Source organism: Kineosporia sp. R_H_3 (assembly GCF_002198675.1).
Lineage (GTDB): Bacteria > Actinomycetota > Actinomycetes > Actinomycetales > Kineosporiaceae > R-H-3.
The window spans coordinates 1-40,830 of the sequence record NZ_MWLL01000172.1 but is presented as its reverse complement, the minus strand read 5'-3'; the positions used below and the strand labels follow the sequence as shown (position 1 = coordinate 40,830).

Genomic DNA, 40,830 nt, shown 5'->3' with positions numbered 1-40,830 from the left:
GGCTGTCCGCCGCGGGCGCCGCGGCGGACAGCCCCGCGACGGCGAGGGCGGCGACGGCCAGGGCGACCCTGCCGAGCGGCCGGCTCACAGCTGGTACCCCATCGCGGTGCAGACCTCCAGGACGCTGCGGACGTCGGTGGCCGCGGCGCCGGCGGGCAGCGCGGCGACGGCGTCCCGCAGGCTCGTGCTCTTCGTCTTCTTCACGGCCGACCGCAGCTGCTCCAGCTGCCCGGCCAGGTCACCGCCGGTCTCCGGGGACCGGAAGGCGAACTCCGCGCGCGCGCACGCGGTGGCCCCCGCGGCGTCGAGCCGCCACGGCTCGCCGATCTCGTTGCGGGCCTTCGCCTTCGGCGCGTCCCGGTCGAACGCGACCGGGGTCGCGGTCTCGATGGGCCGGACGGCCGGCTCGGTCGCGGTCGCGGCCGCCGTCGCGGAGGCCGTCGACGGGGTGTGCGTCCCGTCGTCCGCGGGCCCGGAGCACCCGGTGACGCCCGGCACCAGCGCGGTGAACAGCAGGGCCGCGACGGCCCCTCGCTTCGACAACACGGCTTCCCAGCTCCCGGTTCGGTCCCGATCCTGCGTCTGGGATCGGCTCGGGGCGCCGGGGAACTGAAGGACGACGACCGCACACCATCCCGGTGGGTGCCGGGAAAAGGAGCCGGTATGTCGCGCTACGACCCGAATGTCGTCCTGGACCGGGATCGGGACCGCACCGGGCGAGGGCGGCCCCGAGGGCGGTCCCGACCCGTCGCGGCCCTGCCGAGGTCGGCGGTGAGCGCCGGGTTGTCCAGGTCTGCGGCGAGCAGGACCGCGCTCTCCAGGTCGCCCGGGCGGCCGAGCGCAGCGCCGTGGAGCAGCGAGCGGACGACGAGCTCGCGCATGCCGGCCCGGGAGGCCAGCTCCCGCAGCCGCCCCACCCAGACCGCCACCGCCGGGTGCCCGTGCCGCACCCCGAGCTCGCACTGCGCGTCGAGGATGTAGGCCTCGAGCCACACGTACGGGTCGGCGAGCCGTACGCAGCGGGCCGCGGCGTCCGCGAGGAGCTCGAACGCGCGGTCGACGTCCCCCGTGGCCTCGGCGACGAGCGCGAGCCCGCGACCGGAGATGCCCTCCCAGCAGGGGTCGCCGAGCCGGCAGGCCCGCGCGAAGGCCTGCCGGAGCAGCTCCGCGGCGCCGTCCGCGTCACCGCGCCGCAGCTGGACCTCGCCGCGGATCGCCTGCGGCCACGGCAGGAACGACAGCCAGTGCTCGGCGGTCGCCAGCGCGACGGCCTCGTCGAGCAGCCGGGCGGCCTCGTCCCGGTCCCCGCGCAGCAGGTGCAGCCGGCCGAGCATCGACAGGGCGTACGCCTCGCGGCGCGGCTCCCCGGCGAGGCGGGCCAGCCGCACCGCCTCGGGCAGCAGGGCGAGCGCCCGCGGGTAGTCGGCACGGTCCGCGGCCACCGACCCGAGATAGGTCGTGGCCTTCGCCGCCACCGCGGGCGACGGCCCGGCGAGCGCGAGCGCGTCGCCGAGGTGACGCTCGGCGCGGTCGTACCGGGCGCGCAGGAAGTCGACGTACCCCAGCTCGGCACGCGCCTGGGCGGCGGCCTCGGCGCGGCCGGCGTCGACGGCGATCCGGTCCGCCTCGTGGAGCGCGGCGAGGCCGTCCTCGTCGAGCCCGCGGGTGGCGTGCACGAGGGCCTCGCCGAGGGCGATCCGGGCCCGGATCCGCAGCCCGGTGAGGTCCCCGGCGTCGGCGAACCGGGCCGCGGTCCGCAGCGAGGCGATGCCGGCGTCGACGGCGCCCGCAGAGACGGCCGCGACCCCGGCCTCGACGAGCGCGTCGACGTCGGCCTCGTCGGTGCCGCCGGGAGGCCCTTGCGCCGGCTGCCGCATCGCCGCCATGACCACCGGCCCGGGCTCGACCCCGAGCTCGCCGGCCAGCAGCGCCGTACAGGTCTCGAGCTGGGCCCGGGCGGCCTCGTCGTCGCCCGCGGCACGGTAGAGCCGGATGAGCAGGGCCTGGTGGTTCTCGTCGAGCGGCTCCCGCGCGACGAGCCGGACGGCGTACGAGGTGGCGCCCGCGAGGTCACCGGCGGACATCGCCCCGAGCGCCGCCTCGTGCAGCGCCGCCTCGCAGGCCGCCGCCGCGTGCCGGCGCTGCCCGAGCAGCCAGGTGTCGAAGGCCGCGGAGCCACGCACGGCGAGGCCCTCGAGGAGCTCTGCCTCCACGTCGACCGCCGCGACGGCGTCCGGCCACGCGCCCCGCGTCACGACGTCGAGGTCGACGACCGTCCCCGGCGGGAGCCGCAGGACGAGCGGGTCGCCCTCGAGCACCGTGCCGTCCCCGAGGCCCCGCCGGACCTCTGCGAGGCTCCAGCGCAGGGCGCGTGCCGGGTCGTCGGCGTCCGGGAAGAGCAGTGCGGCCAGCTGGCTGCGGCCGGGAGGTCGCTCGGCGCGCAGCAGGTAGGCGAGCACGGCCCAGCTCTTGCGGCTGCGGAACTGGTAACCCGGCCCGTCACCGCGCAGGAGCGCCGGGCGGCCGAGCAGCTTGACGGTCAGGTTCACGGGGTCCCCCGACGCCGGCGGGTCCGGACGTGTGCACGGTACCCGCCGGCGCCGGAGGTCACGCGTGCTCGCTGACCGGGAAGATCTCGTCGGCGACGAGACCGTGCGCCTGCCGGTGCACCTCGTTGGCGGCGTCGGCCGACGGCGCGTCGACGAGGCAGAAGATCTTGCCGGCCTCCTCGTCGACCCAGTACTTCAGGTAGTGGACGCCGTGCGCGTCCTGGGTGGCGAGGTCCGCCGCGTGCGCGCCGGCGACGTCGGAGCCGCTGACGCCTCCCTCGATCGTGTGGATGTCCATGAACAGTGGCATTCGACCGGTCCTGTCGTGCACGCCCCGCCGCTGGTCGGCGGGGCTGGTGGACCCATCGCACCGGGGCCGTGTTTGACGGTGCGTGTGACACCGCTCCCCGCCCCGCGACCGTCAGGGACCGGCCTGCGCCGCCTCCTCGTCGTCCGCGCCGCTGCGCGCGAACTGGCTGCGGTAGAGGTCGGCGTAGACCCCGCCGCGGGCGAGCAGCGTCTCGTGGTCGCCCTGCTCGACGACCCGGCCGGACTCGAGCACGAGGATCGTGTCCGCGCCGCGGATCGTCGAGAGCCGGTGCGCGATGACGAAGCTCGTCCGGCCGCGCCGCAGCCGGTTCATCGCCTCCTGGATGAGCACCTCGGTGCGGGTGTCGACCGAGCTCGTCGCCTCGTCGAGGATGAGGATCGACGGGTCCGCGAGGAACGCCCGGGCGATCGTCAGGAGCTGCCGCTCCCCCGCGCTGACGTTGCTCGCGTCGTCGTCGAGGACGGTGTCGTACCCCTGCGGCAGGGTCCGGACGAAGTGGTCGACGTGCGCCGCCCGGGCTGCCGCGAGCACCTGCTCGTCCGACGGGTCCGTCGCGCCGTACGCGATGTTGTCGTGGATCGTGCCGCCGAAGAGCCAGGCGTCCTGCAGGACCATGCCGAACGAGCGGCGCAGGTCGTCGCGGGTCAGCCGGCGGACGTCCACGCCGTCGAGGGTGATGCGGCCGCCGTCCAGCTCGTAGAACCGCATGAGCAGGTTGACGAGCGTCGTCTTGCCGGCCCCGGTGGGGCCGACGATCGCGACCGTCTGGCCTGGCAGCGCCTCGAGCGAGAGGTCCTCGATGAGGGGCTTGTCGGCCTCGTAGCGGAACGAGATCCGGTCGAAGACGACGTGCCCGCTCGGTGTCGGCAGGACGACGGGCTCGGGGTCGTCGGGCTCCTCCTCGGGCTCGTCGAGGAGCTCGAAGACCCGCTCCGCCGACGCCAGGCCGGACTGGACGACGTTCGTGATGCTCGCGAGCTGGGTGATCGGCATCGTGAACTGGCGCGAGTACTGGATGAACGCCTGGACGTCGCCCAGCGACATCCCGCCCGACGCCACCCGGAGCCCGCCGAGGACGGCGATCCCGACGTACGACAGGTTCCCGATGATGTTCATCGCGGGCATGATGATCCCGCTGATGAACTGGGCCTTGAACGAGGCCTTGTACATCTCCTCGTTCGCCGCGTCGAACGTCTCGAGCGAGGCGTCGCCGCGGCCGAAGACCTTGACGAGGTCGTGCCCCGAGTAGGTCTCCTCGACGTGGCCGTTGAGCGTGCCGGTCCACTTCCACTGCAGCGCGAACTGCGGCTGCGAGCGCTTCGCGACGAGCATCGTCACGACGATCGACAGCGGCACGCTGACGAGAGAGATGAGCGCGAGCAGCGGGCTGATCCACACCATCATGACGAGCACGCCGAGCACCGAGAACAGGCTCGTGATGAGCTGCGTCAGCGTCTGCTGGAGGGTCTGGCTGATGTTGTCGATGTCGTTCGTGACGCGGGACAGGATGTCGCCGCGCGGGTGCGAGTCGAAGTACCGCAGCGGGAGCCGGCCGAGCTTGTGGTCGACCTCCTCGCGCAGCACGAAGATCGTCCGCTGCGTCACGCCCGCCATGACGTACTGCTGGACCCACATGAACAACGACGACAGCACGTAGACCGCGACGACGACGAGCAGCGAGGCGCGCAGCGCCCCGAAGTCCACGCCGACGCCGGGGACGACGTCCATCGCCGACAGCATGTCGGCCTGGGTGGTGTCCCCCGCCGCGCGCAGCCGCTCGACGACCTGCTCCTTGGTCACCCCTGCGGGCAGCCGCCGGCCGACGACGCCGGCGAACAGGATGTTCGTCGCGTTGCCGAGGAGCTTCGGGCCGGCCACCGCGAAGGCCTGCGCGACGACCGCGGAGACGATGACGAGGCCGATGAGCATCCGTTCGGGCCGCAGCCGGGCGAGCATCCGCCGGGCCGTGGCACCGGCGTCCCGGGCCTTCTCCGTCGGCATCCCCATGCCGCCCATCGGGCCGTGACCGCCGCCGGGGCCGCGCATCGGGCCGCCGGGACCGCGGGCCGGGCCGCCCGCCGCGGGGCCGCGGGCGGCCGTCGTCGCCGTCACGCTCTGCCTCCGGTTCGCGAGAGAGGCGGCGCATGATGACCGCGCCCTTGCTCCTTGTTCGCAGGCGAAGGGCATGCCTGCTCTCTCGTCGGTCCAGGCACGGTCGCGGCGCCTCCCCCGCTCACGCCGCACCCGCCGCGGCGAGCTGGGACGACACGATCTCCGCGTACGTCGGGCACGACTCCAGGAGCTCGTCGTGGGTGCCGGTGCCGACGACCCGGCCGCCGTCGAGGACGACGATGCTGTCGGCGTCGAGGATCGTGCTGATCCGCTGGGCGACGATGACGACGCTGGCCTGCGTCGTCTCCCGGGCGAGCGCGGCTCTCAGCCGGGCGTCGGTCGCGTAGTCGAGGGCGGAGAAGCTGTCGTCGAAGACGTACACGGCCGGGCGGCGCACGAGCGCGCGGGCGATCGAGAGCCGCTGCCGCTGGCCGCCGGAGAAGTTGGCGCCCGCCTGGTCGACCCGGGAGTCCAGGCCGTCGGGCATCGCGCGGACGAAGTCCGCGGCCTGGGCGACCTCGAGGGCGTGCCACAGCTCCTCGTCGGTCGCGTCGGGGCGACCGAAGCGCAGGTTCGTCGCGACGGTCCCGTTGAAGAGGAAGGCCTTCTGGGGCACGATCCCGAGCCGGCGCCAGACGTCCTCCTGGCGCATCTCCCGGACGTCGACGCCGTCGAGGAGCACCGCCCCCGCCGTGACGTCGTAGAGCCGTGGCAGCAGGTTGACGAGCGTCGTCTTGCCCGAGCCGGTGCTGCCGACGACGGCCGTCGTCCGGCCGGGCTCGATGCGCACGCTGACCCCGCGCAGCACCGGCTCCTCGGCGCCGGGGTAGCCGAACTCGACGTCCCGCAGCTCGACGACGCCGCGGGGCGGGCCGGGCTCGACGGGCTGCTGCGGGTCGTGCACCGCGGGGACCGTGTCGAGGACGGCCTGGATCCGCTCGGCGGACGCCGCGGCGCGCGGCACCATGACCGCCATCATCACGGCCATCATGACGCTGAAGAGGATCTGCATCATGTAGCTGAGGAACGCCGTCATGTCGCCGATCTGCATCCGGCCGCTGTCGATGAGCCGGCCGCCGAACCACACGATGAGCACGCTCGACACGTTGATGACGAACATGATCGCCGGCATCGTCAGGGCGAAGAGCCGGGTCACCCGCAGGGTCGTGTCGGTGAGGTCGGCGTTCGCCTCGGCGAACCGGGCCTCCTCGTGCCGGGTCCGCACGAAGGCCCGGACGACGCGGACGCCGGTGAGCTGCTCGCGCATGACCTGGTTGATCCGGTCGATCTTCGTCTGCACCGCGCGGAAGAGCGGGATCGCCCGGCTGAGGATCACGGCGATGAACGCGAGCATGACCGGGATGACGACGGCGATGAGGCCGGACAGCCGGACGTTCTCGCGCAGCGCCATGACGACGCCGCCGACCGCGGTGATCGGCGCGGACACCATGAACGCCAGCCCCATGAGGACGAGCTGCTGCACCTGCTGGACGTCGTTCGTGTTGCGCGTGATGAGGGACGGTGCTCCGAAGTCGTTGACCTCGCGCAGCGAGAAGCCCTGCACGCGCCGGAAGATCGCCGACCGGACGTCCCGGCCGAAGCCCATCGACGCGAGCGCGCTGTACCAGGCGCCGGCGATCGCGGCGAGGGCGAGACCGGCCGTCACCGCGAGCATCACGCCGCCGGTCCGCACGATGTAGCCGGTGTCGCCGGTGACGACGCCGTTGTCGATGATGTCGGCATTGAGGCTCGGCAGGAGCAGGTTGCCGATCGCCTGGACGAGGAGCAGGACGACGACGATCCACACCTGCCGCCGGTACGGCCGCAGGTAGGTGCGCAGAAGCCGGGTCACGGGGCTCCCTCCGCCGGCACGGGGCCGGACGAGTCGGGGTCGGGGTCGAAGGGCGCGCTCACGGCGTCCTCGAGGTCGGCCGTCCCGCACCAGGCGGTCATGAGCCGGGCGAGGTCGCGCAGGTCCTGCTCGGGGAGCCGGGCCAGGGACCGGTCGAGGAACTCGGTGAGCGCGCTGTCGACGAGCGCCTGCAGACCGGTCCCGACCGGGGTGAGCCGGACGACCGTCTGCCGCGCGTCGTCCGGGTCGCTCGCCCGCTCGACGAGCCCGGAGCGCTCCATCCGCTGGAGCATCCGGGTGACGGTCGGCGCGGAGAGCATGAGCGTCTCGGCGATGTCGCGCTGGCTGACGCCGTCCCGCTGGGCGAGCACCCGCAGGCACATCGCCTGCCCGGGGTGCAGCTCGTGGCGGGACAGCACCCGCTGCAGGAGCAGCCGCTGCCGGTGGACCAGCCGCAGGAAGGCCTCGTGGACCTGGGTCGTCAGCGGGGCGTCGGCCGTGGCGGGGCAGGCGGCCGGGCGCTCCACAGGATCCACGCAGAGAACGTTAGCCCCGCAACTGTTAGCCCCGCAATCGGATTGTGGGACGTCAAGCGGCTCGGTCCTCCGGCCGATGGTGGAGCATGCAATCCTCGGGCATGGTCGTCGCGCCCGAGTGGTCCGCCGCGGACCCCGCGCACTCCGAGGCGGTGGTCGCCGGCTACGCGCTGCTCGAGCAGTCGCAGAGCGGACCGCTCGGCACCGCGGCGACCGACCTCCTCGACCTGGCGGCCGACCGCGGCTGGCACGACGTCGCCCTGCTCAGCCACTACTCGGTCTACGCGCACGCGCTGCTCGACGGGGACGACCCGGTGGAGCTCATCGACCGGATGGAGGTCGAGGCCGAGGCCGCCGACGACGACGCCCTGCGTGCGCTCGTCGTCGCGACCCGCGGCGAGCTCCCCGAGCGCGACCGGGGCGAGGGCCCGGCGGCGCCGGACGCCGCGCTCGCCCGCGCCGTCGCGCTCCTCGACGACGGCCGCGGCTCCGCCGTCCACCGCCCCGTCGCCTACATCGCCTGCGGCCTCGGCTACGGCCACCGCAACCTCTGGGAGCTCGAGGAGGAGATGTACGAGCGCGCGGACGAGGCGCTCGCCGTCCCGCTGCCGCCGGGCCTGGAGGGCACCCGGCTGTTCAACCGGCGCGTCGTCGCGCTCAACCGCAGCGAGGCGCACGCCGCCTGGACGTGCGCGCTGGCCGAGGCCGGCCTCACCGACGGCGCCCGGCGGCGGGCCGCCGACCGGCGCCGGCTGCCCGCGGACGTCGTCCAGGACCTGCCGCCGCAGTGGCTGCGGGACAACGCAGCGGTGCACTACCTGCTCGCCGCGATCGCCGGTGACCCGGAGCCCGCGCCGTACGCCGAGGTCTGCGCGGGCGTCGAGACCTCGTCGTGGCCCGGGTACCTCGGCTGCGTCCGGCTCGGCGGCGCGGTCCGCGCGCTCGCGGCGGGCCGGGACGACGTCGCGGCCGACCTCGTCGAGCAGTCCCTCACCCGGCTCAGCGACGACTACCTGCCGACGATCCGGATGATGGCCCTCGGCGTCGCCGCCCGGCTCGGCGCGACGCCCGCCTCGACCCGTTACGTCGACGAGCTGACGGCCCTGCGCTGGAGCGCCCGGATCAAGCTCCTCGGCGCGGCCCGGGCACGCCTGGAGGCCGAGCGGATCAAGCTGGAGAACGCCCGGCTCGCCGAGCGCGCCTACCTCGACGAGCTGACCGGCGCCGCGAACCGGCACGCCTACGCCCGGCACCTCACCCGGCTGCGCCGCAACCCCGAGGACCACCACCTCGCGGTGCTCATGGTCGACCTGGACCACTTCAAGCGGGTCAACGACGTGCTCGGCCACGGCGTCGGCGACGACGTGCTGCGCCGCGTCGTCGCCGTCCTCGCCGAGCACTGCCGGCCGTCGGACCTCGTCGTCCGGCTCGGCGGCGACGAGTTCGTCCTGCTCCTGGACACCGTGCACGGCCACGACGCCCGGCGCCGCGGCGAGGAGATCGTCGACGCGGTGCACGCCCTCGGCTGGGAGGACCTGTCCCCCGGGCTCCGCGTGACGGTGAGCGCGGGCCTGGCGGTCGGCCCCTCCCCGGCCGTGGACGACCTGCTCCGGGACGCGGACAGCCGGCTCTACCGGGCCAAGGCGCTCGGCCGCGGACGGCTCTGCGCGGACGACTGACGCACCCGCGCGTCGGTTCCGACGTCCTCGACCGCCGCGGGCCGTGTGGGCGACAATGACGGACCCGGGGGGATGGGAGGCGGCCCGTGGACGCCGACGAGGGCACCGACGCGCGCACGCGCGACGCGCTCGAACGCGTCCGCCTCGTGCTCCACACCCTTGTCGCGACGCCGGACGAGACCGACGCGCCGACCCTCGTGCTCACCCAGGCCGTCGCCGGCTGCGGCGCGACGACCGGCGCCCTGCTGCGCATCGGGGCGGAGGGCGCGCTCGAGGTCGCGGCCGCCGTCGGGCTCGGGCCGCACGACCTCGCCCGGTACACCGGCGGGCTCGTCCCGGGCACCCCGGTGGCGCACGCGGCCGTGCTGCGCGAGGCCGTCCTGCTCTCCTCGCGCGCCGAGCACGAGGAGCGCTTCCCCGCGCCGGCCGGCGTGGCCGCGCCGCAGGGGGCGTCCGCGACGCTGCCGCTCGTCGTCGGCCCGCGGCTCGTCGGCCTGCTCCTGCTCGGCTGGGCCGACGACCGCCGCCCGGACCGGGACGGCTCGACCTTCCTCACGACCGTCGCCGACCTCGCGGGGCTCGCGCTGCGGACCGGCGCCGACGCACCGGCGCGGCGCGCGCCGTCCGGGCCGCCCGTCCCCTCCCCGGCGCACCCCGCGGACGTCACCGTCCCCGCCCCGGCCCAGGACGTCCGCGCCCTGCTGCGCGCGTTGTTCGAGGAGGCCCCGATCGGGCTCGCTCTCCTCGACCCCGACCTGCGGTTCGCGATGGTCAACCCGGCCCTCGCGGCCGTCAACGGGGTGCCCGTCGAGGAGCACCTCGGCCGCCACGTCACCGACGTGCTCCCGGAGATCGGGGACGACGCGGTCGCCGTCCTGCGCCGGGTGCTCGAGACCGGCGAGCCGCTGCGGGACGTCGAGATCACCGGCCGGACGCCCGCCTCCCCCGACCTGAGGACCTGGGTCGAGGACTTCCACCGGGTGCGGTCGCCGTCCGGCGAGGTGCTCGGCGTCGTCGCGGTGCTCTCCGACGTCACGGCGCAGCGGCGCAGCGAGCGCAGGCTGCGCCAGCTCATCGACTCGCTCTTCTCCTTCGTCGGGCTCTGCCTGCCCGACGGGACGCTCGTCGAGGCGAACCGGACGGCGGTCGAGGCCGGCGGGCTGACGATGGCCGACGTCGTGGGCCGCAAGCTCTGGGAGACGTCCTGGTTCACCTGGGACGACGGCGTCGTGGAGCGGGCGCACGCCTCGGTGCTCGCGGGGCAGCGCGGCCGGACGAGCCGGTTCGACCTCGAGGTGCGCATGGCGCACGGCACGATCCTCATCGACTACCAGCTCGTGCCGGTCGTCGAGGACGGCGCGGTCGTCGCGCTCGTGCCGTCAGCGACCGACATCACCGCCCGGCGCCGGTCGGTGGAGCAGGCCACGGCGCTCGCCGTCCTCGCCCGCCGGCTCAACGCCGCCGCGACCGTCGCCGAGGTCGGCGACGCGATCGGCGGGCACGCCGGCGCGGCGGTCGGCAGCCGGTTCGCCACGGTCGGGCTCGCCGACCCCGACGGCGGCACCCTCACCCTGCTCCAGCCTCCCGACCTGCCCGAGGAGCTCCGCCGGCGCTACCGGACGCTGCCGCTCAGCTCGCCGCTGGACGTCGTCCGGGCGGTCCGGGAGCGGCGCACCGTCGTCCTCACCGACCCGGTCCGGCCGCAGGACGTCGGCGGCGACGCCGCTGTCGCCGCCGAGCTGCAGGCCGACCGCACCGCCGCCGGGGTGACGCTGTCGGTGGCGACGCCGCTCCTCGACGCGGCGGGCCGGGCCCTCGGCGCGCTGACGATGGGCTGGGCCAGCACCGACTCCCTCGACGACGAGCTCACCGCACGGGTCGAGACCGTCGCCGAGCTGTGCGCGCAGGCGTTCGAGCGGGCCCGCCTCACCGACGCCCACGTCGTGGCCGCGCAGCGCACCGGCGCGCTCGCCGTGCTCGCGCAGGAGCTGGCCTCGGCGGTCACCGCGGCCGATGTCTCCTGCGCGGTGGGCCGGCTCGCACCGGCCGTCGTCGGCGCGTCCCGGGCGCGGCTGCGGATCCTCGAGGGCGAGCAACCGGTCCGGTCCGAGAGCGCGACGCCGTCCGCGCTGGGGGCCACCGACCTCGCGGCGGCCCGCCGGCCGGCGTCCGTCGTCCTCGTCCTGCGCGACAGCACGGACTCCCCGCTGGGCACCCTCGAGCTCGGCTGGGACGCGCCCGTCGTCCTCGACCCGGTGCTGCGGGCCACCCTCGACACGGTCACGGAGCTGTGCGGGCAGACCGTCGAGCGGGCCCGGCTGCACGCCGCCGAGCACGAGCTCGTCGAGGGCCTCCAGCGCCGCTTCCTGCGGCCGATGCCCGAGGTCGACGGCCTGGAGATGCACGCGACCTACCGGGCCGCGCAGACGTCGGTCGGGATCGGCGGCGACTTCTACGACGGGCTCGTCCTGCCCGACGGCCGGCTCGCCGTCGTCCTCGGCGACGTCGCCGGGCACGGGATGGAGGCGGCGGCCGACATGGCCCAGCTGCGCACCGTGCTGTCGACGCTGCTCGCCGCCGGGGTGCCGCTGGACCGGGTCTTCGACCGGGCCGAGCAGGTCACCGGCCAGGTGGCGACGGTCTCGCTCGCCACGGCGGTCGTCGCCGTCGTCGACGTCGCCGCCGGGACGCTCACGTACGCCCACGCCGGTCACCCGCCGCTCGTCCTGCGCGGACCGGACGGCGCGACCGCACCGCTCGAGGGCGCCCGCGGGCCGCTGCTCGGGGTGAGCGGGCTCGTCGACCGCTCGGGGCTCCCGTCGCGGGCCGCGCCGGTGACCGTCCCGTTCCCGCGCGGGAGCGCGCTCGTCGGCTACACCGACGGCCTCGTCGAGGACCGGCTCGCGACGCTCGACGACGGGATCGCCGCGCTCGTCGGGGCGACCGCCGGCGTGGCGCTCGCCGGCCCGGACGGCCGTTGGGCGCCCGGGTCGGCGGACCGGGTCGCCGAGGCGGTGCTCGCCCGGTGCATCGGCGAGCGCGCCCTCGCCGACGACGTCGCGCTCCTCGTCCTCACCCGGCCGCCGGTCTGACGTTCTCCCGCGGTCGCGCGACCACGGGCCCGGCCACGCAGTAACGTCCGTGTGCGTCGCGCTGGTTCCTGGGACGGGACCGCTCGCACCGTGGCAAGCAGAGCCACGGCGGCAGCCCGGGGCGGGCGCCGCGACCACCGCCGGGAGATGATCGGCCCACCGACCGGCACCGCCACGTCGACGGAGGTCAGTTGCATGCGCAGAGCCGCCGGCACCGCTGGTCTGGCGCTGCTCACGGCCGGTCTCTACGCCCTCGGCGCGACGCTCACGCTGGCCTGGTTCGACTCCAGCGGGCTCGGGCCGGGCTTCTTCCCCGCCGCCGGTGTGACGCTCTCGGCCCTGGCCCTGACCCGGCGGCGGCGCTGGCCGTGGATCCTGCTCGCGGTCGGGGCCACCGAGCTGACGATCGACCTCGCGAGCGACCTCGGCGCCGTCGCCTCGGTGGGCTACGCGCTCGCGAACACCCTCGAGCCGCTCGTCGGCGCGGCGCTGCTGCGGGCCGCCGTCCGTCGTCCGGACCTCGCCGTCCGCCGGGACCTCTGGACGTTCCTGCTGTACGCCTGCGTCGCGGGCCCGCTCGTCGGTGCGGTCGTCGCGGCGACGACGCATACCGTGGACGGCGGGTCGCGGGACTGGTGGCTGTTCGCGGCGCGCTGGCTGCTCGGCGACGGGCTCGGCGTCCTGCTCGTCGGCGGGGCGGCGCTCGGCTGGCGGTCGGGGGACGACCTGACCCGCTGGCGGCTGCGCAGCCCGCTCGGGATCGGGCTCCTCGTCGTCTGCGTGCTCGCGTCGCTCGCGATCTTCCGGTGGGACGTCGTCTGGCTGGGCTACGTGCTCGTGCTGCTGCTCGTCGGGGTGGCGTTCCTCCTCGGCACCCGCGGGGTCGGGCTCGCCGGGCTCGCGATGGCGACGATCCTCGGCGAGGCCTCGGCGACCGGGCGGATCCGGGTGCCCGACGGCGTCTCCGAGGACGCGACGTGGTTCGCGCTCAACCTGCTCATCGGGCTCGTCGTCGTCGTGGGCCTGTCGCTCGCCGCTGAGATCGGCGAGCGCGAGGAGTCGGTGCGACGGCGGCGGGAGGCCGAGGACGCCCGGCGCTCGGCCGAGGTCCGGGCCGAGGCGGCGACCGAGCGCAGCCGGCTGCTCGACGCCGAGCAGCAGGCACGGGCCCGGGCCGAGCTGCTCCAGGGGGTGACCGCGGCGCTGTCGGGGCTGACCACCCCGGCCCAGGTCGTCGGGGTGATCGCCGAGCTCACGGCCACCGCGCTCGGCAGCAGGACGGCGGTGCTCGCCGTCCCCGACGAGGCCGGCCGGCTCCGGGCGCTCACCGCGTACGGGTACGACGACACCCAACGGGCCCGGCTCGACGTGGTCCTCGCCGGGGACCGGCCGGTGCCGCTGACCGCCGCGTACGCGGCGGGGCGCTTCGTCTGCGCGAGCGGACGCGCGCAGGTGCTGACCGCCTTCCCCGGCGCGGACGACCTCCCGGCGACGTTCGAGGCGGTCGCGGGGGTGCCGGTCCTCGTCGACGGGCACACCGTTGGGGCCCTCGGGTGGGGCTTCACCGAGACCCGCGACTTCGACGACGACTTCGCCGCGCTCGCGACGGCGGTCGCCGCGCAGGCCGGGCTCGCACTCGAGCGCGGCCGGCTCTTCGAGGCCCAGCGCCGGCACACCGAGCACCTCACGGCGCTGCAGGACGTCGTCGCCCTCATGGCCGCGGCGACGAGCACCGAGGCCGTGCTCGACGCCGTCCTCGGGCACGGCCTCGGGGCGGTGTCCGCGAGCAGCGCGGTGATCCGGGTCGTCGGGCCGGACGGCCGGTTCACGACGACGGCGACCCGCGGCCGCCCGATGGACCCCGACCTCGACGAGACCGGCAAGACCGTCGCCGACGCCGCGACCCCGCTCGCGGACGCCGTCCGCACCGGCGAGGTGGTGACGCTGCCGTCGATCGCGGACGCGTACGCGCGGTACCCGGACTTCGCCCCGGTGCTCGCCGCGAGCGAGGAGTCGACGTGGGCGGCCGTGCCCTTCCTGTCGTCGACGCTGCAGGGCGGCCTCGCGCTCGGCTTCGCCGGGCCGCAGCCGTTCGACGCCGAGCAGCTGTCCCTGCTCGTCACCCTCGGCCAGGTCGCGGGCCAGTCGCTCGGGCGCGCCGCCGCCGCCGAGCGCGAGCACTCGATCGCCGTCGAGCTGCAGCGCTCGCTCCTCGGCCGCCCGGACGACGTCCCCGGCGTCGAGGCCGCCACGGTCTACCGCCCCGGCACCCTCGAGCTGCAGATCGGCGGCGACTGGTACGACGTCATCGCCCTGCCCGGCGGCTGGGCCGCCCTCGTCATCGGCGACGTCGCCGGCCACTCGCTCGCCGCCGCAGCCGCCATGGGCCAGCTCCGGAGCACCCTGCGGGCGCTGGCCCCCGTCGTGACCGACCCCGCCGCCCTCGTGGAGCGCCTCGACGACTACGTCGACCAGATCGACGGCGCCCCCATGACGAGCCTGTTCTACGCCGTCCTCGACCCGCGCTCCGGCGCCCTGTCGTACACGTGCGCCGGCCACCCGCCGCCCCTGGTCGTGCCGCTCTCGGGTGAACCCCGCTTCCTCGACGAGGGCCTCGCCCCGCTCCTGGGCGTCCCCGGCATCGGCACCCGCCCCACCGCCCGCACCACCCTCGACCCCGACGACACCCTCGTCCTCTACACCGACGGCCTCGTCGAACGCCGCGGCGAGTCGCTGACGGTCGGGCTCGAGACGTTCGCCGAGCACGCCCGGGCGGGCGTCCAGTCGCCCGCCGTCGCGGGCGTCCCCGTGCCGCTGGCGGCGGTGTGCGAGCACCTCACGCTCGCACTGCTCACGCCCGACGCGACCGACGACACGGCGCTGCTCGTCGTACGGGTCACGGGTGAGGACTGGTGACGGTCCTCTGCCGACGTCCACCCGCGGATCGGCCGGGCCCTGTGGCGGGCACCCGGGATACTGTGAGCGGGGCTCCTGCGGCACGCGGGACCGCTCCGGGCCTCTAGCTCAATCGGCAGAGCAGCGGACTTTTAATCCGCGGGTTGAGGGTTCGATCCCCTCGGGGCCCACTGTCTGACCTGTATGCCTTCGGCTGATGCTGGACGTTTGGTCGTCGGTTGATGCTTGACGGTGTTTCGGTTGATGCCTGACAGCGGCTTCGGTTGATTCTTGACACTCCCTGATCATGAGGGAGTTGAGCGTGGCCGAGCAGCGGTATCAGGCTGTGTTGGCGGTGATCGGTCAGGGCAGGACGGTGACCGAGGTCGCGGCGGCGTGGTCGGTGTCTCGTCAGACGTTGCATGCATGGCTGGCGAAGTACGAGGCCGGTGGGTTGGAGGGGCTCGGGGACCGGTCGCGTCGTCCGGTGTCGTGTCCGCACCAGATGCCCGGGCCGGTCGAGGTCGTGGTGCTGGAGCTGCGGCGGGCGCACCCGTCGTGGGGGCCGCGCCGGATCCGGGCCGAGATGGTGCGCCGCGGGCTGGTCCCGGTCGACGAGGTGCCCTCGGAGTCCGGGGTGTACCGGTGCCTGCTGCGGGCCGGGCTGGTGGTCCCGGACGCGCGGCGCCGGCGGGGTGAGGCGTTCCGGCGGTGGGAGCGGGCTGCGCCGATGGAGCTGTGGCAGATGGACGTCGTGGGTGGGTTCGCGTTGGCGGACGGGACCTCGGCGAAGGCGTTGACCGGGGTCGATGACCACTCCCGGTTCTGTGTCTCGGCGCGGCTGATGCCGCGCGAGCGGACCCAGGCCGTCTGCGACGGGCTCGCGGCCGCGCTGCGGACGTACGGGGTGCCGGCGCAGATCCTGACCGACAACGGCAAGGTCTTCACCGGCCGGTTCGCACAGCCACCGGTGGAGGTGCTGTTCGACCGGATCTGCCGGGAGAACGGGATCGAGCACCTGCTCACCCGGCCCAGGTCACCGACCACGACCGGGAAGATCGAGCGGTTCCACCGGACCCTGCGCGCCGAGTTCGACACCAGCCGGGTGTTCGACTGCCTCGATCACGCCCAGGCCGAGCTCGACGCGTGGGTCGCGCACTACAACCACGACCGGCCCCACCAGGCGATCGACGACCAGACCCCGGCAAGCCGCTTCCACATCGTGGAAACGAAGCGACCTCGGACCGATCCGGCAGCACACCAGAAGGGCACGCAGGGCAAGCAGCGGTCGGCCGGCCCCGGTCAGGAGTGGGTCGCCAGGAAGGTCGCGGTCAACGGAGTCGCCTGCGTCGGCGCCCAGCAGGTCAGCGTCGGCAAGCACCACGCAGGCCGCCCCGTCGACGTCCTGGTCACCGACCAGACCCTGCAGTTCTGGATCGGCACCGAACTCCTCAAGACCGTCACCCGCACCGACCCCCGCCCGATCCGCAAGAAACGCGCCGCAGGCACCAGCCCCCGGCCCTAACCTCCAGCAGAACGACAACGACGGAGTGTCAAGGATCAACCGAAACAGATCCGTCAAGCATCAACCGAAGGTCCACAGGCCCACTGTCTGACCTGCAGGTTCTCGCATTTCGGGACTCTGGATCTCAATATCTGACACCACTGCCAACGGAACTGCCAACGGGACGGCCAGCGACAGCGCCGCGAAACACGCTTGTAGCGGCTCTGTTCTGAGCACGAAGCCTGCGTCGACGACCTCCAATGTGCGGATCGATAATCCGCTGGCAGGCATCCGTGGACTGCCGTCGCGTCCCGCGTGTGCTGGCCCGAGTCGCTTCGTCCGCCAGGAACTGACGGACATAGCGCGCACTGTCGGCGCTCAGCCTGACCGGTCGCGTCGGGTCGGATCTTCGCCGAGACGTCGAGACGACGCCCCGACGCCGAGTGAGAACGGGGCGGCAGGCATGTTGACGTCGAGCCGCGTCGGCGATCGAATCGCAGCGGCTACAAGACCGGAGGGGCCAGTACCGGGCGCGGCGTCGACCTCACCAGACCTGAGTCGACCGCGGCGTCGATGACGGGCAACTCGTTCTGTGACAGCATGCGCCGCGCGATGGAGTGGGTCTTGATGTCGTTGAGCGACTCGACGCAGGAGACGCGGCCGTCTCGCACCCGGAGAACGGAGAAGGCGCCGTCCGACTCGTCGCCGACGATGAAGCTGGCGTCATCCTCGGCGGAGAGGCCGGCGATCTGAAGACGGATCTTGCCTTGCGAAGACCAGAACCAGGGGGCCGGCGAAAAGGCGTGCGCCGCGCCCGTCAGGACGTTCGCGAGATGGTGCGCCTGGTCTGTCGCGTTGGGCAGTGACTCCAAGCGAAGATGTGCCTGCCCGTAGCGCATGCGGGCGCAGTCGCCGATGGCGAAGATGGCCGGATCGCTGGTACGCAGGGAGGAGTCGACGAGGACTCCGTCGCTCACCTCCAGCCCGGCCTCGCGCGCGAGCCGTGTCCTGGGTCCCACACCGGTCGCCTCGAGCACGACGTCGGCACGCAGTTCCGACCCGTCGGCGAGCGTCACAGCGGCGTACCCGGGGCGCGGCTGGTCGACGCGTGCGACCACCGCATCGAAGCGGAACGCCACCCCTTTGGCCTGGTGCCGCAGCAGCACCGCGCTGCTCATCGGCGCGCTGACGGCACGGCTCATCAGTCGCCGGCCGCGTGTCGCGACCAGGACCTCACACCCCAGCTCGCCGGCCGCCGCCGCGACCTCGAGACCGACGTAGCCGGCTCCGATCACGATGATCCGGCATCTCTCGCGCAGGACGGGTGCCAGCCAGCGGGTGTCGTCGAGGGTGCGGAGCCTTCGGATCGGCCCGGTCACCTGCCACGGAGGTGTCGGGGATTGCGATCCCGTGGCGAGGACGAGGGTGTCGTAGCGGAGCCGCCGGCCGTCCCCCATGGAGACTTCACGGGCCGCACGGTCGATCGTCGAGACGACGGCGCCGCGCACCAGCTCGATCCGCGCCGCGTCGTAGAAGGCCTCGCCACGGATGGGCAGCGGCTGCTGGGCCGGGTCCCGGAGCTGGTCCTTGGACAGCGGGGGCCGTTGGTAGGGCTGGTCGGCCTGCTCGTCCAGCAGCGTCAGCTCCCCGTCGAACCCGTTGCGTCGCAGAGCGTCCGCGAACTCCACACCCGCGTGACCCGCACCGACGACGACGACGCGCATCAGATCTGGGAGGGCGGGACGTCGCCGACGACGTCGTCGGCGAGTCCGACGAGCTGGCAGGACAGGCGGGAGCCCGGGCGCCGCTCGGAAGCCACGACCTCCAGCATCTCCTCCTCCTCGTCGCCCATCACGGGGAGCGCGTCGAGATGGTCCTCCCGCACGTACACGTGGCAGGTGGCGCACATGGCCTGACCGCCGCACTCGGCGACGATGCCCGGGACGCCGGCGAGCACCGCCGCACGCATCAAGCTCTGGCCCGGCTCGACCGAGACGACGGCGCTGCTGCCGTCGGCCTGCACCAGCGTGACCTTCACCATGGCAGAGAACCCCTTCTGTCGTTCATGCCAACCTCGCCGGGAAGCGAGTGATCCCGCGGAAGGCGAAGCCCTCCCAGTGCACGTCCCCGATCGGGTCCGGCCGGATCGCAGGGAAGCGCTCGTAGAGCATCGGTACGCCGATGCCTGCGACGGACGCCTCGGCGACCCATTTGCCCGCGCACAAGTGGGTGCCGGCGCCGAAGCCGAGGTGTCGCCGCTCGGTGCGGTCGGGCTCGAAGTCGTCCGGGGCGTCGTAGACCGCCGGGTCCCGGTTGGCCGATGCGAGCATGATCCCGATCTGCGATCCGGCCGGGATCGCCGCGCCCTCGAGCACGACGTCGCGGACCGTCTGCCGCGTGACCATCGCGATCGGGGTGTAGAGACGCACGGCTTCGTCGAACACCCTGCGCCACGCACCGGCGTCCAGCGACGCCGGCCGCCGCTCGGGATGCTGCGACAGCAGGTACACCATCGCCGTGATCATGTGCTGGGGCTCGTTCACCCCACCGGAGATCGTGAGGAGGATGTTCGCCCGGATGCTCTCGACCGGCATGCCCGCGGCCACGAACAGCGAGATCATCGACTCGTCCGGGTGGCGTTGCAGATATGCCAGCGAGGTGTCCACGGCGGACTCCGCCTCGACGCGCGAGCTGGTGCACCGCGCCCAGATCTCCGCGTCGTCCAGGACGTTGCCTGCGCCGGCGATGAAGTCCGCCGACCAGCGAGCGAACGTCTCGACCGGCACGTCACGGATGCCCACGAGGTCCATGAGGTTCTTGGCGGCGAGCGGGCGGGCGAAGTCCCGGTTGAGGTCGGCCCGGTCGCCGGCGGCTGCCAGGACGTCGAGGGCCTGCTCGGTGTTCCGTCGGAAGCGGTCGCTCCACACCTGGGTGACCTGGCTCGGCCGCAACGTCGGGTTCACGGCCGCACGCTCCGTCGCGTGCTCGGGATCGTTCTTGCGGATCAAGGACACTCCGCCGAGGGCCCGGTTCAGGTTCGCGCCCTCGACCACCGAGGAGAAGACCTCCGGATGCTGCTCGGCGTAGACGCAGCCGGCGAACGACGTGAGCAGCACCTTGTTGATCGCGGGGACGGCGGCGACGGGCGCCTCCTGGCGCAGTCGCGCGTAGATCGGGTAGGGGTCGCTCCGCAGCAGCCGCGGATCGACCCAGTCAGCGACGGGCAACGAGCCCGTACTCGGAGCTGTAACCACGGCCACCTCACACCAGAACAGGTGCGGTCACCGTAGGCGGCGCCGACCTAGGTGTTTCCCGAACTCCCTTTGAAAGGGATCCGGCGAGTGCTGCTCAGGCTGGCGCGTACCGCCCGCCGTAGGTCCGTCGCAGCGCACGAGTGATCGCCGCGGAGGTCGGGAGCAGCACTTCGAGGACGCGCGCCTCCCGGGGCGACGCGGTGGGGACGATGGCGGAGATCGCGGCGACGGTTCCGCCGAGCACGCCCTTGATCGGGACCGCGACCGAGGTGGCGTCAGGGTGGATGTACCCGGGCGTCGTCATGTGTCCGCGCCGGCGGATGTCTAACAGCACCTTCTGGAGCTGCGCGGACGACAGCGCAGGCTCGAACGCATGCACCGGACGGCTCGACGCAAGCAGGGCCGCCCGTGTCTCGCTCTCCTCGTAGGCGGCCAGGACGAGTCCGCTCGACGTCGCATACCACGGCAACCGGCCGCCGATGACGACGAAGTTCACGACGGAGCTTGGCGCCGAGAGCCGTTCGAGGTACAGCACGTCGGTCCCCTGCAGGATCCCCAGCTGCACGCTCTGCCCGATGGCCGCATGGGCCTGCAGCAGGAACGGCCTGGCGATCTCGCGGATGCCGAGCGCTCCTGGCGTCCGGACCGCGAGCTCCCACAGGCGCAGCCCGATCCGGTAGCCGCGGTCGCCCTGGCGCTCCAGCAGGCCGAGGTCCACCAGGTCGCCGAGCAGCCGGTGGACCGTGGACAGCGGCATCCCCGCCCGTTCGGCGACCTGCGTCGCCGTCAGGTCGCGGACGCCCTCATGGAACGCGTCGAGGATGCGGACGGCTCGCGCCAGGGCCGAGACGCCACCGGAGGCCTTCGCCACCTCGCCTCCTTCCGCCCTGCTTCCGATGATAGGGAGGAGCGGCCGGTGCAGGGGACAGCGGGTGGATGCTGTCCGGCATCGTCCCCGCCGACGCTCCGATCAGCTCCGGATGGTGCCCATGACACTGGATCCTGCTGCGGGGCTGCCCGCGGCCGCCGACTGGCTCGATCCCGTGCTGGGCTCGCGACCGATGCTCACCAAGGACGATCCCGAGCACCAGGCGGAACGAGCCCCGATCAACGCCACGCTGCGCCCCAAGGCCATGACCGAGGTTTGGTCCGCGCGGTTCAGCGACAACGCCCGCCGCCAGCTGGCGCGCCTCATCGCGGTCGGCCCCGACGAAGCGGACCTGAGCCGGGACTTCGCCGCCCCGTTGGCAGCTGCGAACCTCCGCGACCTGCTGGGCTTCCCGGACGACGTCCCGGACGACGACCTGGTGCGCTGGTCGACCGCGTTCATCGACGGCCTGACGGCGGGCGTCACCTCCGGGGAGCTTCTCGACCGCTGTCGCCGGGCACAGGCCGAGGTCGACGCCGTCCTCGACGACCTCATCCCTCGCGTGCGTCGCGCGCCCGGCGCGTCCATCACGTCGCACCTGGTCGCCTCGGGCATGGCGGAGTCCAGCGTCCGGGCCAACGTCAAGCTCACCATCTCCGGCGGCCTCAACGAACCCCGGCACGTCCTGGGCACCCTCACGTGGGCACTGCTGAGCCACCCCGACGAGCTGGCGGCCCTGACGAACGGCGCGACCACGTGGGCGCAGGCCTTCGAAGAAGCGGTGCGCTGGATCAGCCCGATCGGCGTGCTGCCGCGCGTCGTCACCCAGGACGTCGAGTGGTTCGGATCGTCACTGCCTGCCGGTGCTGAGGTGTGGCTGCTGCTCGCGGCAGCCAGCCGAGACCCGCAGGTCTTCGAGGAACCCGACGCCTTCCAGGTCCGGAGGGCGCATCGCTCGCACGTCGCCTTCGGGCTCGGCGCGCACCTGTGCGCGGGCCGATGGGCGGCCAAGACAAGCGTCGGCGAGATCGCCGTACCGATGCTCTTCGATGCCCTGCCCACGCTCAGGGTCCGCGACGGCGAGTCCGTCGACTTCCGTGGCTGGGAGTTCCGTGGTCCAGAGAGCCTGCCTGTGTCCTGGTCCTGATGGACGGGTCCACGCCTGTCCCGCGCGGCATTCAAGGAGGCTCTGAGTTCACCGGCCGGGTTCGACCATCGGACCGGGATCGGCCCCGGTCGTGTCGAGCAGCAACCTGATGGCGTCGGCGCGCCGGCGCAGGTAGCCGTAGTAGTAGGCGAACCCGGTGGCCACGATGCCGGCCGCGATGGACAGGCTCACCCACTGGCCGCGGTCGCCGAGCGCGAGGACGATGATGGTCCCGATGGCGACCAGTGCAACGGCGGGCGCGAACGGCCAGCCCGGCATCCGGAACTCGCCGGCGTCGGCCGTGCCGCGTCGACGGCGGGCCACGAGGGCGCTGACGGCGATGAACCCGAAGCTCACCGCGAGCGTCGAGCCGGTGGCGTTGACGACGACGGTCAGGGGCAGCAGGCAGCACAGGCCGGACAGCACTCCCATGACGACGGTGGCGACGACGGGCATGTGGGCGCGGGTCGAGACCCGGGACAGGGGGCCGGCGAGGGCGGCAGGCATGGCCCGGTCCCTGGCGGCGGCGAAGAGCAGGCGGCCGGACCACAGAGCGAAGGCGATGTTGGCGTTGAGGATCGCCAGGGCCATGGACAGCAGGACGAACGTGGCCAGGGCGTGCCCGGCGCGCTGCTCCAGGAAGGCCTGGACGGGCAGGTCCGAGCCGAGCAGGTCCGACCACGAGGCGCTGCCGAGGAGCACGGCGGCCAGCGGGACCGTCTCCAAGGTGACGGTGATGACCGCGCTCAGCATGACCGCCTTCGCGACGGCGCGACGGGGTTCGTGGGTCTCCTCGGCGAAGTAGACCGAACCGTTGTACCCGGACTGGGACAGGATGCCCTGCGTCACGGCGACGACCAGGCCGGCGACGCCCAGCGTCGTGAGCCCGCCGGCGCCGTCGGTCACCTGCAGCCGCGCCAGGTCGGTCACGGGGTGGCTGACGTGCGTGAAGCCCAGCCCGGTGAGCAGGCTGAGCGCGGCCAGCTCGACGACGAGGAACGCGCCGGTGACCCAGGCGTTCGTGCGCATCCGCAAGCAGGCCACCGCGGTGGAGATCACCGTGACGACGAGACCGGCCGCGAGCGGGCTGACGCCGTCGAACGTCCCGCGCAGGTAGTCGGCGACGCCGAGCGCGAAGATCGCCTGGCTCATCGGCAGGGTGATGAGCCCGACGAAGAACACGGCGACCCCGGCCGCTGATCCCAGGCTCCGGCTGACGAGCGTGTAGTCACCGCCGGCGAGGGGGAAGCAGGCCGACAGCTCGGCGTAGCACAGGGCGATGAGGACGCTGACGACGCCGCCGATCGCGAACCCCCAGAACGCGCCGGTCCCGTAGCCGGCGAGGGCTGCGCCACCGAGGATGAAGACGCTGGCCGCGGGCGAGATGCCCGACAGGGTCAGCAGGACGTTCCCCCCGACCCCGAGAGAGCGCTCGAGCTTCTGCTCGAAGGCGACCTCCTGCAGGCGCGGCTCGTCGGCGATGTCGCTGTCGACGGGGGGCTTGGGGGGTGTCTGCACGGCTGCTCCTGCCTGCCCGGCCATCCCTGGCCATTCCTTGACTCTTGCGTCAAAGAATGGGGAGAGACTCACACCGGCGTGGGTTACTGTCAACCCCATGGCGCGGCCGCGGAACCAGAGCAGTCGTCGAGAGGCGCTGATCGAGGCGACGTATGCCGCCGGCCGGGAGCACGGCCTGCGCCGCCTGTCTCTGACCGACGTGGCCCAGCAGGCCGGGCTGACCCGTGGCGCGGTCCTGTACTACTACGAGGACCTCGACGCGCTGCTCGTGGAGGCGCATGCCGCTGGCCTGCAACGGTTCTGCGCAGACCGGGACGCTGCGGTGGCGACGCAGGACGATCCCCGGCGGCAGCTCGACATCGCCTTCACGGTCGGGCTCCCGAGCGGTCCGGACGACGCGCTCATGCGCCTGCTGCTCGAGCTCGACGTCCTCGCCGGAACGTCGAGCCTGCACGAGGAGCTCGTGCAGCAGCTGGACCGGCACCAGCAGGCCACCTACCGGGCGATCCTCGCGGCGGGGGTCGAGCAGGGCGTGTTCCGGCCCACGCTGTCGCTGGACGACCTGACGCTCGCACTGGTGGCGATGGAGGACGGGTTCACCCTGCAGATCGTGGCCGACCGCATCATCACCCACGATGCCGCGCTGCAGGTCATGCGGTCGACTGCGGCCGGCCTGGGATGCCCTGTCCTGCAAGAGATCCCCTAACCGATCCCGCACCTGCGGCGGCCGCCAGGGCGGTGAGCTCCTCGTGCTCGGTCAGGGCCCGGTCCAGGCTCGACAGGTAGCGGTCGGCGTCGGCGAGACCGATGCACAGCGGCGGCTTGACCTTGAGGACGTTGCCCAGCAGGCCGGTCGGCTGGACGATGACACCGAGCTCGAGGAGCCGCTCGCAGATGTCGGCCACGGCGTCGGGCCGAAGCGGGGTCTTGTCACCGGCGGCTGCCTCGACGAGGTCGATGCCCTGGTAGAGGCCGAGGCCGTACGTCGCCCCGATGACCGGGTGCCGCGCCGCGAGGTCTGCGAGACCGGCGGCGATCCGGTCACCGACGAGCACGGCGTTCTCGCGGAGGCCTTCCTCGGCGATGACGTCGAGGACCGCCTCACCGATTCGGCAGGAGACCGGGTTGCCGCCGGCGGTGGAGAAGAACGGCGAGCGGGCGGCGAAGGAGTCGGCGATCTCACGGCGGCAGGCGACGAAGCCGAGCGGGTGGCCGTTGCCGGCCGCCTTGGCGCTGGCGACGATGTCCGGCACGGCACCGAGGTTCTGGAACGACCAGAAGCTGGCACCGGTCCGGCCGAACCCGACCTGCACCTCGTCGGCGATGCAGAGCCCGCCGTGGCGGCGGACCGTGGCGAAGGCGTCCTCGAGGTAGCCCGCGGGCGGGACGACGCCGCCGCGGTTCCCCAGGACGGGTTCAGTGACGAAGGCCGCCACGCCGCCGTGGGGCACGGCGTCCAGGCACCTGTCCTCGACGGACCTCACGTAAGCGGTCGCGTCGTCGCCGTGAGCGCCGCGGTGCGGGTCCGGCGCATCGGCGACGTGGACCCAGGGCGCCAGACGGTCGCGCCACCCGGGCCGGTCCGCCTCGATGGTGCCCAGCTCCATGAGCTCGGTCGTCCACCCGTGGTACGTGCCGTCGACGACGACGACGTCATGGCGGCCGGTGTGCGCGCGCGCCATCTGAAGGGCGACCTCGACCGCTTCGCTGCCGGAGTTCACGAACAGGATGGTGTCCAGCTCGGGCGGCAAGGTCGCGGCGATCTTGTCGGCGTAGTCCGCGATCGCGTCGTAGAGGAACCGCGAGTTGGTCGCCAGCCGGTCCAGCTGCGCAGCCGCCGCGGCGGTGATCCGGGGGTGGCTGTGCCCCGCGATGGCGACGTTGTTCACCATGTCGAGGTAGCGACGTCCGGTGCTGTCGTACATCCACTGGCCGCGCCCGGACACGATGAGGGGCGGGGACCGGAAGTACGTCTTCTGCACCCCGGCCACGTGACGGCTGCGGCGCCTTCGGGCGGTGGCGCCGTCCGCGACGGTCTCCAGTCCCTGTGCCGTCTCCGGGAGGAGCCTGCGGGGGTCCGGGCAGAGCCGTCGCCACAGGTCGGCGTCTCGGACCGCGCCCCGACCCGGCAGCGCCGGGTCGCTCATGAGCTGCACGTGAAGGCTTCTTGCTCCGGCCGGTAGACCACCCAGGCGCACGCCGAGAGCGACGTGTGCACCGGGTGCGACGTCCGGCTCGAGACCTTCGACCCGTAGGTAGGCGGGGACAGCGCCCGGGACGTCGAGGCGCAGCGTGACAGACGCGCCCCGGACCTGGTGGATGGCGCCGGCCATCGGCGTGAGGACGTCGGCGGGGCCGTCGACGTGCACGACCGTGCCGAGGTGCATGGCGTCCGGGACGGCGGCGTCGCGCTCGTGGTCGGTGAGCGCGGCCATCGTCTGGTACCCGCCGATTCCGCAGCGGCGCAGCAGGTGCGCCGCAGGGACGAAGTCGGGGACGACGGGCTCGAGGTGGGTGGTGCCGTGGCCGCACCTGGCGCGGATCGACGCCGCCGCGAGGGTCGGATGGACGTCCAGGACGGCGCGTAACGCGACGGCGTCGAGGGCCGCCAGTCGTGCCGCGTAGGCGTTCGTCGGGTCGGCGGCGGCTTCGACGCCCTCGACGAGGGCGCAGATCAGGGCACGCGCCAGGACGACGTCCCAGAGCAGGTCGGCCTCGGTCTCGGTCAGGGGCTTGTGCTCGAGGTATCCGTCCAGCACCTGTCTGAGGGCACCGAGCGGGTCCTCGGGTCGCCGGTCGATCGCCGCGTGGGCGGTGACGGCGAGCTCGCACAGGGCCCACGTCCAGGTCATGTCCTCGAAGTCGACGAGTCCCGTCGCGAGGAACGTGCCCTGCCGGCCGAACGCGCCGAGCACGTTGAGGTCGGTCAGGTCGAGGTGGACCACCTGCTGGTCCAACAGGGTCGAGTCTGGGGCCGGGAGGTGGTCGCGCACCCGCACGAGGGCCCGCTCGACGTCACCGCGCAGGGCCGGCGGGCACCGGTCCAGGTACTCCTCGGTGACGGCGACGGCATGCCGGGGGTCCCACTCGACGTCCCGGTGCAGAGCTGCCTCGTCGAGGCCCTGCAGCGCCCGGGACACCCGGCCCGCGACGGAGCCGAGCTCCCGGGCAGCCTGGTCCGGCAGCCGCGACCAGGCTGCGAGCCGCTCCCCGCGCACCCAGCGCATCAACCGGGTCGAGGTGCCGTCCCGCCACTGCAGGAGGTTGCCGTCGGCTCCCCGCTGCAGGGTGGGAAGGTCGAGCTCGGGGAGGGCTGCCGCCAGGTGGTCCAGGATCCTGCCTTCGGCGTGCAGGGCCGTCTCGTCGACGGCCCCCGTGGACACCCGGGCGGCCCCGATCGGCGTCCCGTCCTCGCCCAGGACCCGGTAGACGGCGTCCTGGAGGCTGCCGAGCGGGCGCACGCGTCCGGCCACGCCCCAGCCGGCCGCCAGCGTCAGCTCGACGTCTTCGACCTCCCGCGGCCGGACCACGGCCCCGCGCTCGTCCGCGCTCATCGCGCCGACTCGCCGAGGTCGCGGAGGAAAGGCTCCTCGTCGATCGAGTTGCCGCCGTCGACGACGAGGACCTGCCCCGTGATGTACGACGCGTCCGGTGAGGCGAGGTAGGCGACGAGGGAGGCGACCTCCTCGGGCATCCCGGGACGCCCCGCCGGCGTCGCCTCGCCGAGGGCCCGCTCGTGCTCGGAGGAGGAGCCGGTGGCGATCCAGCCGGGCGCCACGACGTTGCAGGTGATCCCGTGCCGGGCGTGGTCGACGGCGATCGACCGCGTGAGTCCCACGATCGCGGCCTTCGCCGCGTGGTACCCGGCGTCCCCTCGGTAGGCCATGACGGCGCCGGAGAGCGAGCCGATGCTCACGATCCGGCCGTACCCCTGCGCGACCATGGGCGCCAGGGCCGCCCGGGTGACGAAGAAATTGGTGTCGAGGTTGCGGGCCAACAGGTTCCGCCACTGCTCGTCGGTCGTCCGCTCGGCAGGGGACTGCTCCTCCTCACCCGTCGTCGCGACCATGCCTGCACTGTTCACCAGGGCGTCGATGCGCCCCCACCGCTCGAGCGCCTCGGCCACGAGCGCGTCGGCCGTCGCCGGGATGCTGAGGTCGCCGACGAAGCCGACCGCGTCCGCGCCGAGGTCGCGCAGCTCGCGGACGCGGTCGTCGATCCGCGAGCTCGTGGCGGCGACGACGAGCCGGTGGGTGGGCGCCAGGGCACGTGCGCATGCGGCGCCGATCCCGGTCGGGCTGCCGGCCCCGGTGATGACGGCGACGCGGCCGCCGGCCGGTGGCGTGCGGGTCTGGCCCTGGGTGTCCATCTCGTGTCCTCGTTCGTCGCAGGGTCGTTCAGGCGCTCGGCGTCGGCAGGACGCTGAGCAGCTCGTAGATCGCGTGGGCGGCGGCGATGCCGGTCAGCTCGGCATGGTCGTAGGGGGGCGCCACCTCGACGACGTCGACGCCGACGACGTTGAGCCCGTCGAGCCCGCGCAGCACCTCGAGCAGCTCGCGGCTCGTGAGGCCGCCGGCCTCGGGCGTGCCGGTGCCGGGGGCGTGCGCCGGGTCGAGGACGTCGATGTCGAGGGAGACGTAGACGGGGCGGTCGCCGAGCCTTGCCCGGACCCGGTTGACCAGGTCGTCGATCGGGTGCCGGATGAAGTCCCGCGCGTGCACCGTCGTGAAGCCGAGTGCCTCGCTCTCGTCGAGGTCGAGCTTGGAGTACAGCGGGCCGCGGATGCCGACGTGCACCGAGTGCTCCAGGTCGAGGAGCCCTTCCTCGGAGGCGCGCCGGAACGGGGTGCCGTGGGTGTAGGGCGCACCGAAATAGGTGTCCCAGGTGTCGAGGTGGGCGTCGAAGTGCAGGACCGCGACCGGCCCGTGGAGGTGTTGCTGGACCCGCAGCAGGGGCAGTGCGATGGTGTGGTCCCCGCCGATAGTGACCAGGGTGCGGCGGGTGCCGACGAGCTGTGTCGCCGTCGACTCGATCGTCGCGATGGCTTCCGAGAGGTCGAACGGGTTGACGCCCAGGTCGCCGGCGTCGGCGACGGTGCGGCGACCGAACGGCGAGACGTCGAGCGCCGGGTTGTAGGGGCGCAGCAGTCGGGACGACTGGCGGACGTGCTGCGGCCCGAACCGGGCTCCGGGCCGGTAGCTCACCCCGCTGTCGAACGGGATGCCCCACACGAGCGTGTCGGCGTCCGGCAGGTGCTCCCACCGCTCGAGCCGGGCGAAGGTCCCGTCGCCGGCGAACCTCGGGACTACGGTGGCGTCGACAGGCGAGGCGGGATGCGCTCGCACGGGCCTGAGGAGGGAGGCGGCGTCCCCGGCGGCGATGTCCTGCGACACAATGGGTTCCTCACTGCGACGTCGCTGCTGCGAGTATCTGACGAGCCGAGAGGCTATCAACTGATAGGAAAAATGGAAGACCTCTGATGCCTTCGTCTCGACGGACCACCCTGCCGGCCCACCACCCCCTCAGGCCTGCGCGATGACGGGCAGAGGACGCGGCCCCGACGGAGCCGCGCGGGCCAGGATCCTCGTCGAGGCATCGAGGCTGTTCGCGGTGCGCGGGTTCCACGGGACGTCGACACGCGACATCGCGGCGGCGGTCGGCATCAGGCAACCCACGCTGTACAGCCACTTCCCGAGCAAGCACGCGATCCTCGCGGCACTCCTGGACGCCGACCTGCGCCCCGCCCTGAGCCGCGTGCGCACCGCGCTCGACCTCGAGGCGACACCTGCGGCCCGGCTCCACGCCCTGCTCGTGGCCGACGTCTCGGCCATCCTGTCGCTGCCGTACGACGTGCGCGGCTTCTACAACGACGAGGTCCTCGACCTCCTTGAGCTGGACGAGCAGTCCCGGCTCCGCGAGGAGCTCCACACCCTGACCGCCCGCCTCGTCGGCCTGGGAATCGACTCCGGGGAGTTCCTCGACGAGGACCCCGCGTTCGTCCGCGGGGCGATCACCGGCCTGACCTTGCAGGCGGTCAGCGAGCGCGGCCCCGAGCCGGCGGCGAACCCGGCGCCCACAGCCCTGCGGATCGCGGACTTCGTCGTTCGAGCCCTGCTCGCCGACCGTCGGCACCTGCCCCGCATCCAGAAGGCGAGCGACACCCTGGTGGGGACGGTCGCGTCCGCGGCGAACCCCGGGGAACCGGAGTAGCCCGCACCCACCCGGTCACCGCCTCGCGCGGGCCTCAAGGTCGCTGATGACGAGCTCTACCTGCCGGCGGAAGACCTCGGCGTGGTCGATCGCCAGCAGGTGGGCGGCGGCCTGCTGCGCGTACGGGTACGCGGCCGGATCGGTCGGGTGGTACACCTGCACCCAACCCTCCTCACCCTCAGCGGCCACGGACACCAGACGCGTCGCGTGCTGGGTGCACACCGACAGCACGAGGTGGGAGTAGACGGCGTAGCCCATCGCGGCGTCCTCCCCGCGCAGGCCCGCCTGGTGGACGGCCTCGAGGACCGCATCCACCGCACGGAGCTCGTGCATGCCGCGCGTCGTCCGGTGCATGGCGACCGACGCCGCGGCCGGGTGCTCGCTCGCGGTGCGCCAGGCCCGCCAGGCGAGGTCGCGCAGGGAGTCGCGCCAGTCGCCCGCCGGCTCGTAGCCGTCGAGGCTGAGCCGGTCGAGCTCCTCGGCGATCGCGACGACGATCTCGTCACGGGCGGCGAAGTGGCGGTAGACGGCGGTCGTGGAAGCGTCGAGCGCCGACCCGAGCCGGTTGAAGGTCAGGGCGTCCGGCCCTTCCTCGTCGAGCAGGCGCAGGGCCGCCTCGACGATGCCCTGCCTCGACAGGGTTCCCCTGGCGAGCCGGCGCCGCGAGACCGAAGACGCGGTCATCGCACCTCCTCTTCCTGCCCCGACGATAGCCGGGGTCGCTCGTTCCAAGTTAGTTAACGCTATTGACTACGTCTTTCACTAGCCTCATAGTCCTCCGCTATGAGGCCAACGCCCCCGGACCTGCGCCACGCGTTCACGATCGTGGCCGAGGTCGCAGAACCCGAGGTCCTCGAGCACCGCGGTGAAGGGACGCTCGAGTTCATCCCGATCACCGGCGGCCGCGTCACCGGTGACATCACGGCTGCGGTGCTGCCCGGGGGCGGTGACTGGTGCCTGACCCGGGCGGACGGCGTCTTCCGCGTCGAGGCCCGCTACCTGCTCCGCACGGACGCCGGGGAGCTCGTCGACGTGCACAACGTCGGCTACCTGCGCCATCTCCCGGGCGAGACCGGCGACTGGACGGCGATGCGCTACTTCCAGTCCACCCCGGTCTTCCGCACGGCGTCGCCCCGACTGCAGCACCTCACGAGCACGGTCTTCGTCGGCCGGGCCCGCGCCGGTGCCGACGAGGTCTCGATCGACGTCTTCGAAGTCCTCGCCTGACCGCCGCTCTCCCTTCTGTCTCCCCGCACGCCTCGGCACGTCCGTCTCCCGCACCTCCCGTCCGCTCACCACCGTCACGCCGTCCACATCGGCACGAGTCGCAGGAGTCCCCATGCGCCACGGCAGTTCCCGTGTCCTCTCCTCCACGGTCGCCCTCGCCTCCGTCGTGCTCGTCGCCGGGTGTGCGACGACCGGGTCCGCCCCGACGGCGACGTCGAGCGGTGCGGGCGCCGCCTCGACGACGACCGTCCGGACGACGATCGTCGTACCCGCCGGCTTCGACCCCGCCAAGGGTGCGTCGCTGCCGGACTTCTTGCTGGCCCGGATGGCCTTCGACACCCTGGTGCGCAAGGACACCGGCGGCATCGTCGGCGGCCTGGCGACGACCTGGACCTCCACGCCGACCAGCGCGACGTTCACCCTGCGTACGGACGCCACCTGCACCGACGGCACCAAGATCACCCCGACGATCGTCAAGGCCTCCCTGGAGCACCTGGCCGACCCGAAGACCACCGCCTCCAGCGCGGTCTCCGTGTTCGGCCCCGGCAACGCTCCGAAGGTCACGGCGGACGACGCCGCGAACACCGTCACCGTGACCGTCGAGCGGCCGTGGGACCTCGTCGGCGGGCTGACCATCGCCACCGCCGGGATCGTCTGCCCCGCCGGCCTGGCCGACCCCGAGGCCCTGGAGGCCGGGACGGTCAAGGGCGCCGGGTCCGGCCCGTACACGCTGACCGCCCAGCAGTCCGGCGCGTCCTACACGTTCGAGCTGCGCACCGACTACACGGCCTGGCCCAAGCGAAGCCAGGAGCCCGCCGGCGCGGTGCCCAAGACGGTGCAGCTCGTCGTCTCGCTCGACCCGACGGCGGCGACGAACCTGGTCAAGAACGGACAGCTGGACATCGCACAGATCAACGCCGAGTCCATCCCCCGGGTGGAGGGCGACGGGTCCGCCAAGAGCAAGGTCTTCCCGTTCTCCGACTACTACCTCGTCTTCAACGAGCGCCCCGGCAGCCCCTTCGCCGACCCGGCCGTCCGCAAGGCCGTCGCGCAGGCGATCGACCACGCCGCCTTCGAGAAGGTCACCTCCAAGGGCACCGGCGAGGTCCTCAGCTACCTGGCCACGAAGAACACGCCGTGCTGGGACTCCGACAGCTCCTTCGTCATCCCGACCGACCTTGCCGCGGCGAAGAAGGTGCTGGCCGGCAAGACGTTCCGCCTGCTCGGCCCGCAGATCATCGGCACCAACGGCGCCGGGAACGTCTACCTGCAGGAGGTGCTCCGCTCGGCCGGCGCCACCGTCCAGCTGGAGAACACGGACGTCGGAACCTGGGTCTCCAAGGCGTTCGGCGCGCCGGACGCCTGGGACGTCCAGGTCTTCGCCGACCTCAACTTCATCGGCTCCCTCGCCAGCCCGCTGCCCTTCTTCAGCGGCCCGGCCGTCGAGGCCGGCGGCGGCAACCTCGGTGCGGTGAAGAACGCGGCCGCCGACGCCGCGTTCGCCCAGGGCCTGGCGGCCACCGACGAGCAGGGCCGCTGCTCCGGCCTGCGCGCCGCGCACCAGGCACTCGTCAAGGCCGCCGACACGGTCCCGCTGGTCAACGACGCCTTCATCTACGCCGTCCGCCCCGGCTTCGACGTCTCGATGCTCGGCGGCGCCCTCGACGACCCGACCTTCCGCATCACCGGGGCGTCCTCGTGATGGACCCGCACGCACCCCTGACCACCGTCGCGGAGCTCGTCCGCAGCCGGCAGGTCAGCCCGGTCGAGGTCGCCGACCTGTACCTGGACCGGATCGCCCGGCTCGACGGCGCCGTGAACGCCATCGTCTGGCTCGACGAGCAGGCGGTGCGGTCCGCGGCCGCCCGGGCAGCGGACGACGTCGTCCACGGCCGCCCGCTCGGCCCGCTGCACGGCGTCCCGATCCCGATCAAGGACCTGCACACCTGCGCCGGCCAGCCCAACACGATGTCCTCGCTCGCGGTCGAGGAGCGGATCGCGACGGAGAGCGACCCGGACGTCGCCGCGCTGCTCGACGCGGGCGCGATCCCGTTGGGCCGCAGCAACTCCCCGGAGTTCGGGGCGCTCACCGTCTCGGAGAACCTGCGGCACGGGGTGACCCGCAACCCGTGGCGGCTCGACCTCACGTCGGGCGGGTCGAGCGGCGGTGCGTCGGCCGCCGTCGCCGCCGGGTTCGCCCCGGCGGCGCACGCCTCCGACGGCGGCGGCTCGATCCGGGTACCCGCCTCGGTGACCGGCCTGGTGGGCCTCAAGCCGAGCCGCGGACGGGTCCGGGCGCTGGTGCGCGGCTGGGAGCACTCCACGACCGAGGGCGCGATCACCCGCACGGTCGCCGACACCGCCCTGCTGCTGGACGTGATGAGCGGCTTCGACCCGCTCAGCTGGTACAGCGCGCCGGCGCCGGAGCGGCCCTTCAGCGACGAGGTCGGCGCCGACCCGGGTCGGCTGCGCGTCGGTCTGCTCCTCGACGCCCCGACCGGGATGCCGGTCGACGACGCGTGCCGCGAGGCCGCGCTCACCGTGGCGCGGCTGCTGGAGGACGCCGGGCACGACGTCGTCCCCGTGCAGCCCTACCTGTTCGACGCCGAGACCTTCCAGGCGTTCGCCGGCGTCGTCATCAGCGCCTCGACGTGGGCGCTGCCGCTGGACGACCCGGCGAAGGTGGACGGCTACATCGGCCGCCGCCGCCGCGTCGCCGAGACGGTGCACGCCGGCCAGTACGCGGCGGTCGCGGCCCGCCTCCAGCTCGAGACCCGGCACGTCGTCGCCCAGTGGGGACGCGACTTCGACGTCCTGCTCACCCCGACGACGGCGGTCGTCGCCCCGCCGATCGGGCTGGTCCGCGGGGAGGCCAACGCCGAGCCCGAGGGGCCGCGCCTCACCGAGCTGCGCATGGTCTCGTTCACCGCGTTCTGCAACGTCAGCGGCCTGCCGGCGATCACCCTCCCGGCGCACCGCACCGCCGACGGCGTCCCGGTGGGCGCCCAGCTCGTCGGCGGCCCCTTCGCCGACGCGCTGCTCATCCGCCTCGCCTCCCAGCTGGAGCCCGCGCTCCCGCTCGTCGGCGCCCACCCCGCGGACGAGGACCTCCTCGTCCCGGCCGGGCGATGACGGCCACGACGGCGGGCGAGGCGCCCGCCCCGACCGCCGGCGGCCACGCGCGGGCCCGCGGCAGGTCGGTGCTCGACCTGCCGTGGGTGCGGTTCGCGGTCCGCCGGGCCGGCGGGCTCGCCCTCGCCCTCGCCCTCCTCGTCACCGTGACCTTCCTGATCGTGCCGCTCATCCCGGGCGACCCTGCGCGGGCCATCGCCGGCAGCACGGCGTCACCGCAAGCGGTCGCCACGATCCGCGCCGACCTCGGCCTGGACCGCCCGCTGCCGCAACGATTCGCCGAGTACGTCGCGGGTCTGGCCCGCGGCGACCTCGGCACCTCCTTCCGCTACCGGGTGCCGGTGTCGGACGTCGTGACGGCGCGGCTGCCGTACACGGTGCAGCTCGCCGTCCCCGCCATCGCCCTGGTCCTGGTGCTGGCGATCCCGCTCGGGATGGCCGTCGGCGTCCTGACCCGCGGCGGGCGCCGCCGCCGGCTCGACGTCGCGTTCGGCGCGCTCGCCGGCACCGTCGCGGCCGTGCCGCCGTACGTCATGGGCACCCTGCTCGTCGTCGTCTTCGCCATCGGGCTGAAGCTGTTCCCGCCAGGGGGCGCGCAGACCCAGGCCTCGCTCGTCCTGCCGATCCTGGCCCTGGCCGTCGGCCCCGCGTGCGCGGTCGCCCGGGTCGTGCGCGCCGAGACGTCGTCCGTGCTGGAGCAGGAGTTCCTGCGCACCGCGCGCGGGCGACGTCTGCCGGCGGGCCGGCTCTACCTGCGGCACGCGCTGCCCAACCTGCTCACCAGCGTGCTCACGCTGACCGGTCTCGTCCTCACCTCGCTGCTCGGCGGAACCGTCGTCATCGAGAACGTCTTCAGCTACCCCGGGCTCGGCACCGGGATCGTCCAGGCGATCGTCAGCAAGGACTACCCGGTCATCCAGGGGATCATCCTGTGCGTCGGCACGCTCGCCCTGGTCGTCAACCTCCTCGTCGACGTCGTGCTCGGCATCGTCGACCCGCGCACCCTCACCGGAGGCCACCATGGCGGTTGACACCGCCCTGCTCGCCGAGGCCGCGCTGCGCGGGCCGTCGGCCCGGAAGGCCTGGCGGCGGTCGCCGTCCCTGCTCGCCGGCGGCACCGTGCTGCTCACGCTCGTCGTCGTCGGCGTCCTCGCCCCTGTCCTGCTGTCCGGCCCGGCCGGGACGCTGACCGGCGATGCCAACCTGCGCCCCGGTGGCGCGCACTGGCTCGGCACCGACCCCTTCGGCCGGGACGCCCTCGCCCGCGCGCTCGTCGCGACCCGGCTGACGCTCCTCATGGCGGCGGGCGCCACCGCGCTGTCCTTCGTCGCCGGCGTCGCCGTCGGCGCCGGAGCGCTACTGGCCCCGCCGCGCGTCCGGCAGGTGCTGCTGCGCGTGGTGGACGCCGCCGTGGCGTTCCCCTCGCTGGTCCTCGCGCTCGTCATCGCCGCCGTCCTCGGCGCGGGCGCCGGCTCCGCGGTCGTCGCCATCGGCCTGGCCGGGGTCCCCGGCTTCGCCCGGCTCACCTACAACCTCACCCAGGGCGTCGCCACCCGCGACTTCGTCACGACCGCGCACCTGCTCGGTGTCCCCGGGCCGCGCGTCCTCGCCCGGCACGTGCTGCCGAACGTCTCGGGCCCGCTGCTGGTCCTGCTGACGTCGTCGTTCGCGCTGTCCCTGCTGGAGATCAGCGGGCTGTCGTTCGTCGGCCTCGGCGTGCAGAGCCCGCAATACGACTGGGGCCGTCTGCTCAACGAGGCGCTGCCGTCGATCTACACCTCGCCGTGGCTCGTCCTGGCGCCGTCGCTCATGCTCGTCCTCGCCGGGGCCGGCGCGATGCTCGCCGGGGACGGCCTCGCGCGTCTGGTCGACCCGCGGCAGGCGCACGGCGCCCCGGCCGGCACGCGGTCGACGCGCCGGGCGGCTGCCGCGGTCACGGACGTGGCGGACGGCGCGGACGGCGCGGGTGCCGGGTCCGACGACGCCGTGCTCGTCGTCGACGGCCTCGTCGTCGAGGCGGCCGGCCGGCGCCTCGTGGACGACGTGTCCTTCCGGGTGCGGCCCGGCGAGGTCGTCGGCCTCGTCGGCGAGTCGGGGTCCGGCAAGTCGACGATCGCGATGGCGGTGGCCGGGCTGCTGGCCGACGGCCTGGTCGCCGACGCGCGCGAGCTCCGGCTGCGCGACATGGACCTGCTCGGGCGGCCGCCCGCCCGGCGCCTCGCGACCGAGATCGGCATCGTCTTCCAGGACCCGTCCGCCACGTTCAACCCCGCGCTGCGCCTGGGCTCCCAGCTCACCGAGGTGCTGCGGGTGCACCTGCGCCGCTCGCGGACCGCGTCCCGGGACGCCGTCGTGGCCGCCCTGACCGAGATCAAGGTGACCGAGCCTCGACGCCGGCTGCGCCAGCACCCGCACGAGCTGTCCGGCGGGATGCTGCAGCGGGCCTCCATCGCCGCCGCCCTCAGCACCGAGCCGGCCCTGCTCGTGGCCGACGAGCCGACGACGGCGCTCGACGTCACCGTCCAGGCCGAGGTGCTGCGGCAACTGCGCCGGCTGCAGCGCGAGCACGGCACCGCCGTGCTGTTCATCTCCCACGACATCGGCGTCGTCGGGGCGCTCTGCGACACCGTGCTGGTGCTGCGCGACGGGCGGGTCGTCGACCGGACGACCGGCGCCGCGCTGCGCGCCGGGGCGGCGGACCACCCGTGGACCGCGGCGCTGCTCGCCGCCCGCCCAGGCGCCCGACACGAGGAGGCGACGCCATGACCGCTCCGACGTCCGCCGGGACGGCGACCACCGACGCGGCCGCCCCGCCGCTGGTCCACGTCGAGGACCTCGTCGTCGTCCTCGGCCACGGCCGCTCGGCCCGGACCGTCCTGGACCACGTCGACCTCACCGTCGCGCGCGGTGCGGCGCACGGGCTGGTCGGGGAGTCCGGCTCGGGCAAGTCGACACTCGCCAAGGCCTTGGTCGGCGTCCACCGGCCCGCGTCGGGGCAGATCCGGCTCGGCGGGATCCCCTTGCCCCACCGCGGGTTGCGCGGCCGCCGGCCCGACGGGCTGCCCCGGGTCCAGCTCGTGCCGCAGGACCCGTGGTCGTCCCTCGACCCGCGGCGCACCGTCGCCGAGACGATCGCCGAGGCGCTCGACCCGCGACGCGCCAGGGTCGCCCCGGCTCGGGGCCGGATCCGCACCCTGCTCGAACAGGTCCGGCTCGACCCGGACGCCGCCGACCGCTACCCGCACCAGTTCTCCGGCGGCCAGCGCCAGCGGATCGCCGTCGCGCGCGCCCTGGCCGCGGACCCCGACCTGCTCGTCGCCGACGAGATCACCTCGGCGCTGGACCTGACGACCCAGGCCGGGATCCTCGACCTGCTCGCCGACCTGCGCGCGCGACTGGGCCTGACGATGCTGTTCATCTCCCACGACCTGGCCGTCGTGCGCGAGGTCAGCGACGAGGTGACGGTGCTCCTGCACGGCCGCGTCGTCGAGCAGGGCCCGACCGAGGACGTCTTCGCCCGACCGTCCGCCGACTACACCCGCCGACTGCTCGCCGCCGACCCCGGGGCACCCGGCTTCACCCTCGACGGCGCCGGCTGAACCGCGCTTCACCAGAGGCTCTGCCCGCAACGGCGGTCCCGGCACGATCCCGCGACCGTCAACGGCTGCCCTGTGCCACCGGGACCGGCCGACCCGACCGACTGACCCACCGACCCGACGGAGACATCTCATGAGCACCCCCGCAGCCACCACGGCGTCGAGCGACCTCTGGCGCTGGTCGGCGACCGCTCTGCTCGACGCGATCCGCCGGGGCGAAGTCAGCGTCACGGAGGTGGTGTCCGCCCACCTCGACCGTGCCGCAGTCGTCAACCCGTCGGTCAACGCGCTCGTCGAGGTCTCCGCGGACGAGGCGCTCGACAGCGCCCGTGCATTGGACGCGGCGTCGCCGCAGTCGCGGACCGGCCTGCTGCACGGCGTGCCGACGGTGGTCAAGGACAACACCGACCAGGCCGGGCACCGCAACACCAACGGGATCGCCGCGGCGGCGGGCAACGTGGCGGCGCAGGACGCGTCCGTCGTCGCAGCGATGCGCGCGCACGGCGCCGTCTTCGTCGGCCGCAGCAACCTGCCGGCCTTCGGGCTGCGCTGGTTCTCCGAGAACGACCTGTTCGGGCGGACCCTGAACCCGTGGACGAAGGACCGCACCCCCGGCGGCTCCAGCGGCGGCGCAGCGGCCGCCGTCGCGACCGGGATGGTCCCCGTCGCCCATGCCAACGACATCGGCGGCTCGATCCGGTACCCCGCTGCGATGTGCGGCGTCACCGGAATCCGTCCCACCGTCGGACGGGTCCCCAAGTGGGCGGCGCCGTCCCCGGTGAACCTGGCGCCCTCGCTCGCCGAGACGGTCATGGCGGTCGAAGGCCCGATCGCCCGCCACGTCAGCGACCTGCGGGTGGCCCTCGAGGCGATGTCGCGTTACGACCCGCGTGACCCTGCCTCCCTGCCCGTCCCGTACCGTGACGAGCCGCCGCTCGGTGCCGGCGCCCGGGTCACCGTCGTGCGCGAGGTCCCCGGCGTCCAGACCTGCGCCGCCGCCCTCGACGCGATCGAGAAGGCCGCGGGCTGGCTGAAGGAGGCCGGCTACGAGATCGTCGAGCACGACGTCCCGGAGATCGCCGAGGCCCACCGGCTCTGGCAGCTGCTCCTCTTCGAGGAGCTGCGCCCCGCGACGGCCGAGTTCGCCGCGCGCGGCGGCGAGCAGCTGCACGAGTCCCTCCTCAACAGCTTCGCCATCGCCGAGCCGGTGTGGGGACCGGCGCCGACGCTCGAGGACTTCATGCACGGCTACACGCGACGCAACGAGCTGCTGTCCCGGCTGGAGACCCGGTTCCTCGACGCGCCGCTCCTGCTGACCCCGGCGTCGGCCGCGCTCGCGCCGCTGCATGGTGCCGATCACGGACCGGTCGACGCTGCCAAGGCGCTCATGGACGCCCAGTGGCCGATGACGTTCGTTCCCTGCCTCGGCCTGCCCGGTGCCACCGTGCCCACCGGCATCGTCGACGGTCTGCCCACGTCGGTCCAGCTCGTCGGCGGCCGGTTCCGCGAGAGCTGGATCCTCGACGCCGCCCAGGCCATCGAGGACCGCGCCGGCGTCATCACGCCGATCGACCCGTTCCCGACGTCCTGAACGGCCGAAGGCCTTTGCATCGCGGCCGGCGACGCGGACGAGCTCGACGAACTCCGCGATGCCCAAGGCAGCCGACCCGCGGCCGAAGCCGGGCGCTTGGTGCCGCCGAACGGCAGTTCTGCCGACCCTCACCGATCCATCGGGGCGGTCCCAAGCGACACTGCATCAGCGGCAACCGCCCGCAGGACCTGCTCCCGGCATGCTGTCTCCTGTCTCCGCTGCGCCAGGGCGAGGTCCACGGCTCGGCGGGCCACGGTCCGTCGGGTCAGCGGCAGGCCTTCGGCGGCGAGCTGGGCGCGGGCTTCCCGTTGGACGGCGACTCGTCGTCCGTCGAGCTCGGCCAGCACCGCCTCGAGCTCGGCGAGCTCGGCACGTTCGCCGGGATGATCGACCGCCTCGAGTCCGCTCGCGCCGGGCGTCGTGGTGGCGTCCCACCACGGGCCTGGGCAGCGGACCCTGGCTGGGCTGCGGGTGGCCGGGTCGGCGGCGACCGCGAGCAGCGCCGGGATCGCCGCGGCTGGCGGCAGGCCGTGATCGAGGACGGCATCAGCCAGCACGTCCGTCAGCCGGTCTGCGGTCCACAACCCGGCCGGGAGGCAGAGCTGGCGGCGCAGGATCACGCAGCGGGCTGCCACGTCGTCCAGGTCCGCGACCCCGACGGCGGCCAAGAGCTGGCTGCGCCGTACAGCCCGCACCGCGCGCCGCGCCGTCCCGGCCAGCAGGTCGCCAGAGTCGTCGGCATCCGCGGTCCGCGGCGGGGAGGAGGGTCCGGGAGGAGGGTTTGTCTGGGTCAAGAACTCTGGGTCGGGCCGCATCCGTGCGGCCACCCCCGCCGCATTCGTGCGGCCGGGGGTGGCCGCAGATCTGCGGCCACCCCTGCGACCCTTGCCGCCCTCGACGACGCTCCCTGAGCACACCGGCACGACCGTCGTGTGACCCCGGTCGTCCGGGGTGGCCGCATCCCTGCGGCTACCCCACCCCCGGCCCGGTCGCGGCGTCGTCCCCGGCTGCGTGGTCCGGACCAGGTACCGGTTGGTCAGGCTCACCCCGTCCCGGAACCGGCGGGTGACCTCGACCGCGCCGATCCCGACGAGTTCCTTCAGCGCCCGGTCGACCGTGTCGACCGACTTCTTCCGGAGCCGGTCCGCCAGCGTTCTGCGGGACGGCATCCGCTGCCCCGACGACTGCCCGAACCGCAGCAGCACCGCATACAGACGCACGGCGGCGTCAGAGACGTCGGCGTCCAGGACCCACTCCGGGACGATCGAGAACCGCTCCTCGACAAGCAGCAACCCGGCGGACTGGACGGCATCAGACGGCACGAACCGGCCGGCCGAATCCGCCGACTCGCGAGCCCCGTCCTCTATCGCTGACGACGCCGGAGCAGCAATCCTGGAATCCGCGGTCTGGACGTCGTCGAGGGTCGCGGTCACGGGGTCACCGACCGAGCGCGGAGGGGGTGGTCAGAGGGCTGAGACTGCCAACGTGGTGCCAACGGAACTGCACTCACTACGTTGCAGGAGCCGGACGAGCCGACACGAGACGGATTCAGGATCCGTTGCAGGAGAACAGGAACGCTCACCACTGGTCCAGCCCGTCACGAGCCGGACGACCAATGTCCGAACTTTTAATCCGCGGGTTGTGGGTTCGATCCCCACGGGGCCCACCTTCCGACCTGTATGCCTTCGGCTGATGCTGGACGTTTGGTCGTCGGTTGATGCTTGACGGTGTTTCGGT

The 40,830-nt window shown here is 73.6% G+C and carries 30 protein-coding genes and 1 tRNA gene; 15 read left to right on the top strand and 16 right to left on the bottom strand.

The annotated features are described in order from the left end of the window. Positions 1-84: 84 nt before the first annotated feature. From ECOMGDLI_RS18670 to ECOMGDLI_RS18645, 6 genes are all read right to left on the bottom strand, one after another. Positions 85-546 carry a hypothetical protein gene (locus tag ECOMGDLI_RS18670; protein WP_088318355.1) on the bottom strand — a complete coding sequence of 154 codons (462 nt, stop codon included), beginning with the start codon at positions 544-546 and terminating at the stop codon, positions 85-87. Between the two features lie 125 nt (positions 547-671). Then, positions 672-2,549, bottom strand: coding sequence for a tetratricopeptide repeat protein (locus ECOMGDLI_RS18665; RefSeq protein ID WP_088318354.1), 1,878 nt, complete (start codon positions 2,547-2,549; stop codon positions 672-674). A 58-nt stretch (positions 2,550-2,607) separates the two neighbouring features. Then, on the bottom strand, positions 2,608-2,859 hold the full coding sequence (locus ECOMGDLI_RS18660; protein ID WP_088318353.1) for a DUF4242 domain-containing protein: 252 nt from the start codon (positions 2,857-2,859) through the stop codon (positions 2,608-2,610). 111 nt (positions 2,860-2,970) lie between these two features. Then, positions 2,971-4,926 (bottom strand): ABC transporter ATP-binding protein, encoded by a 1,956-nt coding sequence (locus ECOMGDLI_RS18655; RefSeq protein ID WP_198954987.1) that lies wholly within the window; start codon positions 4,924-4,926, stop codon positions 2,971-2,973. A gap of 187 nt (positions 4,927-5,113) precedes the next feature. Beyond that, positions 5,114-6,844, bottom strand: a complete 1,731-nt coding sequence (locus tag ECOMGDLI_RS18650; protein ID WP_088318351.1) for an ABC transporter ATP-binding protein — start codon at positions 6,842-6,844, stop codon at positions 5,114-5,116. Beyond that, positions 6,841-7,380, bottom strand: coding sequence for a MarR family winged helix-turn-helix transcriptional regulator (locus ECOMGDLI_RS18645; protein WP_143447779.1), 540 nt, complete (start codon positions 7,378-7,380; stop codon positions 6,841-6,843). The genes ECOMGDLI_RS18650 and ECOMGDLI_RS18645 overlap by 4 nt, the downstream gene beginning before the upstream one ends. A gap of 86 nt (positions 7,381-7,466) precedes the next feature. Here ECOMGDLI_RS18645 and ECOMGDLI_RS18640 point away from each other — a divergent pair, with 86 nt between their 5' ends. The 5 genes from ECOMGDLI_RS18640 to ECOMGDLI_RS18620 all read left to right on the top strand — a co-directional run bounded on the left by ECOMGDLI_RS18640 (position 7,467) and on the right by ECOMGDLI_RS18620 (position 16,571). Then, the gene (locus tag ECOMGDLI_RS18640) at positions 7,467-9,059 is read left to right on the top strand and encodes a GGDEF domain-containing protein (RefSeq protein ID WP_158221059.1); all 1,593 of its coding nucleotides are present in this window, start codon (positions 7,467-7,469) and stop codon (positions 9,057-9,059) included. An 86-nt stretch (positions 9,060-9,145) separates the two neighbouring features. Beyond that, on the top strand, positions 9,146-12,151 hold the full coding sequence (locus tag ECOMGDLI_RS18635) for a SpoIIE family protein phosphatase (RefSeq protein WP_088318348.1): 3,006 nt from the start codon (positions 9,146-9,148) through the stop codon (positions 12,149-12,151). A 195-nt stretch (positions 12,152-12,346) separates the two neighbouring features. Then, positions 12,347-15,067 carry a SpoIIE family protein phosphatase gene (locus ECOMGDLI_RS18630; protein ID WP_158221058.1) on the top strand — a complete coding sequence of 907 codons (2,721 nt, stop codon included), beginning with the start codon at positions 12,347-12,349 and terminating at the stop codon, positions 15,065-15,067. A 97-nt stretch (positions 15,068-15,164) separates the two neighbouring features. Then, positions 15,165-15,237: transfer RNA gene (locus tag ECOMGDLI_RS18625), tRNA-Lys, on the top strand. 116 nt (positions 15,238-15,353) lie between these two features. Beyond that, complete coding sequence (locus tag ECOMGDLI_RS18620) at positions 15,354-16,571, top strand: IS481 family transposase (RefSeq protein ID WP_088318346.1); 1,218 nt, start codon at positions 15,354-15,356, stop codon at positions 16,569-16,571. A 482-nt stretch (positions 16,572-17,053) separates the two neighbouring features. Here the strand turns inward: ECOMGDLI_RS18620 and ECOMGDLI_RS18615 are convergent, their stop codons facing one another. The 4 genes from ECOMGDLI_RS18615 to ECOMGDLI_RS18600 all read right to left on the bottom strand — a co-directional run bounded on the left by ECOMGDLI_RS18615 (position 17,054) and on the right by ECOMGDLI_RS18600 (position 20,675). Next, positions 17,054-18,274, bottom strand: coding sequence for an NAD(P)/FAD-dependent oxidoreductase (locus ECOMGDLI_RS18615; RefSeq protein ID WP_088318345.1), 1,221 nt, complete (start codon positions 18,272-18,274; stop codon positions 17,054-17,056). After that, positions 18,274-18,591, bottom strand: coding sequence for a 2Fe-2S iron-sulfur cluster-binding protein (locus ECOMGDLI_RS18610; RefSeq protein ID WP_088318344.1), 318 nt, complete (start codon positions 18,589-18,591; stop codon positions 18,274-18,276). The genes ECOMGDLI_RS18615 and ECOMGDLI_RS18610 overlap by 1 nt, the downstream gene beginning before the upstream one ends. A 22-nt stretch (positions 18,592-18,613) precedes the next feature. Then, positions 18,614-19,777, bottom strand: coding sequence for a cytochrome P450 (locus tag ECOMGDLI_RS18605; protein WP_198954986.1), 1,164 nt, complete (start codon positions 19,775-19,777; stop codon positions 18,614-18,616). Positions 19,778-19,898: 121 nt separating this feature from the next. After that, positions 19,899-20,675 (bottom strand): IclR family transcriptional regulator, encoded by a 777-nt coding sequence (locus ECOMGDLI_RS18600; protein ID WP_088318342.1) that lies wholly within the window; start codon positions 20,673-20,675, stop codon positions 19,899-19,901. A gap of 118 nt (positions 20,676-20,793) precedes the next feature. Between ECOMGDLI_RS18600 and ECOMGDLI_RS18595 the strand changes: the two genes are divergently transcribed. After that, entirely contained in the window at positions 20,794-21,819 is a 1,026-nt protein-coding gene (locus ECOMGDLI_RS18595; RefSeq protein WP_143447777.1) for a cytochrome P450, read from the top strand. A gap of 48 nt (positions 21,820-21,867) precedes the next feature. Here ECOMGDLI_RS18595 and ECOMGDLI_RS18590 read toward each other — a convergent pair whose 3' ends face one another. Next, positions 21,868-23,337, bottom strand: coding sequence for an APC family permease (locus tag ECOMGDLI_RS18590; protein WP_198954985.1), 1,470 nt, complete (start codon positions 23,335-23,337; stop codon positions 21,868-21,870). A 97-nt stretch (positions 23,338-23,434) separates the two neighbouring features. Here ECOMGDLI_RS18590 and ECOMGDLI_RS18585 point away from each other — a divergent pair, with 97 nt between their 5' ends. Next, positions 23,435-24,043, top strand: coding sequence for a TetR/AcrR family transcriptional regulator (locus ECOMGDLI_RS18585; RefSeq protein ID WP_088318340.1), 609 nt, complete (start codon positions 23,435-23,437; stop codon positions 24,041-24,043). Here the strand turns inward: ECOMGDLI_RS18585 and ECOMGDLI_RS18580 are convergent. From ECOMGDLI_RS18580 to speB, 3 genes are read right to left on the bottom strand one after another with little or no spacing between them, the layout of a single operon-like run. After that, entirely contained in the window at positions 23,988-26,891 is a 2,904-nt protein-coding gene (locus ECOMGDLI_RS18580) for an aminotransferase class III-fold pyridoxal phosphate-dependent enzyme (protein ID WP_088318339.1), read from the bottom strand. The genes ECOMGDLI_RS18585 and ECOMGDLI_RS18580 overlap by 56 nt on opposite strands. Continuing rightward, on the bottom strand, positions 26,888-27,706 hold the full coding sequence (locus ECOMGDLI_RS18575; protein WP_088318338.1) for an SDR family NAD(P)-dependent oxidoreductase: 819 nt from the start codon (positions 27,704-27,706) through the stop codon (positions 26,888-26,890). Before ECOMGDLI_RS18575 ends, ECOMGDLI_RS18580 begins: the two co-directional genes overlap by 4 nt. Before the next feature lie 28 nt (positions 27,707-27,734). Next, the gene (speB, locus tag ECOMGDLI_RS18570; protein WP_088318356.1) at positions 27,735-28,682 is read right to left on the bottom strand and encodes an agmatinase; all 948 of its coding nucleotides are present in this window, start codon (positions 28,680-28,682) and stop codon (positions 27,735-27,737) included. A 190-nt stretch (positions 28,683-28,872) separates the two neighbouring features. On the opposite strand from speB, the gene ECOMGDLI_RS18565 reads away from it, so the two are divergent. After that, a complete protein-coding gene (locus tag ECOMGDLI_RS18565) occupies positions 28,873-29,547 on the top strand; it encodes a TetR/AcrR family transcriptional regulator (protein ID WP_088318337.1) in 675 nt (224 codons plus the stop codon). Positions 29,548-29,562: 15 nt separating this feature from the next. On the opposite strand, the gene ECOMGDLI_RS18560 is transcribed toward ECOMGDLI_RS18565, so the two are convergent. Further along, entirely contained in the window at positions 29,563-30,231 is a 669-nt protein-coding gene (locus tag ECOMGDLI_RS18560) for a TetR/AcrR family transcriptional regulator (RefSeq protein WP_088318336.1), read from the bottom strand. Between the two features lie 99 nt (positions 30,232-30,330). Between ECOMGDLI_RS18560 and ECOMGDLI_RS18555 the strand changes: the two genes are divergently transcribed. The 7 genes from ECOMGDLI_RS18555 to ECOMGDLI_RS18525 all read left to right on the top strand — a co-directional run bounded on the left by ECOMGDLI_RS18555 (position 30,331) and on the right by ECOMGDLI_RS18525 (position 39,093). Continuing rightward, positions 30,331-30,774 (top strand): DUF3237 domain-containing protein, encoded by a 444-nt coding sequence (locus ECOMGDLI_RS18555; RefSeq protein ID WP_088318335.1) that lies wholly within the window; start codon positions 30,331-30,333, stop codon positions 30,772-30,774. Positions 30,775-30,886: 112 nt separating this feature from the next. Continuing rightward, positions 30,887-32,476, top strand: a complete 1,590-nt coding sequence (locus ECOMGDLI_RS18550) for an ABC transporter substrate-binding protein (RefSeq protein WP_088318334.1) — start codon at positions 30,887-30,889, stop codon at positions 32,474-32,476. Further along, complete coding sequence (locus ECOMGDLI_RS18545; protein ID WP_198954984.1) at positions 32,476-33,906, top strand: amidase; 1,431 nt, start codon at positions 32,476-32,478, stop codon at positions 33,904-33,906. Before ECOMGDLI_RS18550 ends, ECOMGDLI_RS18545 begins: the two co-directional genes overlap by 1 nt. Then, positions 33,903-34,937 (top strand): ABC transporter permease, encoded by a 1,035-nt coding sequence (locus tag ECOMGDLI_RS18540; protein WP_088318332.1) that lies wholly within the window; start codon positions 33,903-33,905, stop codon positions 34,935-34,937. Before ECOMGDLI_RS18545 ends, ECOMGDLI_RS18540 begins: the two co-directional genes overlap by 4 nt. Beyond that, entirely contained in the window at positions 34,927-36,672 is a 1,746-nt protein-coding gene (locus ECOMGDLI_RS18535; protein ID WP_088318331.1) for a dipeptide/oligopeptide/nickel ABC transporter permease/ATP-binding protein, read from the top strand. The genes ECOMGDLI_RS18540 and ECOMGDLI_RS18535 overlap by 11 nt, the downstream gene beginning before the upstream one ends. Continuing rightward, positions 36,669-37,505, top strand: a complete 837-nt coding sequence (locus ECOMGDLI_RS18530) for an ABC transporter ATP-binding protein (RefSeq protein WP_088318330.1) — start codon at positions 36,669-36,671, stop codon at positions 37,503-37,505. The genes ECOMGDLI_RS18535 and ECOMGDLI_RS18530 overlap by 4 nt, the downstream gene beginning before the upstream one ends. A 130-nt stretch (positions 37,506-37,635) precedes the next feature. Then, positions 37,636-39,093, top strand: coding sequence for an amidase (locus tag ECOMGDLI_RS18525; protein ID WP_088318329.1), 1,458 nt, complete (start codon positions 37,636-37,638; stop codon positions 39,091-39,093). Between the two features lie 128 nt (positions 39,094-39,221). Here the strand turns inward: ECOMGDLI_RS18525 and ECOMGDLI_RS18520 are convergent, their stop codons facing one another. Then, the gene (locus ECOMGDLI_RS18520) at positions 39,222-40,526 is read right to left on the bottom strand and encodes a helix-turn-helix domain-containing protein (RefSeq protein ID WP_088318328.1); all 1,305 of its coding nucleotides are present in this window, start codon (positions 40,524-40,526) and stop codon (positions 39,222-39,224) included. Positions 40,527-40,830: the final 304 nt, after the last annotated feature.

Coding starts and splice junctions, on each gene's coding strand:
- ECOMGDLI_RS18540 (WP_088318332.1), top strand. CDS start 33,903: ATGACGGCCACGACGGCGGGCGAGGCGCCCGCCCCGACCGCCGGCGGC.
- ECOMGDLI_RS18660 (WP_088318353.1), bottom strand. CDS start 2,859: ATGCCACTGTTCATGGACATCCACACGATCGAGGGAGGCGTCAGCGGC.
- ECOMGDLI_RS18580 (WP_088318339.1), bottom strand. CDS start 26,891: ATGAGCGCGGACGAGCGCGGGGCCGTGGTCCGGCCGCGGGAGGTCGAA.
- ECOMGDLI_RS18615 (WP_088318345.1), bottom strand. CDS start 18,274: ATGCGCGTCGTCGTCGTCGGTGCGGGTCACGCGGGTGTGGAGTTCGCG.
- ECOMGDLI_RS18610 (WP_088318344.1), bottom strand. CDS start 18,591: ATGGTGAAGGTCACGCTGGTGCAGGCCGACGGCAGCAGCGCCGTCGTC.
- ECOMGDLI_RS18655 (WP_198954987.1), bottom strand. CDS start 4,926: ATGCGCGGCCCCGGCGGCGGTCACGGCCCGATGGGCGGCATGGGGATG.
- ECOMGDLI_RS18585 (WP_088318340.1), top strand. CDS start 23,435: ATGGCGCGGCCGCGGAACCAGAGCAGTCGTCGAGAGGCGCTGATCGAG.
- ECOMGDLI_RS18565 (WP_088318337.1), top strand. CDS start 28,873: ATGACGGGCAGAGGACGCGGCCCCGACGGAGCCGCGCGGGCCAGGATC.
- ECOMGDLI_RS18640 (WP_158221059.1), top strand. CDS start 7,467: ATGCAATCCTCGGGCATGGTCGTCGCGCCCGAGTGGTCCGCCGCGGAC.
- ECOMGDLI_RS18595 (WP_143447777.1), top strand. CDS start 20,794: ATGACACTGGATCCTGCTGCGGGGCTGCCCGCGGCCGCCGACTGGCTC.
- ECOMGDLI_RS18530 (WP_088318330.1), top strand. CDS start 36,669: ATGACCGCTCCGACGTCCGCCGGGACGGCGACCACCGACGCGGCCGCC.
- ECOMGDLI_RS18575 (WP_088318338.1), bottom strand. CDS start 27,706: ATGGACACCCAGGGCCAGACCCGCACGCCACCGGCCGGCGGCCGCGTC.
- ECOMGDLI_RS18550 (WP_088318334.1), top strand. CDS start 30,887: ATGCGCCACGGCAGTTCCCGTGTCCTCTCCTCCACGGTCGCCCTCGCC.
- ECOMGDLI_RS18535 (WP_088318331.1), top strand. CDS start 34,927: ATGGCGGTTGACACCGCCCTGCTCGCCGAGGCCGCGCTGCGCGGGCCG.
- ECOMGDLI_RS18525 (WP_088318329.1), top strand. CDS start 37,636: ATGAGCACCCCCGCAGCCACCACGGCGTCGAGCGACCTCTGGCGCTGG.
- ECOMGDLI_RS18630 (WP_158221058.1), top strand. CDS start 12,347: ATGCGCAGAGCCGCCGGCACCGCTGGTCTGGCGCTGCTCACGGCCGGT.
- ECOMGDLI_RS18555 (WP_088318335.1), top strand. CDS start 30,331: ATGAGGCCAACGCCCCCGGACCTGCGCCACGCGTTCACGATCGTGGCC.
- ECOMGDLI_RS18560 (WP_088318336.1), bottom strand. CDS start 30,231: ATGACCGCGTCTTCGGTCTCGCGGCGCCGGCTCGCCAGGGGAACCCTG.
- ECOMGDLI_RS18620 (WP_088318346.1), top strand. CDS start 15,354: ATGAGGGAGTTGAGCGTGGCCGAGCAGCGGTATCAGGCTGTGTTGGCG.
- ECOMGDLI_RS18545 (WP_198954984.1), top strand. CDS start 32,476: ATGGACCCGCACGCACCCCTGACCACCGTCGCGGAGCTCGTCCGCAGC.